53 protein-coding genes (1 of these 53 only partly in view) are annotated in these 57,210 nt (G+C 69.6%); 31 read left to right on the top strand and 22 right to left on the bottom strand.

What is annotated here, in order from left to right; genetic code table 11:
* On the bottom strand, window positions 1-403 hold the 5' portion of the coding sequence (locus SK803_RS28510) for a FadR/GntR family transcriptional regulator (RefSeq protein WP_319969206.1). 341 nt of this gene lie to the left of the window's left edge; only the first 403 of its 744 coding nucleotides appear in the window; it begins with the start codon at window positions 401-403; its stop codon lies off the left edge, out of view.
* Window positions 404-477: 74 nt separating this feature from the next.
* On the opposite strand from SK803_RS28510, the gene SK803_RS28505 reads away from it, so the two are divergent.
* On the top strand, window positions 478-1,635 hold the full coding sequence (locus SK803_RS28505) for a mandelate racemase/muconate lactonizing enzyme family protein (RefSeq protein ID WP_319969205.1): 1,158 nt from the start codon (window positions 478-480) through the stop codon (window positions 1,633-1,635).
* A gap of 31 nt (window positions 1,636-1,666) precedes the next feature.
* Here SK803_RS28505 and SK803_RS28500 read toward each other — a convergent pair whose 3' ends face one another.
* Window positions 1,667-2,242, bottom strand: a complete 576-nt coding sequence (locus SK803_RS28500) for a QsdR family transcriptional regulator (RefSeq protein ID WP_319969204.1) — start codon at window positions 2,240-2,242, stop codon at window positions 1,667-1,669.
* 61 nt (window positions 2,243-2,303) lie between these two features.
* On the opposite strand from SK803_RS28500, the gene SK803_RS28495 reads away from it, so the two are divergent.
* The 5 genes from SK803_RS28495 (at window position 2,304) to SK803_RS28475 (ending at window position 8,359) form a co-directional block, all read left to right on the top strand.
* Entirely contained in the window at window positions 2,304-3,239 is a 936-nt protein-coding gene (locus SK803_RS28495; RefSeq protein ID WP_319969203.1) for a DUF1295 domain-containing protein, read from the top strand.
* A 138-nt stretch (window positions 3,240-3,377) separates the two neighbouring features.
* Window positions 3,378-4,829: a PKD domain-containing protein gene (locus SK803_RS28490; protein WP_319969202.1), complete on the top strand. Its 1,452-nt coding sequence runs from the start codon at window positions 3,378-3,380 to the stop codon at window positions 4,827-4,829.
* Window positions 4,830-5,145: 316 nt separating this feature from the next.
* Entirely contained in the window at window positions 5,146-6,708 is a 1,563-nt protein-coding gene (locus SK803_RS28485; protein WP_319969201.1) for a S8 family peptidase, read from the top strand.
* Entirely contained in the window at window positions 6,690-7,625 is a 936-nt protein-coding gene (locus tag SK803_RS28480; protein WP_319969200.1) for a Dyp-type peroxidase, read from the top strand. The genes SK803_RS28485 and SK803_RS28480 overlap by 19 nt, the downstream gene beginning before the upstream one ends.
* A 14-nt stretch (window positions 7,626-7,639) precedes the next feature.
* Window positions 7,640-8,359, top strand: a complete 720-nt coding sequence (locus SK803_RS28475; protein WP_319969199.1) for an AfsR/SARP family transcriptional regulator — start codon at window positions 7,640-7,642, stop codon at window positions 8,357-8,359.
* A gap of 151 nt (window positions 8,360-8,510) precedes the next feature.
* On the opposite strand, the gene SK803_RS28470 is transcribed toward SK803_RS28475, so the two are convergent.
* From SK803_RS28470 to SK803_RS28450, 5 genes are all read right to left on the bottom strand, one after another.
* Entirely contained in the window at window positions 8,511-8,876 is a 366-nt protein-coding gene (locus tag SK803_RS28470) for a hypothetical protein (RefSeq protein ID WP_319969198.1), read from the bottom strand.
* A 149-nt stretch (window positions 8,877-9,025) separates the two neighbouring features.
* Complete coding sequence (locus SK803_RS28465; protein ID WP_319969197.1) at window positions 9,026-9,265, bottom strand: DUF7336 domain-containing protein; 240 nt, start codon at window positions 9,263-9,265, stop codon at window positions 9,026-9,028.
* A gap of 46 nt (window positions 9,266-9,311) precedes the next feature.
* On the bottom strand, window positions 9,312-9,620 hold the full coding sequence (locus tag SK803_RS28460; protein ID WP_319969196.1) for an Imm53 family immunity protein: 309 nt from the start codon (window positions 9,618-9,620) through the stop codon (window positions 9,312-9,314).
* The gene (locus tag SK803_RS28455) at window positions 9,607-19,044 is read right to left on the bottom strand and encodes a polymorphic toxin-type HINT domain-containing protein (RefSeq protein WP_319969195.1); all 9,438 of its coding nucleotides are present in this window, start codon (window positions 19,042-19,044) and stop codon (window positions 9,607-9,609) included. Before SK803_RS28455 ends, SK803_RS28460 begins: the two co-directional genes overlap by 14 nt.
* A gap of 93 nt (window positions 19,045-19,137) precedes the next feature.
* Window positions 19,138-19,398: a hypothetical protein gene (locus SK803_RS28450; RefSeq protein ID WP_319969194.1), complete on the bottom strand. Its 261-nt coding sequence runs from the start codon at window positions 19,396-19,398 to the stop codon at window positions 19,138-19,140.
* A gap of 124 nt (window positions 19,399-19,522) precedes the next feature.
* Between SK803_RS28450 and SK803_RS28445 the strand changes: the two genes are divergently transcribed.
* The 5 genes from SK803_RS28445 to SK803_RS28425 all read left to right on the top strand — a co-directional run bounded on the left by SK803_RS28445 (window position 19,523) and on the right by SK803_RS28425 (window position 22,868).
* Window positions 19,523-20,368, top strand: a complete 846-nt coding sequence (locus tag SK803_RS28445) for an NAD(P)H-binding protein (RefSeq protein WP_319969193.1) — start codon at window positions 19,523-19,525, stop codon at window positions 20,366-20,368.
* Window positions 20,369-20,433: 65 nt separating this feature from the next.
* Window positions 20,434-21,102, top strand: a complete 669-nt coding sequence (locus SK803_RS28440) for an RraA family protein (RefSeq protein WP_319969192.1) — start codon at window positions 20,434-20,436, stop codon at window positions 21,100-21,102.
* 78 nt (window positions 21,103-21,180) lie between these two features.
* Window positions 21,181-21,543 (top strand): hypothetical protein, encoded by a 363-nt coding sequence (locus SK803_RS28435; RefSeq protein WP_319969191.1) that lies wholly within the window; start codon window positions 21,181-21,183, stop codon window positions 21,541-21,543.
* On the top strand, window positions 21,540-22,388 hold the full coding sequence (locus SK803_RS28430) for a WXG100 family type VII secretion target (RefSeq protein WP_319969190.1): 849 nt from the start codon (window positions 21,540-21,542) through the stop codon (window positions 22,386-22,388). The genes SK803_RS28435 and SK803_RS28430 overlap by 4 nt, the downstream gene beginning before the upstream one ends.
* A gap of 36 nt (window positions 22,389-22,424) precedes the next feature.
* Window positions 22,425-22,868, top strand: a complete 444-nt coding sequence (locus SK803_RS28425) for a hypothetical protein (protein ID WP_319969189.1) — start codon at window positions 22,425-22,427, stop codon at window positions 22,866-22,868.
* 3 nt (window positions 22,869-22,871) lie between these two features.
* On the opposite strand, the gene SK803_RS28420 is transcribed toward SK803_RS28425, so the two are convergent.
* The gene (locus SK803_RS28420; RefSeq protein ID WP_319969188.1) at window positions 22,872-23,360 is read right to left on the bottom strand and encodes a MarR family winged helix-turn-helix transcriptional regulator; all 489 of its coding nucleotides are present in this window, start codon (window positions 23,358-23,360) and stop codon (window positions 22,872-22,874) included.
* Window positions 23,361-23,471: 111 nt separating this feature from the next.
* On the opposite strand from SK803_RS28420, the gene SK803_RS28415 reads away from it, so the two are divergent.
* Window positions 23,472-24,692 carry an amidohydrolase family protein gene (locus SK803_RS28415; RefSeq protein ID WP_319969187.1) on the top strand — a complete coding sequence of 407 codons (1,221 nt, stop codon included), beginning with the start codon at window positions 23,472-23,474 and terminating at the stop codon, window positions 24,690-24,692.
* 45 nt (window positions 24,693-24,737) lie between these two features.
* On the opposite strand, the gene SK803_RS28410 is transcribed toward SK803_RS28415, so the two are convergent.
* Together SK803_RS28410 and SK803_RS28405 are read right to left on the bottom strand one after the other, a co-directional pair.
* Complete coding sequence (locus SK803_RS28410; RefSeq protein WP_319969186.1) at window positions 24,738-24,929, bottom strand: hypothetical protein; 192 nt, start codon at window positions 24,927-24,929, stop codon at window positions 24,738-24,740.
* 55 nt (window positions 24,930-24,984) lie between these two features.
* Window positions 24,985-28,290 carry an NB-ARC domain-containing protein gene (locus SK803_RS28405; RefSeq protein WP_319969185.1) on the bottom strand — a complete coding sequence of 1,102 codons (3,306 nt, stop codon included), beginning with the start codon at window positions 28,288-28,290 and terminating at the stop codon, window positions 24,985-24,987.
* A 117-nt stretch (window positions 28,291-28,407) separates the two neighbouring features.
* Here SK803_RS28405 and SK803_RS28400 point away from each other — a divergent pair, with 117 nt between their 5' ends.
* The gene (locus SK803_RS28400; RefSeq protein WP_319969184.1) at window positions 28,408-28,899 is read left to right on the top strand and encodes an RICIN domain-containing protein; all 492 of its coding nucleotides are present in this window, start codon (window positions 28,408-28,410) and stop codon (window positions 28,897-28,899) included.
* A gap of 28 nt (window positions 28,900-28,927) precedes the next feature.
* Window positions 28,928-29,272 (top strand): hypothetical protein, encoded by a 345-nt coding sequence (locus SK803_RS28395; protein WP_319969183.1) that lies wholly within the window; start codon window positions 28,928-28,930, stop codon window positions 29,270-29,272.
* 94 nt (window positions 29,273-29,366) lie between these two features.
* Here the strand turns inward: SK803_RS28395 and SK803_RS28390 are convergent, their stop codons facing one another.
* Window positions 29,367-29,945 carry a hypothetical protein gene (locus SK803_RS28390; protein ID WP_319969182.1) on the bottom strand — a complete coding sequence of 193 codons (579 nt, stop codon included), beginning with the start codon at window positions 29,943-29,945 and terminating at the stop codon, window positions 29,367-29,369.
* 199 nt (window positions 29,946-30,144) lie between these two features.
* Between SK803_RS28390 and SK803_RS28385 the strand changes: the two genes are divergently transcribed.
* Genes SK803_RS28385 through add form a run of 3 tightly spaced genes read left to right on the top strand, consistent with a single transcriptional unit; the run spans window position 30,145 to window position 33,976 of the window.
* Window positions 30,145-31,587 carry a TldD/PmbA family protein gene (locus SK803_RS28385; RefSeq protein WP_319969181.1) on the top strand — a complete coding sequence of 481 codons (1,443 nt, stop codon included), beginning with the start codon at window positions 30,145-30,147 and terminating at the stop codon, window positions 31,585-31,587.
* Window positions 31,584-32,951, top strand: coding sequence for a metallopeptidase TldD-related protein (locus tag SK803_RS28380; protein ID WP_319969180.1), 1,368 nt, complete (start codon window positions 31,584-31,586; stop codon window positions 32,949-32,951). The genes SK803_RS28385 and SK803_RS28380 overlap by 4 nt, the downstream gene beginning before the upstream one ends.
* Window positions 32,948-33,976, top strand: a complete 1,029-nt coding sequence (add, locus tag SK803_RS28375) for an adenosine deaminase (protein WP_319969179.1) — start codon at window positions 32,948-32,950, stop codon at window positions 33,974-33,976. The genes SK803_RS28380 and add overlap by 4 nt, the downstream gene beginning before the upstream one ends.
* A 401-nt stretch (window positions 33,977-34,377) precedes the next feature.
* Here add and SK803_RS28370 read toward each other — a convergent pair whose 3' ends face one another.
* The 5 genes from SK803_RS28370 to SK803_RS28350 are packed head-to-tail and all read right to left on the bottom strand — an operon-like array spanning window position 34,378 to window position 39,182.
* Window positions 34,378-35,277, bottom strand: a complete 900-nt coding sequence (locus SK803_RS28370) for a homocysteine S-methyltransferase family protein (protein WP_319969178.1) — start codon at window positions 35,275-35,277, stop codon at window positions 34,378-34,380.
* A 5-nt stretch (window positions 35,278-35,282) separates the two neighbouring features.
* The gene (locus SK803_RS28365) at window positions 35,283-36,449 is read right to left on the bottom strand and encodes a trans-sulfuration enzyme family protein (RefSeq protein ID WP_319969177.1); all 1,167 of its coding nucleotides are present in this window, start codon (window positions 36,447-36,449) and stop codon (window positions 35,283-35,285) included.
* Window positions 36,416-37,288 carry a class I SAM-dependent methyltransferase gene (locus SK803_RS28360; protein WP_319969176.1) on the bottom strand — a complete coding sequence of 291 codons (873 nt, stop codon included), beginning with the start codon at window positions 37,286-37,288 and terminating at the stop codon, window positions 36,416-36,418. Before SK803_RS28360 ends, SK803_RS28365 begins: the two co-directional genes overlap by 34 nt.
* An 8-nt stretch (window positions 37,289-37,296) precedes the next feature.
* On the bottom strand, window positions 37,297-38,538 hold the full coding sequence (locus SK803_RS28355) for an aminotransferase class V-fold PLP-dependent enzyme (RefSeq protein ID WP_319969175.1): 1,242 nt from the start codon (window positions 38,536-38,538) through the stop codon (window positions 37,297-37,299).
* Window positions 38,538-39,182, bottom strand: a complete 645-nt coding sequence (locus SK803_RS28350; RefSeq protein WP_319969174.1) for a crotonobetainyl-CoA--carnitine CoA-transferase — start codon at window positions 39,180-39,182, stop codon at window positions 38,538-38,540. The genes SK803_RS28355 and SK803_RS28350 overlap by 1 nt, the downstream gene beginning before the upstream one ends.
* 115 nt (window positions 39,183-39,297) lie before the next feature.
* Here SK803_RS28350 and SK803_RS28345 point away from each other — a divergent pair, with 115 nt between their 5' ends.
* The 14 genes from SK803_RS28345 to SK803_RS28280 all read left to right on the top strand — a co-directional run bounded on the left by SK803_RS28345 (window position 39,298) and on the right by SK803_RS28280 (window position 51,989).
* Window positions 39,298-40,494: a DUF885 domain-containing protein gene (locus SK803_RS28345; RefSeq protein ID WP_319969173.1), complete on the top strand. Its 1,197-nt coding sequence runs from the start codon at window positions 39,298-39,300 to the stop codon at window positions 40,492-40,494.
* Window positions 40,495-40,576: 82 nt separating this feature from the next.
* On the top strand, window positions 40,577-41,047 hold the full coding sequence (locus SK803_RS28340; RefSeq protein ID WP_319969172.1) for an SRPBCC family protein: 471 nt from the start codon (window positions 40,577-40,579) through the stop codon (window positions 41,045-41,047).
* 20 nt (window positions 41,048-41,067) lie between these two features.
* Window positions 41,068-41,454 (top strand): ArsR/SmtB family transcription factor, encoded by a 387-nt coding sequence (locus tag SK803_RS28335; RefSeq protein WP_319969171.1) that lies wholly within the window; start codon window positions 41,068-41,070, stop codon window positions 41,452-41,454.
* A 32-nt stretch (window positions 41,455-41,486) separates the two neighbouring features.
* Window positions 41,487-43,034 (top strand): DHA2 family efflux MFS transporter permease subunit, encoded by a 1,548-nt coding sequence (locus SK803_RS28330; protein ID WP_319969170.1) that lies wholly within the window; start codon window positions 41,487-41,489, stop codon window positions 43,032-43,034.
* On the top strand, window positions 43,031-43,519 hold the full coding sequence (locus tag SK803_RS28325) for an SRPBCC family protein (protein WP_319969169.1): 489 nt from the start codon (window positions 43,031-43,033) through the stop codon (window positions 43,517-43,519). The genes SK803_RS28330 and SK803_RS28325 overlap by 4 nt, the downstream gene beginning before the upstream one ends.
* Window positions 43,520-43,565: 46 nt before the next feature.
* Window positions 43,566-44,576: a hypothetical protein gene (locus SK803_RS28320; RefSeq protein WP_319969168.1), complete on the top strand. Its 1,011-nt coding sequence runs from the start codon at window positions 43,566-43,568 to the stop codon at window positions 44,574-44,576.
* A 5-nt stretch (window positions 44,577-44,581) separates the two neighbouring features.
* Entirely contained in the window at window positions 44,582-44,704 is a 123-nt protein-coding gene (locus tag SK803_RS28315) for a hypothetical protein (protein ID WP_319969167.1), read from the top strand.
* Window positions 44,701-44,841 (top strand): hypothetical protein, encoded by a 141-nt coding sequence (locus SK803_RS28310; RefSeq protein WP_319969166.1) that lies wholly within the window; start codon window positions 44,701-44,703, stop codon window positions 44,839-44,841. Before SK803_RS28315 ends, SK803_RS28310 begins: the two co-directional genes overlap by 4 nt.
* 3 nt (window positions 44,842-44,844) lie before the next feature.
* Complete coding sequence (locus tag SK803_RS28305) at window positions 44,845-46,701, top strand: carbamoyltransferase family protein (protein WP_319969165.1); 1,857 nt, start codon at window positions 44,845-44,847, stop codon at window positions 46,699-46,701.
* A gap of 5 nt (window positions 46,702-46,706) precedes the next feature.
* On the top strand, window positions 46,707-47,570 hold the full coding sequence (locus SK803_RS28300; protein ID WP_319969164.1) for a class I SAM-dependent methyltransferase: 864 nt from the start codon (window positions 46,707-46,709) through the stop codon (window positions 47,568-47,570).
* Window positions 47,567-48,241: a DUF899 family protein gene (locus SK803_RS28295; protein ID WP_319969163.1), complete on the top strand. Its 675-nt coding sequence runs from the start codon at window positions 47,567-47,569 to the stop codon at window positions 48,239-48,241. The genes SK803_RS28300 and SK803_RS28295 overlap by 4 nt, the downstream gene beginning before the upstream one ends.
* A gap of 51 nt (window positions 48,242-48,292) precedes the next feature.
* Complete coding sequence (locus SK803_RS28290) at window positions 48,293-49,585, top strand: aminotransferase class V-fold PLP-dependent enzyme (protein WP_319969162.1); 1,293 nt, start codon at window positions 48,293-48,295, stop codon at window positions 49,583-49,585.
* A gap of 20 nt (window positions 49,586-49,605) precedes the next feature.
* Window positions 49,606-51,318: an ABC transporter substrate-binding protein gene (locus SK803_RS28285; RefSeq protein ID WP_319969161.1), complete on the top strand. Its 1,713-nt coding sequence runs from the start codon at window positions 49,606-49,608 to the stop codon at window positions 51,316-51,318.
* Window positions 51,315-51,989, top strand: coding sequence for an NHL repeat-containing protein (locus tag SK803_RS28280; RefSeq protein WP_319969160.1), 675 nt, complete (start codon window positions 51,315-51,317; stop codon window positions 51,987-51,989). The genes SK803_RS28285 and SK803_RS28280 overlap by 4 nt, the downstream gene beginning before the upstream one ends.
* On the opposite strand, the gene SK803_RS28275 is transcribed toward SK803_RS28280, so the two are convergent.
* The 6 genes from SK803_RS28275 to SK803_RS28250 all read right to left on the bottom strand — a co-directional run.
* Window positions 51,955-52,653 carry a winged helix-turn-helix transcriptional regulator gene (locus SK803_RS28275; RefSeq protein WP_319969159.1) on the bottom strand — a complete coding sequence of 233 codons (699 nt, stop codon included), beginning with the start codon at window positions 52,651-52,653 and terminating at the stop codon, window positions 51,955-51,957. The genes SK803_RS28280 and SK803_RS28275 overlap by 35 nt on opposite strands.
* Window positions 52,654-52,702: 49 nt before the next feature.
* Window positions 52,703-53,986: an ABC1 kinase family protein gene (locus SK803_RS28270; protein ID WP_319969158.1), complete on the bottom strand. Its 1,284-nt coding sequence runs from the start codon at window positions 53,984-53,986 to the stop codon at window positions 52,703-52,705.
* A gap of 23 nt (window positions 53,987-54,009) precedes the next feature.
* Entirely contained in the window at window positions 54,010-54,648 is a 639-nt protein-coding gene (locus SK803_RS28265) for a YncE family protein (RefSeq protein WP_319969157.1), read from the bottom strand.
* Window positions 54,649-54,652: 4 nt separating this feature from the next.
* Window positions 54,653-55,558 carry a 50S ribosomal protein L11 methyltransferase gene (locus tag SK803_RS28260; RefSeq protein WP_319969156.1) on the bottom strand — a complete coding sequence of 302 codons (906 nt, stop codon included), beginning with the start codon at window positions 55,556-55,558 and terminating at the stop codon, window positions 54,653-54,655.
* 139 nt (window positions 55,559-55,697) lie between these two features.
* A complete protein-coding gene (locus SK803_RS28255; protein WP_319969155.1) occupies window positions 55,698-56,900 on the bottom strand; it encodes a DUF6004 family protein in 1,203 nt (400 codons plus the stop codon).
* Window positions 56,901-57,014: 114 nt separating this feature from the next.
* A partial coding sequence (locus tag SK803_RS28250) for a hypothetical protein (protein ID WP_319969154.1) occupies window positions 57,015-57,210 on the bottom strand: 196 nt, incomplete at its 5' end.

Genomic DNA, 57,210 nt, shown 5'->3' with positions numbered 1-57,210 from the left:
TGAGCCGGTCCAGCGTCTCGTCGGTGATGCTGGTCGCGGCCATCGCGGCGAGTTCGGGCTCGAGCAGCACGCGCATCTGGTCCAGCTCCTGCAGCAGTTCGCCCACGATCTCCGCGGGCATCCACTCGATCAGCAACGGGCTCAGGTAGTCCCACTCCGCCGGAGGGCGCACGACGACGCGGCGGCCCTGCGCGACGTCGACGATGTCGAGCGAGGCCAGGATCTTGAGCGTCTCCCGTGCCACGACGCGGGACACGCCGAACTCCCGGGAGATGTCGAGCTCCGACGGCGCCCGGCCGTCCTCGAAGTCGCCGCTGACGATGCGCCGGGTCAGGTGTGCCGCCACCTGCACCGGGAGAGTCCGGACCTTGACAGCGTCCGCAGACTCTTGTCCCCTTTGCATGTCATCAGCTTATAGGACAAGTTGGACACGGCGACAGAGTCCGTTCATCTGCACGACCCAGCGGCGGGAGAGCCATGCGGATCGTGAACGTCACGACGGCAGTGGTGGCCTACCACGGTCAGGCCACCCTGGTCCGGATCGACACCGACGAGGGCATCAGCGGGTTCGGCGAGGCCAATCCCGATGCCGGCGCGGGTGCCGTCGTCGGAATGATCAACTTCTTGGCGCCCCTCCTGATCGGCGAGGACCCGCGCAACGTCGAGCGGTGCTGGGAGAAGCTGCGGCGCCACAAGGTCTTCGCGGGCCCCCAGGGCGGGGTGTTCGTGATCGCCCTCTCCGGGATCGAGCTCGCGCTGTGGGACATCGCGGGCAAAGCCGCTGGCCAGCCGGTCTACCGCCTGCTCGGCGGGAAGTTCCGCGACCGGATCCGCCTCTACGCCGACTGCGGCGACGGCGACGACCCGGCGGGCTCGATCGCCGGATGCGTCGACCGGGCCCAGCGGATGGTCGCCGAAGGCTTCACCGCCATCAAGTTCGACATCGACAACCTGCACCACCCTGCCAAGTTCGACGACTTCAACCACACGATCAACGCCGCCGAGCTGCGATCGATGGTCGAGCGCGTGGCGGCCGTCCGGGAAGCGATCGGACCGGACGTCGATCTGGCCATCGACCTGCACGCCCGTTACGACGTGCCGAGCGCGTGCCGGATCTCGTGGGAGCTCGAGCCGTTCCACCTGATGTGGCTGGAGGAGCCGCTGCCGGCGGAGAACGTCGACGCACTGGTGCGGGTGCGCGAACAGACCCGCACGCCGATCTGCGCCGGCGAGAACCTCTACCTGCGGTGGGGATTCCGCGAGCTGCTCGAACGCGGCGCCGTCGACGTCATCGAGCCGGACGTGCCGAAGTGCGGCGGCCTCGCCGAGGCCAAGAAGATCGCCAACCTCGCGGAGCTGCACTACATCCCCTTCGCACCGCACCTGGTGTCGACGCCACTGGGCACGATGGCCACGTCGCACCAGTGCGCGGCGATCCCCAACTTCCTCGTCCAGGAATGGCACGCCCTCGAGGAGCGCGCGGTGTGGGACAGCTACGTCCACTCCCCCGACGGGAGCGGCTCGATCGTGAAGGACGGCTACATCACGCTGCCCGACACTCCCGGCATCGGCGTGGAGCTCGACATGGACGGCGTCCGGGCACACGCCTTCGCGGGCTACGGGGTGTTCGAGTAGCGGAGCCGATCACCCGGCTTCCCCGGTGACGTCAGGCGAGAAGTTTTCGGATGATGTCCGTGGCGGTGTCGATGTCCGGTGGGGCGCCGGTGATGATGTCGGAGTAGCAGAAGGACTCGGCGAGCCGGACCACGGCGTAAGCCAGTTTGGTCAGCGGGATCTCCGACGTGTCCTCGCCGCGTGCAGCGCGGATGAGGTCGGCCAGTCCGGCCACGAGGCGATGCTGCACCACCCCCTGCTGGGAGGTCAGCACCCGCAGCGCCGTTTCGGGGTCGCGTTCGAGCAGCGCGCGCAGAGCCGGCGAGGCAACGGTGTCGCGCATCGCCTGGTCCAGTACCGCGACGACCCTGGCCGTGCCCCGCTGCGGGCTGGCCTGCCACAGACGCGCCCACGCCGTCTGCGTGATGACCCACAGCACCTCGCCCAGGACGCGGTCGCGATCGCCGTACCGGCGATAGAGGGTCGCCCGGCCGATACCGGCTTCGGCGGCGAGGTCGCCCATGTCGATGCGGCTCTCGCGAAGGAACTGCCGGAGCGCATGGGCGATGACCGGATCGACCTCGGGCTCGGTGGCCAGGTTCACGTTGGCCTCAGCGTGAGACAGCATGTATAAAGTGTCTCACTGAGACATTCAGACAGAATGTCTCAGTTTGGACGAGGAGGACAGCATGCGGCGGGTCTGGGCAGTGCTGCCGTTCGCCCTGGTCGGAGTCGCGCTGCTGCTGGCCCCGGCCACCGCGGGGCCCGCGTGGTGGAACCTGGCGGTGCAGGTCGTGTTGTTCACCCTGGCGGCGGCCGTCCCGGGGTACCTCACCCGGCACGTGTCGTACGTCGACGTGGCCTGGCCGTGGGGCCTGGCCGGCATCGGCCTGGTCACCGTCTTCACGGCCGACGATCTCAACGCGGCAACGGTCGCGATCGCGGTCGCCTACCTCGCCATGGGGGCGCGGATGGGACTGTGGAGCCTGGTGCTGACGGTGAAGCACGGCTGGTGGACGCCCGGCTCCCCCAAGGTCGAGCTGCCCCGGTACCAGTACCAGCGGCGGCGCTGGGAGCGGCAGGGGTTCCACAACGAGACGTGGTCCGTCCAGTACGAGATCTGGTTGCAGGGACTGGCGAACGCGTCGGTGCTGGCCGTCCCCGCGTTCCTCGTCGCCGCCGATCACCAGCGGCCGCTGTCCGTCTGGTCCGTGGCCGCCCTGGCCCTGTGGGCCGCGTCGTTCGTGCTGGAGTCGGTGGCCGACCGCCAGAAGCAGCGGTTCGCCGCCCGTGGCACGCGCGGTACCTGCGATCAAGGGCTGTGGCGCTACAGCAGGCACCCGAACTACTTCTTCCAATGGATGCAGTGGAACGCCCTGGTCCTGCTCGCGCTGCCGTCACTGCCGGCCCGGTTCCACGACACGACGCCGCTGGTGTGGGTGCTGCTGACGCTGGGCCTGTTCCTCGCCTCCTGGACGCTGTACGTCACGCTGACCAAGCACACCGGCGCCCGTCCCGCCGAGTACTACAGCCTTCGCAAGCGCCCTGACTACGCGCTTTACCAGGCCACCACCAACATGTTCTTCCCCGGTCCCGTCAAAACACCGCGGGAAGACGCCGAGTAACGCGAGACCTCCTGTTGGCCGCAGTGACGCTGCGGCGGATGATCGAATTTTCCCCCGCAGCCATCCCCGATGCCGCACCGCGCGTTTCAGCAGACGAGAGGCCGCCACAGAGGCTGCCTACCGAGTCTGGGGTTTCATTTGCGCGCATTGACAATCAGCGCCGTAGTCGCACTGACCGCGGTGCTGGCACCGGGTGCCGCCCACGCGGCACCACCGTCCAACGACGACTTCGCCGACGCCACGGCGATCACGTCGCTCCCGTTCGGTTCCGTTGTGGACACTCGGGAAGGCACCGCCGCGAACGACGACCCGTCGAGCTGCTCGTGGAGCACCAGCAGCGTCTGGTTCCGCTACACCGCGCCCGCTGACGGCTTCGCACGAATGAGCACGGACCGCCCGGACGACACGAAGCCGGCCATCTCCGCCTACACGGGTGAGCGCGGCGCGCTGACGTGGGTGACGGACGCGTGCCAGCAGCCGCACGGCGGCGGTTCGGACACCTTCGCGGTGAAGGCGGGCACGACCTACCACTTCCTGTTGCAGGACACGAAGTTCGCCGGGCCGGTGAGGTTCGGTCTCGAACTCGTGCCCAGGTCCGCCAACGACGACTTCGCCTCCGCGGCGGACGTGCCGATGGACACCACCGTCGCGGGCGACACCGGTCCCGCCACGGTGGAGACGGGCGAGCCCAAGCCGGGGTGCCAGTACCCCGCCACCCGCTCGGTGTGGTTCCGCTACACCGCCGACCGCGCCCGGTTCGTCTCGGCGAAGGTCACCCAGCGCACCAGCCTCGCGAGCGTCGCGGTCTTCCGCGGCTCCGCGCTCAACGCACTGACCGAAGTGGACTGCCTGCACAGCAACTACAACCCGGCGATCTTCGCGGCCACCCCGGGCGAGACCTACTACGTGCGGGTCGCGGAAGGCATCTACGGCGGCGAACAGCTGACGTTGCGACTCACCGAAGCGCCGGAGATCAAGCCCCACGCGATGTGGGTGCGCCCGGCCCAGCCCGGCGTCTTCGACGAGGTCAAGTTCGACGTCGATCCGGGTGACCCGGCGGGCCGCTGGCTCACGAGTGGCCTGGTGCAGTTCGGCGACGGCACGCCCGACGCCGCGATTTCAGACACCAACGGCGTGGTGACCGTCTCCCACAAGTACGCCGCCGACGGTGAATACGACGTCACGATCTCCGGACGCACGGCGGACGGCCGTTCCGGCAGCACCACCCAAAAGGTGAAGGTCGAGACCCACGACGTGACCGTCTCGAACGTCGCCGCGCCCGCCACCGCCAAGGTCGGCGACACCGGCCAGGTCGAGGTGTCGGTCAGCAACACCCGCTACGCCGAAGACGTCGTCGTCGAGCTGCTCCGGCGCAGGCCGGACGGCTACTACAACGTCGTCGGCACGGTTCGCCAGCACGTGGCGACGGACAGCACCGCGGTGGTGCCGTTCACGTACACCTACACCGCGGACGACGCGGCACGAGGCAAGGCAACGCTCAAGGCGCGCGTGCGCCTCGACGGCCGTGACGACAACAACCCGGCCGACAACGAGCGCACGGTCGAGACGACCGTCGTCGCGGCCAGCTAGCGAGGTCGACCGGCCGGGCAGCGCCCTCGGCGGCGCTGCCCGGCCGCACCGGAAATTCATGCGCATTCAGGAATCAGCCGGCCTCGCGCAAAGCGACTCCTGGGGATTCCGGAGATTTCTGGCCCCTTGCTTCTTCGCTCATTGATGGACCTCAGTTGCACACCCAGGACTTGTGCGACAGCGCACTTATCAAGCCCCCCTTTTGGCGGTATAAGGACTTCCTATGCCGTGACAGCCTCGAAGGCGCGTGAGCCACGCGACACCTGGGGGTGCGGACGTGTCACGTCCGCCAGTCATTTTGGGGGCTTTGTTTCGCATGCGCGGATTGATTGCTGCCTTGGTTCTCGCCGCCACGGTCCTTCCCGCCGACGCCCATGCGGCCGTCGGCGAGGTGCTCAGACCGGCGGGGGCTGAAGTGATCGCAGGCAAATACCTGGTCACTTTGAAGAAATCCAGCCACATCAACGCACTCGGCGTCGCCGCGAGTCATGGAGGTCAGGTCGACCGCGTCTACAGCGCGGCGCTGCAGGGGTTCGCGATGACCGCCACCGAGCAGCAGGCCCGCCGGCTGGCCGCCGACCCGCGCGTCGAACGGGTCGAGGTCGACGCGGTCGTGCGCGGTGACGCGGTGCGGACCAACCCGATTTGGAACCTCGATCGCATCGACCAGCGCGGAACCGTGCTGGACAACCGCTACGACTACCCGGACCAGGCCGGCCAGGGCGTCACCGTGTACGTGATGGACACCGGTGTGCGCACCGCACACGCAGAGTTCGAGGGCCGGGCGAACGTCGCGTTCGACGCGATCGGCGACGGCTGGAACGGCCAGGACTGCAGCACCACCGGCCACGGCACGCACGTCGCGGGCACCATCGCGGGCAGGACGTTCGGCGTCGCCAGCAAGGCCAAGGTCGCCTCGGTGCGCGTGCTGAGTTGCGAGAACAGCGGCACGATCAGCCAGATCGTGGCCGGCATCGACTGGATCACCGCGAACGCGGCCAAGCCCGCCGTGGTGAACATGAGCCTCGGCGGTGGTCAGAGCACGACCGAGGACAACGCTGTCAAGGCGTCGATCGCGGCCGGTATCTCCTACGTCGTCTCCGCGGGCAACAGCGAGTCGAACGCCTGCTCGAAGAGCCCGGCCAACGTGCCCGCCGCGATCACCGTCGGCGCGGCCAACCCCGTCAACGAACGCGCCAGAGGCTGGGCCAAGTTCGGCGACACCGGTTCCAACTACGGCCCGTGCCTGGACCTGTTCGCTCCGGGCGAGTCCATCGAGTCCGCGCACAACGCCACCGACCACTCGACCGTGGTGCTCAAGGGCACGTCGATGGCCTCACCGCACGTCGCAGGCGCCGCGGCACTGCTGCTGTCGCAGTCACCGAACCTGACGCCCGCGCAGGTGCACGCCGAGATCCTCAACCGGTCCGTGACCGGCGTGCTGGACCCCACGACGCTCGAACCGCCGATGAACCCACCCACCACCCAGAAGTCACCCAACAGGTTCCTCCACACCGGACCACTCGCGCAGCCGGTCTGCACCGTCTCCGACGCCACCCGGCGGGCTGTGCCGGACCAGAACAGCATCACCGTCGCTCTCGACGTCACGGCGTGCGGGCGCAAGGTCGCCGGCAACGCCACCGTGCGAGTACAGGCCGAACACCCGTTCCGCGGAGACCTGTCCGCACGCCTGATCACCCCGAGCGGAACGGAAATCGTGCTGCGCGAGGCGAACAGCTCCGACACCGCGGTCAACCTGGACCAGACGTTCCCGCTGTCGTTGTCCACTCTGGACGCGAACGGAACGTGGAAACTGGTCCTGCGCGACAACTTCAGCTTCGACGAGGGATCGCTGGCCGGGTGGACGCTCACTCTCTGACCAGACGCGCCTTTCTGGCGGGACTGGCGGTGGCGGGACTGGCGGCGTGCGACGCGCCCATGCCCGCCGCCGCTCCCGTCCACCACCAACCCGGCGTCCTGGCACCGAACCCGGCCGCCGCGGGAGTGGCCGCGTACGACGTCACCGCACGCACCCGCGCCGAGCTCACCGCGACACTGCGCGCTGTCACTTCGCGTGGCGTGACGGTGGCCGTCGGCGCGTCGCTGTTCGGCGACAGGTTCGGCCTGCGCGCGCCACGAAGGCTCACGACCATGCCGAAGTTCGCCGGCGACGTGCTGGACGACCAGTGGTGCCACGGAGATCTTCTGCTGCAGGCACTGGCGGACACACCCGCACAGGTGGACTCCCAGCTGGCCGGCGTGCCCGGCCTGACGCTTCGCTGGCGGATCGACGGGCACCAGCTGCCGGAGGAGCGCAACGCGTTCGGCTTCAAGGAGGGCGCAGGCAACCCGGCCACGCCTCAGGTGTGGGTCGCGGACGACGAACCCGCGTGCTACCAGGGCGGCACGTACCAGGTGGTGCGACTGATCAGGCTCGCGATGCCGACGTGGGACCACAAGTCCACAGAGGACCAGGAACGGGTTTTCGGCAGGCGCAAGGAGTCGGGCGAGGAGCTGCCCGCGATGCTCGACTCGCACGTGCGGCGCGCCCGGCCCGCCGAGGAGAAGCACAAGATCCTGCGCCGCGGTTACCCGTTCGTCACCGAACCGGGCCACATCTTCATGTGCTACCAACGTGATCCTGAAACGGGCTTCGCCGCCGCACAACGCCGTCTCGCCGGGGAGGAGCTGGAGAAGTACCTGCTGCCGTTCGGCGGCGGCTACTTCTTCGTGCTGCCGGGAGTGGACGGTTCGGAAGACGACTACCTCGGCCGCGCCATGGTCGAGTCGTCGTGACTACAGGGGGAAGAGTGTTCGAGTTCGGAATCCTGGGCCCGGTGGAGGTGCGAGCGGACGGCGCGCCGGTGCCGATCAGCGCCGCGAAGCTCCGCACCCTGCTGGCCGCACTGCTGCTGAGACCGAACCACACGGTGCCGACCACGACGCTGATCGAGCACGTGTGGGGCGACCAGCCACCCCAGCGAGGAGTGGCGGCGCTGCAGAACTACGTGATGCGGCTGCGGCAGGCACTCGGCGAATCGCACATCCGCACCACGCCCGGCGGTTACTCGATCTCGCTGTCTCCGTCGCAGCTCGACCTGACCCGGTTCTCCCGGCTGACCGTGGAAGCGGCCGCCGCGGGTCCCGCTGCCCGATCCCGGTTGCTCACGGTCGCGTTGGAGCTGTGGCGCGGTCCCGCACTGGAGGGGATTCCCTCGCCTCCGCTGCAACGAACCGAGGTGCCTCGCCTGGAGGAGCTGCGCCTCAACGCGGTGGAGATGCGGATCGACGCCGATCTGGAGCTGGGCCGGCATGCCGCCCTGGTGCCGGAGTTGCGGTCGTTGACGGCCCAGCACCCGTTGCGGGAGCGGTTCTGGCATCAGCTGATGCTGGCTCTGCGGCGTTGCGGGCGGCGGGCCGAGGCGCTGGCGGCTTATCGGAGTGTCTCGGAGTTGTTGTGCGAGGAGCTCGGCCTGGATCCCGGGCCTGAGCTTCGGGAGCAGTTCGCGGCGATTCTGCAGGCCAGCTGACTCGACTCCGAAAGGCCGGCGCTTCCCTGTTTTCCGTGGAAGCGCCGGCCTTTCGCGCACGAAGCAGGTGAAGGCGGCCTCGTGGTTGATGTCCGTGTCGTCCTCGGCGTCACCCGCGGGCGAGAATCCCGCCCCTGGGAATGAGCGCGCATCAGGCGTCGCAGGGGAACAGGTGGACCGCCGCCCTGTCCGCGACCACCTCCACCACCTCGCCGGAGAGCACCGTGTCACCGTCGGCCACTTCCACCGACACCGGCGAACCTGCCACCTCGAGGTAGGTCGCGCCGTCCTCGGTCACGAGCCACGTCCCGCCGAGCACCACCGACGTGCCGTCGAGCCGGACCCCGGCGACGCCACCGGACTGGGGGCTGACCTCGTCGTCGACGTCCACCTCCACCTCGTACTCCTGGCCTGCCACCGGCGGGTCCTCCGACTTCCACACGCCCGCACCGGCACCGGCCGAGCAGCGGAACGACACGAGATCACCCGCGCCGACAGCGGACACCTCGATCCTCATCACCACGATCCCTTCGGCCAGGGCTGACCGATCCGCAGGAAAGAAGCCGGCGTACTGCCGATGACTTTCCACGCAGGAACCGCGGTGGCGGGCAGAAGCGCACTTGCTTGCTCCTGCCCGCCACCGCGGTCGACTGCCTCTGCCGTTCGTCAGACCGTGATGAACCCCGTGGTCCACTGGTCTTCGTCCAGCTCGTACTCGTCGACGTGGAAGCACTCCGGCTCGTCGCGGAACCCGTCGAGCTCCTTGGCTCGCTCGACACGGGCCAGCGCGTTCTCCCGCGAGGAGTAGACGCCGAGCAGTTTCACATCGTCGCCGTCCTCCTCGTGGGCCGAGTAGTCGCCGTCAGGGTCGAAGTGCCTGACCGCCCCGCTCTCATCTTCAGCCACGTGATGCACGTGCCAGAGCAGGAAAACCCGGCCTTGCGTCATGCGGTCACTCCACCTGTCGCAGCGCGAACTCCCGGAACCTGCTCAACGCGTCGTCGAGCGAGTGCGGATCACAGGACGACTCGTACCGCTCACCGTCCGACGATGCCCAGATCCACCGTCCCTCACCCGGTTCGTCCTTCGACCGGTCGAGGGTGCGTCCTTCCAGATCGGTGTCCACCAGGTCGGCCACCACGTGCCAGCCGGGATTGTCCAGCGTCGTGATCCGCACACCGAACTCGTGCTCCCAGTCGCCGTTGCACTGCTCGGTGTACCACCGCTGGAAGAACTGGAACGGGCTCTCAGCATCCGGCATTCGGGTCCTCCCAAGGGTCCGGCTCGCGCGCGGTTCCGTCCGGCAGGTTCAGGTGCGGAGTGTCCACCACAGTGCCGTCCGGGTTCGTGTGCGACGGGCCCCACCGGTCGTACCGCTTCTCCAGCTCCCACGGGGCCGGGTTGCGCGGGTTCGACTGCTCCTGCCAGGTGGCGTACTTCTTCACCTTGCCGTCCGGACCGAGCATAAAGGTGGAGTGCGGGCCCTTGGCGTTCGGGTCAGGGCGCTGACGCGGCGGACGGGCGTTGTGCACCAGCACCGGTTTGTCGCCCGCGACCACGTAGTACGTGTGGTCGGTCGCGACGGTCAGGTTGTACACCTGCTGGTCCGCCACCGCGCGGATGCCCAGGCGCGTGACCCCGAGCAGTTCACCGGACGACGTGCGCACCCGGTCGCCCTGCTGGATGTCCTGCGCCTCGACGAACTCGCCCCTGTTCTCGACCCAGAACGGGTGCCCGTCGGTGGCCACCAGGGTCGAGGTCGCCGTCCCCGACATCCCGTCGGTGTCGACGGTGATGTCGACGAGCCGCTTCGCGCCCTTGCCGACGATCGTCGCCGTGACCTCCCGTGCCTGCGTCTTCCCGGACTCGGGATCGGTCGCGGTGACCTGGTCGCCGAGTCGCACCTCCTCGATCGCCTTGCGGGAACCGTCCGCCATCAACACCGGCGTGCCGGCGACGAAGCTGTTGAGGAAGCAGCTGTCCCGGTTGTTCTTGCCGTTGTTGGTGGGCTTGTTGCCGCTCGGGTCGCCCAGGACGGTCGGCTGGTTGTCCACGTAGGCGTGGACGTTGCGGCCGCCCTCGAACCCGATCGGGTCCTCGCTGATGAACCGCTGCAGCACCGGGCTGTAGTAGCGGTCCCGGTAGTGGTAGAGACCGGTGCCGTCGTCCTCACGACCGGTGAAGCGGTACGGGTTGTCCGCTCCCGCACCGCTCGCGTAGGTGCGACCGAACGGTTCGTAGGTGTAGGACGCACCCGTGCCGTTCGGGTCGACCAGGCCGACCGTGCTGCCGACCGCGTCGGTGAGGAACCGGCGCGTGGTGCCACCCGACTCGCGCAGGTGGAACCCGTCCACACCGCTCGCGGTCATGTTCGCGGTGACCTGCCCGTTCACCTTCTCCTGCAACGGGTTCTGGCCGTCGTACACGTAGTTGGTGGTCACACCGGCGACCGTGCGCCCCAGCCTGCGGCCGTCGGAGTTGTAGTTGAACGACGCCGACGTGCCCTGCCCCGTGACCGTGGCGAGCTCTCCCCTGGCGTTCCAGGTGTAGGTGGTCGCGCCGTCGGACAACAGGTTGCCCTCCGGGTCGTAGGTGATCGTCGAACCGCCGATGGTCTTGATGCGGTTCGCGCTGTCGTACGTCGCCGGGCCGTACGGCTCGGGCAACATCGCCCGCGAGGACGCGCCGGTGGTCCGGACCGGCAGGCCGGTGGCGTCGTACTCGTAGGCGAGGTCGCCGAGCGCCGTGGTGCCCGACCGGTACGTGATCGTCTTGACCCGGCCGGTGTCGTCGTAGGTGTACGTCTGCCCGACTCCGTTGCCGGGCGCGCCCACCCTTTCCGTGCGACCGGAGCGGTCGCGGGTCACGACGCTGATCGCGGTGCCGCCCTGCTGGATCTCCTGGAGGTCACCCGCGGCGTCGTAGACGTGCCGCACCGCGGGACGCCCGGACACCGTCGTCGTGCGGTCCCGCACCGTCGTTCCGTAGGCGTAGGACACCGAACCGTTCGGCGTGGTCTCCTGCTTGACCCGGTCGAGCTCGTCGTAGTCGATCGTCGACGTGCCCGCGACGCTGTCCACACTGGACCGCACCCGGTCACCGGCGTCGAAGGTGTTGGTGACCTTGCTCTCCGAGCCGTAGCTGCTCTCGTACCTGCGGTTCAGCGGGTCGTACTTGTGCTCGACGACGACACCGCGGCGGTCGGTCTCCTTCTCCAGGTTGCCGTTGCGGTCGTACACCGCGTCCGGGGTGGTCACCCCGAGCGGGTCGGTGATCGCGCGGAGCTGATCCATGGCGGTGTGGTGGAAGACGGTCTCGCTGTTGCGCGCGTCGATCACCTTGGACCTGTTGCCGTTGCGGTCGTACTCGTACCGCATGGTCCGGCCGAGGCCGTCGGTGACCGAGGCGACGAAGTCCTGCGCCGTGTACGCGGTCTCGGTGACCACACCCACCGCGTCGGCCGTGCGGACCTTGCGGCCCAGGACGTCGTAGCCGGCCGTGCTCACCTTGCCCAGCTCGTCCGTCGTCCGCACCGCGTCGGTGCCGGAGTAGCTGGTGACGCGGAACTTGCCCGCCGGGTCGGTCACCTTGGTGACCTGGCCGCGTTCGTTGACGTCGAACGAGGTCTTGCGACCCGCGGGGTTCGTGGTCGACTTGACCGCGCCACGCGCGTCGAGCTCGTAGGTCGTCTCCTTCAGATACTCGTCGGTGTGCTTGGTGAGTTCACCGTTCGGACCGAGGCGGTCGAACTTCTGCGTGCGCGCGTTCGGCGTGTCCGCGAGAACGGTGCTCTCCTTGACGAAGCTCTTGGCGTCGTAGACGTAGGTCGTCTTGCGCTTGAGTGCGTCCGTGCTGGACTTCACCCGCACGCCGTTGGCCTCGTACTCGGTGGTCGTCTCCTGGGCGAACGGCGTGCCGAACGCCTTGGTGTCGCTGATCACCTGTCCCTTGTCGTTGAACAGGAACCGGCGCACAGCCTCCCGCGGATCGGTCATCCGAGTCTCGGTGATCACGCCGTTGACATCGGTGTAGTCGAACTTCGTGACGCCACCGTCGGCCGCGGTCTGAGTCTTGACCCGGTCCTTGTCGTCGTAGGTGTTGAGCAGGAACCGGGTGCCACGCGGGTCGGTGATCGTGCTGAGCAGACCCTTGGCGTCCCAGGTGTACTTGGTGACGCCGCCTTCCGCGTTGGTCACCGTTTCCAGGTGGCCGGTGGCGAGATAGGTGTAGGTCACGCGCCGGCCGAGGTTGTCCTCGGCGGACTTCACCTTCGGCGGGTTCGCCTCGTCGTAGCTGAAGCGGACCCAGCGGCCGCTGGACGTCGTGACCTGCGTGATGGGGCCGTTCGCCCTGACCTTGCCGTCGACGCCCGGTGGCGCGGCGGCTCGGGTGATGGTCGTGGCGTTGCCGAACTTGTCGCGGATCTCCTGCAGCGGCGCCTCTTCGCCGATGACGTAGATGGTGCCGTCGCGCAGTTTCACGTCCCAGCCGGCGTCGTTCCACACCGCGACCGAACCGTCGAACTTCGTCGGCGTCGGGTCCGCGGTGAACAGCGCGCCCGCGTAGTCCTGGCCCGGCGTCGTGCGGGTGTAGTGGATCTTGCTGCCGTCCGGCTGGACGAGGTCGAACTCCTTGAACGTCGGGAAGCCGTCGACCAGTGGCGCCCACGGGAAGACGCCGTAGTCGAAGCTGGCGCCGACGCCGAACGGGCGCACGAACGCGTCACCCTGCTGGTAGCTGCGCTTGACCTCGATCGGCAGGATGTCGTCGACGACCAGGTCCACCTGCTCGTCGATCAACAGGCCGGTGGCCGGGTCGACCGGGTCGCCGACCCTGGTGTTGTTGGGCTTCGGCGCCTTGCCCGCCGGGTTGAGGCCCGGCACGACGGTCATCGCGCCGGTGAGCCGGTAGAACTTCACGTCCGCGTCCGGCACGATCTGCGTGCCGTCCTTCGAGACGGTGCCGTGGCCGTAGACGTGCCAGCCCTTGCCGTCCGGGTCGTAGTTCCAGAACTGCGTCCGGGTGCCCGGCGCCTCCTTCGTGTAGTTCGGGTAGATGATCGTCGCGCCCTGCGGGAACAGGTAGCCGCCACCCGGCTGCGCGGTGAAGTACACCGGCACCTTGCTCGGGGGCAACGGGAACGGCGGGCGGTCGATCGGGATCGGGGTCAGCGACAGCTCGGTGGCCACGTTGCCGTCCGCGTCGCGGATGACCGTGCCCGCCGGGATGCGGACTTCGAGGCCCGGGATGGACTTCGTGGTCAGGACGGTCTCGGTGATCGTCGGGCTGGGCACGTGCACCACGGAGTTCTTGTCGATCTCCGGCAGGAACACCGTGTGCGGCAGCACGAGCACCTGGCCCTGCCGCACGTCCACGCCTATGTCGAAGGTGCCGAACGCACGGCCGGTCGTACGACCGTCCACCCGCAGCGACACGTGGCCCTCGGGCAGACCGATCAGCGTGAACTTGCCGTCGGCGTCGGTGGTCGCCTTCTTGTCCCGTGCGCTCACCGTCACGCCGGCCAGCGGCTGACCGTCGGTGGACTGCACCGTGCCGACCACGCCGGTGAAGCCGACCGCGAACTGCAGCGGGCGATCCCGGACCGGACGCGGGTCGTAGCGGGTGTTCCAGTCGGTGCCGCCGAGGTTCGCGGCGTCCGGTCGCCAGCCGCTGGACGAGCTGCACGGCGTCGAGGTCGGCTTCTCCAGCTCCTCCTGCTTCGGCTGGTCACCGCCCTGCGGCGCGGCGCCCACCTTGGCGGCGGGTGGACGCTGGTCCATCTGCGGGCAGGCCGGTTCCCGCACCGCCGGTGGATCGATCTGCGTGACCGGGGCCGCGGTGGCCCGCTTGGTGATGGACACGTCGATCGAACCGACGGGGCTGTTGGCCGGGTCGAAGACGAGCGTGTACGTGCCGGTCGCCTTGAGCCTGGCGAAGAACTCGTACGGCTCGGTGCTGATGAACCGCCTGGTCGTCTCGACCGTGCCGTTCGGCGCGTACAGCGTGTAGTAGGTGCCGTTGTTGCCGATGTTGCGCTTGATGCTCAGCTTCGGCAGGTCGTTCAGCGTGCCGTCGAACGTCAGCCTGCCGTTCTGCGCCGGCCGGTTGAACGTGACGGTCTTGGCCGCTCCCCCGTACTCGATCTTGCCGCCGTCGGTCTCCGAGTTCAGCATGATCGTGAGCTGGCCGCCCGTGGGCTGCACGTCCTGGTCGACCGGCTCGATCTGCACCCGGTACTCACCGGTGACCGGCAGCTGGGTGAGGTCGAGGCCGAGGTGGGACTGGTACGCGCTGCTGCCCGACGAGTCCAGGTTGGTCCCGTCCGGCTTGGTCACCTTCCACTTGAGGAACGGGATCCGCTCGGATGCCGTGCCGATGGTCAGCCGCTGCCCCTGTGTGCCCGCGATCTTGGCAATGACCTTCTGGCCGAGCACCGTGATGTTCGGGTTCGCGGGCGCGGCGTCCGGGACGAGCGTGCCGAGGTCCGCGGGTTCGGACAGGTGGAACGTCAGGTCTCCGGTGACCGCGAAACCGGGGTCGACGAAGATCCGGTACTTGCCGGTCTCCGGCAGCGCGGGGACGTCGAGCTTGCCGTCGACGACGCTGCCGACCAGGGTGGTGCCGTTGGGCCGGTAGAGCCTGATGACGACCTCACCCGGCACGCTCTTGCGCACCACCATCGTGAGCGGCTTGTCCTTGACGCCGTCGTAGTCGAGCCACATCTCGCGGCCCGGCCGGTCGACGGTGACCCTGGTCGAGGCGTTCACCGGCAGCTTGCCGCCCTCGGCGACGGTCGACAGCCACGCCTTCGCCGCGCCGACGGCCTCCCAGCCGCTGATGAACAGGTTGTGCGTGCCGGTCTTGCGGATCCTCAGGTTCCGCGTCTCGGCCGTGCCGTCGCGCAGTTCGACCTGCTGACCGTCCGGTTCGGACATGATGCTGACCGGGTAGGCGGCACGGCCGTTCTCCCGGATGGTGTTGTCGGTGTGGCCCAGCACCAGCGGCTGGTTCGCGGTGCCCTGGAACTGCATCCGCACCGACTGGCCGGGCCGCAGCACCTGGTAGGAGGTCGGGTTCCCGTTGACCGCCAGCGGTCCCGCGTCGATCACGCTGGACAGCCAGACCCGGCCGGAGCCGAGCTGGTTGGGGTCGAAGTTCGGGATCACCTTGTAGGTGCCCGTCTTCTTCGCCTGGAACACCATCGTCGGGATGTAGTCGCCGAGCCGCGCGCGCCAGGTGAGCCTGGTGCCGTCGGGGTCGACGACGGTGACGTTGAAGTGGTTGTTCGGCTCGCTGATGTCGGTGAGGCCGAAGCTCATCCACTCATCCGCGGTCGCCGTGAACGGCATCTCCTTCACCGGCTGGCCCTGCCGGATGTCGAACGGCACACCGGACCCGTCGCGGGTCAGCTTGTCGCCGGTCAGGTCCTTGGACAGGGTGACGCTGACCTTGCCCGCCACCCCGTCGTCCGGCGCCACGACGATCGTGTAGGTGCCGTTGTGCTTGAACGCCGGCAGGTCCTGGTGCAGCTTGCTGCCCGCCCACAGGTCGAGCGGGTCGCCGAGCGCGCGGCGGGCGAAGTCGCCGCCGTGCGGGGTGAACATCCACATCGCCGAACGCACCGGGATGGTGTTGTTCTCCAGCTTCAGGTTCAGCTGCTCGCCGATCTTGCCGTCGACCAGCACCACGGCGGCCTTGCCCGCCGGGATGTCCAGGTTCACGGCCTGGCCGAGCTGCAGCCTGCCGCCGTAGACCAGCTTGGACGTCACGAACCCCCGTGGCGCGACCAGGAAGTCGGCCGCGCTGGTGGTCTCGCCGCCGGGCGTGCGGACGGTGATCCGGCCGGACGAAGCGGCGTCGGGCACCTGCACGACGAGCTTCGTCGGCGTCACCTCGCGCACCCGCGCCACGGTCTGGTGGAACCGCACCACGTTGCGGGCGATGTCGGGGTCGAAGCCGGTACCGGTGATCGTCACGACGTCGCCGGGGTCGCCGCGATCCGTTGACACGGCGGTGATCGCGGGCGCGGTGACACCGCGGGCGAGCTGGAACGGGCGCGGGCCGACCGAGGTCTTGCCGTTGGCCGTGACGCGCACGACGCCTTCCTTGACGCCCTGCGGCACGGTGACGGAGACGCGGTTGGCGGACGCGGCGGTGACCGGCGCGGTGACGCCGTCGAACGTCACGGTCGTGCCCTGCGCGGCGAACCCGATGCCGCTGATCTCGACCGTGCTGCCCACCGGGCCGCGTGCGGGGACGATCGCGAACACCGTCGCGTCACCCTGCACGAACCGTTCGGTGGCAAGGAGGTTGCCGCTGTCGTCGTACCGGTAGGCGGCCGCCTCACCGGAGTTGTTCGCGACACCGGCGAGCTGGCCCGCGGCGTCGTAGAAGAAGTCCCTCGGTCCGGCGGGCGCGCCCGCGACGAACTCGTGCCGGACGGGCGTGGACAGCGCGCCGGTCGCCGACACCTTGGACCACACGGTGAGCGTGCGCTTGCCGGAACGGACCGGGGTGACGGAGAGCTGCGCCGCACCGTTCGCGATCGGCTGTTCCTTCGGCGCCGCGTCGGTGTCGAGCTGGTGGACGATCACGTCCGCGGCGGTGCCGCCCTGCGGACGTGCGGTGACGGTGCCCGCCTGGCCGATGCTGCCGTGCGGCTGGCCGTCGGCCGGGAAGTCCGTGGACGTCACGACCGGCGCGTCCGGTGCGGGCACCGGCAGGCCGCCGACGGTGAAGGTGTGCGTGGCCGGAGCGGACGTCTGGCCGTTGAGCGCCCACGCGGTGAGCGTGTGCGTGCCGCTGGTCGACGGGGTGAGCTGGACCTGCGCCTCACCGGCGGCCGCGACCGTCGTGACCGGACCGTCGCCGAGGCGGTAGCGGAAGCCGTTGGCGGCAGGGCTCTTCAGCGTGAAGGTGCCCGCCTGGCCGGGCGCGCCGTGCGGCTGGCCGTCGGCCGGGTAGTCGGTGGAGACGATCTGCGGTGCGGCGGGTGCCTGTGGTGCGGCGGCCGCGACCTTGAAGCGGTGCTCCGCCGCGGGCGACTCCTCGCCGTTGGCGCCGACCGCCTTCACGGTCAGGACGTGCTCGCCCGCGGTGGCCGGCGTGATCTTCGCCTGCGCCTTGCCCGAGCCGGCGACGTCGGTGACCGCGCCACCGTCGAGTTGGTAGCGGAAACCGGTGACCGGGTCCGTTCCCGTGGCGCGGAAGGTGAACGTGCCCTCCTTGCCCGCGGCGCCGTGCTCGACGCCGTCCGCCGGGTAGTCGGACGAGGCGACCAGCGGCGTGCCGGCGGCGGCCGTGGTGAAGGTGGCCGGGACGGATTCGACCGACGGGTCGGCGCCGATGGCCACGACCTCGACGGTCGTCGCGGTCGGCGGCACGAGGCTCAGCTTCGCCTTGCCGTCCACGGCTTTCTGGAAGATCCAGTCGGTGTTCCACCGGTACTTGAACGCGGTGCCGCGCTCGGCGGTGAAGACACCGTTGTCGTGCTTGACGATCGGCTCCGGCAGCGCGGCGACACGGGTGGCGTGCGGCGCGAGCTCCGACTCCTGGCCTGCCGCGTCGACGGCCTTGACCTCCAGCACCTGCGTGCCCTTGGCGGGTGGCGCGACGCTGACCTCGACGGTGCCGCTGGGTGCGGGCACCCGCGTGAACTCGGCCTCGCTCTGCCAGCGGTGGCGGAACTCCACGGCGCCCGGCGCGGCGAAGACGACCTTGCCCGGCTGCTTCGGAGCGCCGTGGGTCTGCTCGCCCGCCGGGTAGTCGGTGGACGTCACGACCGGCGTCGCGGTCGTGCCCGGCGTGAAGGTGGTGACGAGCGGCTGGTCGCGCTTCTCCAGCGGGAGCAGGGAAACCTGCTGCGCCACCGCCGTCTTGACGGTGCTGGAGACGTCCTGGTCACCCAGCCGCGCGCGCTCGATCCGGGCACCGGCGAACACAGCGCCGTCGAAGCCCTGCTCACCGCGGCGCACGACCTGCGTGAGCTCCCACGCGCCGTCGGGAAGGGTGAAGACCACGTCGCCGTTCTCGATCTTCGTGGGCACCGGCCCCGCCTTCGTCGTGGCCTGGTCGGCCACGAACACGGTGCGGTGCTTGGCGTCCAGCGCGCGGATCACACCGTCGCGCTCCTGCAGGGCCAGCCCGCGGGTGCCGACCGGCATGCGCACCTGCTGCGCGCCCTGGCCGGTGACGATGATCCGGAACCCGTCCGCCAACGCCTGGATCCGCGTGGTGGCGAAGGTGGCGGTGTCCCCTTCCACCTTCGGCGGTTCCTGCGGCGCCGGGCCCCATGCCAGTGACCTGTCGTCGTCCTGGATCGTGACGAGAGGCTCCTGCGGCCCGCCGGCGATCCGCAGGTCGACCGCCGCCGCCCTGGGCGCGACCGTCACCGGGTCGAGCGCGGTGTCGACCGCCACCCAGCCGTCGTCGCGGCGCACCCGCTGTGGCGCGGCGTGCTGGGTGACGGTCATCGTCCCGTCGGGATTGGCCACGACGAGCCTGGTGGCGCTGGTCAGCAGCGCCACGTCCACCGGCTCGCCACAAGCTCTCGCCGCCGCACGGGCCGCGGGCCCGTCCGGTCTGCTGTCCGGACATTCCTCCCGTGTCACCACGGCTATCGCCACGGCCAACGAGACCAGCAACGTCCCCACGACGGGGATCGCTATCGAGCGCTTAGCCCTCACGACTACCTCCAGCGCAACAGGCAGACCTCCCCCAGAGGTCCCACCTCACCCAAGCGCCGGGGTCTCTCAGCCCGCTCTCACGGCACTCTCATCTCACGGCGCCGCGCCTTTCAGGCAGTCCAGCACGCCCTGGTCCGGCTCCTGGTCGGCGACCTCACCGTCGACGAAGGCCTGCCGCTGCGCCGCGGGCCTGCCCATGTACCAGTCGGCGACGCACTCGACGACCTGCGCCGGCGCGTCCTTGGTGCCGGCGTCGGCCCTGATCTTCGCGATGACGTCCTGCTTCGTCGGTCCGGACTCCGCGCAGGCACCAAGGCACAGCACGAGCAGGACCACCACCCCCAGCTTGCTCATGGCACCCGAGCATAGGAGCAGCTGCCAGTCGCGCGTCCAGCTGTGACGCCGCTCACGGTCCGTCACAACCTGACCGGAGGCGACGTCCTGTGGGCATGACAACGAGCGAAACGGAGCAACCATCATGATCCTGATCACCGGAGCCAACGGCGTCGTGGGACGGCAAGTGATGAAACTGCTGTCGCAGAAGGACATGGCCGTCACCGCGGTCAGTCGCGGTCCCGGCGGCGAGGGGGTCGTCGACGGCGACCTGTTTCGTCCACAGTGGATCGAGCCGGCGTTGGAGGGGGTGGAAGCGATCCAGATCAGCCCGCGTGCCACCGGCCCTGGTCTCGAGGAGCTGCTGGCGCTGGCCGTCAAGCAGGGCGTCCGGCGTGCGGTGCTGCTGTCGGCCACCACCGTGGAGCACCCGGCGGGAGAAGAACGCTTCGCCGCCCAGTTCAAGCTGGCCGAGGATCTCGTCACCCGTTCCGGTCTGGAGTGGACGGTCCTGCGCCTCGCGGACTTCGCCGCCAACGCGCTGGCCTGGGCACCGCAGATCGAGGCAGGCGAGGTGGTCCGCGGCGCGTACGGCAAGGCCGCCACGTCCCCTGTCCACGAAACCGACATCGCGATGGTCGCCGTGCAGGCCCTCCGCGGCAGTGCCCACGCCGGATCGGTCCACACGCTGACGGGACCACAATCGCTGGACCAGTACGAGAAAGTGCGGCTCATCGGCGCCGCCGTCGGCCGGACGCTGTCCTTCCAGGAAGTCCCACCCGAACTGGTGCGGCAGGGCATGCTCGCGCAAGGACTGCCCGAGGAAGTCCCAGCCCGCCTGCTCGGCTCGCTGGCGGACTACGCCGATAGTCCGGGCCCCACCACCAGCACCGTGGAGGACCTGCTGGGCAGGCCCGCGCTCAGCTTCGCCGACTGGGCACGCGACAACGCCTCCGCCTTCACCCGAAGGGGCACGCCCAGGTTCGCCTGAGGCCGCCCGGCCCGAGGTGGAATGGTGGAGAAAGTTCCACCGCCGACACAAGGGGATCGCGCCCAATGCCAGTCAACGACGAACTGCTGGAACGGTTTCTCGCCGTCGACACGACCGCGCTCTGCGACGCCGACCGGACCACGAGGGTCGTGCACAGCGCGATCCGCCCTCGATCCGCGGCGACCCGGATCCTCGGGCCGGCGTTCACGGTCCGATGCCGCGAGGACTTCCTGGCCGTGTTGCGCGCGGTCGAGACAGCCGAGCCCGGTGACGTGATCGTCGTCGACGGCGGAGCACGCGAGACCGCTCTCGGCGGCGAGATGTTCGCGCGGGCGGCATTGGCGCGGTCGCTGGGCGGCATCGTCGTGGACGGCGGCTACCGCGACATGTCCTACGTCTCGACCTGCGCGCTCCCCGTCTACAGCCGGTTCGTCACGCCGCGCGCCGGCACCGCGTCGCAGCTCGGCGAACTCCAGGTTCCGGTCACCTGCGGCGGGGTCGCGGTCAACCCCGGCGATCTGGTTCTCGCTGACGACGAAGGCCTGATCGTCGTCGACCCGCAGCGGGTCGAGTCACTCCTCGACGCCGCGCTGGCCGTCAAGAACACCGAGCGCCGGGTGATCGCCCTGCTCGACGGTGGAGCGACGTTGAGCGACGCGTTCAACGTGGCCGACCACGTCGAGGCTCTCGGGCGCGGTGAGCACTCGGTGTTGCAGGCTCTGGGATCCGGCTGACAGGCAGTCGCGGACGAACGTGATTCGAGTTGCCTATTGGGCTGAATGCGACGGAACCGCACATGGGGGTCGGGCGTCATGTCCGCCATGGGTGAGAAGTTCCACGTCGTGCCAGATGAGCTGCGCGGCTACAGCGGGTTGCTCGAACGTCAGGCCGAGCACTTCCTGACGATCCGGGAGCACGCGATCCTCAAGGGTGGGGACACGTCCGGGTTCACCGGGCTGCTGTCGCTGCTCGACCCCGTCGTGACCGGGGTCGCGCAGCTCTACGGCGAGACGCTCGAGGCCGCGAACACGAAGATGAGCCAGGACGCCGAGTCGTTGGTGAAGTCGGCGCATGTCTACGAGAAGGCGGACGAGATCGCGGTCTGCCTGATCGACACCGCGGGCAAGACCGAGCCGCAGTCCTGGCTGGGGCGGGTCCTGGGGGTGGGCGAATGAGCGGCGGGGTCTGCAACGGCTACCTGGACATTGAAGATCCGAATGTCGCGCTGCGCGCCACGCCGGAAAATCGGCCCGGCCGGCAGACCGTCAAGGAGCTGATCGAGGCCGCCGGGTGGAAGATCCAGGGCGTCAACTGGATCTACCAGCAGGTGACCGGTGACGACCTGGTGCGCGATCTGGTCATGCCGCTGGCGGGTGATTTCGAGAAGATCGACGCGAACGCCGCCGCGTGGGACCGGGTCGCCAAGGCGCTGGACAACGTGCGGCACAACGTGAACAACGGCATCGAGGAGCTCTCGCCGAGCTGGGACGGCGGCGCCGCGCAGAGCTTTGAGAATCGCATGCGCCGCACCTGGACCACGGCGATCGAGTGGGACTCGCAGGTCGCGAAGTTCATCGGTGACCGGTTCAAGAACATGGCGAGCTCGTGCCGGTCGGCCGCGAAGCTCGCGCTGACGCTGCTCGACAAGATCTGCGACAAGCTGATGAAGGCCGCGATGACGGCGTGGATCCCGCTCGTCGGCTGGGGTCGTGCCGTGTGGATGGTCTACGACGTGGTCAACATCGTCGACCAGGTGCGCAAGCTCATCCTGTCCATGCAGACGCTCATCGAGGGCGTCCAGGGCGTGATCAACGGCATCAAGCTGATGGGCACCGCGCTGGCCAAGATCCCTGACGTGCGGGACGTCAACGACTTCTTCGACGTGGTCGACACGTGGCAGGACGGCCAGGAGAAGCTGGGCGACGGCATGTCCGCCGTGGGCAGCGGCGCGTGGGGCGCGGCCAAGGGCGGGTACAAGGCGAACAGCGGGTACGACAAGGCGTTGAAGTACGAGCGCTAGTCGGAGAAGACCACTTCCAGTTCAGGCGGTGAGAAAATGACGTTCCCGTACGACAGCGCTCGTCAGCAGTTGCAGGCGTGGCAGGCGGATCTCGACGCCAGGGGCGCGCGGCTGGAGAAGGTCGCTCTCGAAGCGTCCAAGGTGCAGACCCGCGGCGCCGACCTGTCCCCCGCCGACATCGCCGAGATCGAGAAGTTCGCACGGTCGAAGGACGCGCCGAACGCGCTGAAAGACCTGCAGCGCAAGGTCGACTCCGGCGAGATGTCCTGGCGGGACATCACGTCCGGCAGGGCCGTCAGCGATCCCGATGTGCAACGCGCGATGCAGACCAGCATGCCGTCGCTGAAGCGGGCGTACACGGCGATCAAGGAGGGCCAGAACCTCGACGAGATCGTCGCGGCGGGCCAGCAGCGCACCAGGCCGTCGCGCGGCGACTTCGACGACGACGCACCGAGCGACTTCACCGAGGACGCCTTCTAGCCCTCAGTGGTCAGCGCCTCCGCCGGGGGTGCTCTGGCGGCGTTGCCGGCTCGACCAGTTCGAACTGTCCTGGCTGTAGCGGATCAGGAACCGTGCGAACTGGTCGCGCTCCGCGGCCGTCCACGCGGTCGTGATGAGCTCGAAGACTTCGCGCTGCTCGGAGGCGAAGCGGCTGCGTTCGGCCTCACCGGCGTCGGTGAGCTCGAGGACCGTGCGGCGGCCGTCCTCCTGCGAGACGGCACGCCTGAGCAGGCCGTCCGCGATGCAGGCGGCCACCGTCCGGCTGGCGACGGGCTGAGCGACCCCCATCTCGGCTGCTACGCCGCCCACCGTCATCTCGCCTGGACACTCGTGGACCAGGTTCAGCACGAGGTTGCGGGTGAGGTCCCCACGTCCGGCGGACGTCCTGCGACGCAGCCGTGACAGTGCGGGCCCGACCTGGTCGAGCAGGCCTTCGCCGTCGCCGGCCCCAGGCCGGGGCGAGTTGCTCATCCATCCACTCTAGCAACTGCAAACCGGAGTGCATCTTCATACCTTCCGTATTTACATAGCTTAAGGTATGTGCTTCAGTGGTGGTGCTACCCACCACGAACAAGGCAGGCCATGACCACGACCACCATCACCGGCGCCAGGGTCTTCGACGGCGAAAAGATCCTGGGCGTCACCAACGTGTCCGTTGAGGACGGAAAGATCGTCCGGATCGGACGGGAGGTACCCGCCGGAACCGAAGTGGTCGACGGGACCGGCGCGACACTGCTGCCGGGCCTGATCGACGCCCACGTGCACACCAGTCCGGAATCCCTCGCGCTGGCGCTCCGCTTCGGCGTGACCACCGAACTGGAGATGCAGGGCGTCAACACGCGCGACCGGCGTACCGGCATCAGTGAGAACGACGCGGTCGCCGACGTGCGCTCGGCAGGCTTCGGCCTCACGCCTCCGGGCGGCCATCCCAGCGAACTGTTCCCGCCGGGCTTCAACCCCGGCGGCGAGGGAGGTCCGCCCACCGGCGAGCCGCCGTTCCAGCCGGACGCCACGAGTCCGGAGGGCGCCGCGGCATCGATCCCCAGGCTGCTCGCTCACGGCTCGGACTACGTCAAGTTCATGATCGACGACGGCAGTGTCGAGGGGCACCCCGGTCTTCCGATGATCGACCAGGCCACCCTGAACGCGGGCGTGGCCGAGGCCAGGAGGTACGGCGCGCTCACCGTCGCCCACACGCTGACCATCGACGCCACCAGGATGGCGGTGGAAGCCGGAATCGACGGCCTGGCGCACCTGTTCGTCGAGCCCCACACCGACGAGATCATCGCCATGGTCAAGGACGCCGGCATGTTCGTCGTGCCCTGCGCGGTCCTCAACGCCTCCCTCATGGGCATCACCGGCGACGAGCTCGCCGACGACCCGCGAGTCGCCTCCCGGCTGGACGAGGACTGGGACAAGACCCTGCGCTCCAGCTTCAACCGCTACCCGCAAGGCGACATCGAGGACGTCCTGACGACCATCAAGGTCCTCAGCGACGCCGGCGTCGACGTCCTGGTGGGCACCGACGCGTCCCTTCCGCTGCCGTTCCTCGGCGGCCTCGCCCACGGCGCCAGCGTCCACCACGAACTGCAGTACCTGGTGCGGGCCGGACTCACGCCGGCACAGGCCCTGCGCGCCGCTACCGCCACGACGGCCCGCCGCTTCGCGCTGACCGACCGCGGCCGCATCGCCGAAGGCCTGCGCGCCGACCTCCTCCTCGTCGACGGAGACCCCACCACCACGATCTCGGACACCCTCAACACGCGTGCCGTCTGGCGCAGTGGCGTTCGCCTCGATCGCTGAACGCCTCCACCGTCCACTGTGAACCGCGCCGTGCCGGGCGGGTGATCACCCGCGGTTCTTGCGGTAGCTCAAGAAGAGCGCGATGCCGCTGGCGAGGACGACCAGCCCGAAGGCGGCGCTGATGAACACGCTCAGGCCGAGGGCCTGCGTGGTGATGTTGGCCGCGAGGCTGCCGACCAGGAGCGCGGCGAGCAGCGCCCGGTTGCGGGTGGACGAGGAGTTCAGTTCCTTTGTCATGGCACCGAGTCTGGTTGTTTTCGCCGGCCTCGCCGATACCGCAGGCTTCCCTGTGTCAGGTGGAGCAGGCTCCACCTCGGTTGCGCGGAACGCGCAGGAGATACAGACCCGCGTCCCCCACGACCGCGAGCCGGTTCCCATCGGGATCGAACGAGGCGTCCCGCAGACGACCGTTGACCTTGATCCAGCCCACGGGACGAAGCCCTTCGATCTCGTAGAGGCCGAGCAGGCCGGAGCGCGTCACCACCGCCACGTGGTGGTCGCTTGCTGTCAGCTTGTCCGCTGTGGAACTCAGCTCGAAGTCTTCCGCGCTCAACTGCGCGGTGGCTGCCCGCTCACCGGTGGCGAGGTCCCAGACGATGATTTCCGCTGCCGTGTAAGCACTGTCCTCCGCCAGGGACACGAGGCGGGACTCGTCCGGGGTGAAGCACAGCGAAGCCCACCTCGTCGCGGCCGGCTTTTCCAAGGCGCGCACAGGTTCTCGCTGGCCCGTGCGCAGGATCTTGATGGCACCGAACCAGAACGCGACCGCGCGCTGCGACTCGCTGGAGGCGAACTCGACCACGGGGTGCAGTTCGTACATCGCGGGTTCTATCCCGGCAGCCTCCGCCCGTTCACGGTCATTGGTAACTGGAGGTGTCCCGAAGGGATAAGAAGGTTCTTGCCGCGGTGGTTCGTCCGGCCTGTCGAGATCGATCAGCGCCCATTGGCCGTGACGTCGAACAGCCAGCTGCCGCCCATCAGGACTCCAGCGCACGGCGTCGAGCGCGCGTCCACTCGGGTCCTGCTCCGCCGAGTTCTCGGGCCGCCACACTTTCACCACGGGGGCACCGGCCGTGGCCACCATCGTGCCGGACCGGAGCCACACGAGGTCGTCGTGCATGCTTTCGTCGATGCCGCAGTCGATCCTGCCGACGAGGTCCACCTCCCCCGCCTCCAGCCGCGGATCGGGCGGGACCCGCCACGTCACCAGACTCGCCGCCCGGTGCCGGTCACTGCGGTACGAACTGAGAGACCGACCGTCCGGCGACCATCCTGCGGCGTGATAGATCAGCAGTTCTGCAGGCGATTCGCTCCACAGAACGGTCTGACCGCGCGGGTCCAGGATCATCAGACTGTCGCGTGTGGACAGTGCAAGCGAAGTGCCGCGGGGCCGCCACTCAAGTCTCACACGCACGCCCAGGAAATCCTCGTGGCGCCATGCAATCACGTCAGACGAAGAGACCGGATCCCGCCACCACAGCAGGCGCCGGTCGGTCGACAAGGCCGCGAGGCCGTGCTCGCCGTGCCAGTCGAGCGCGATGACGTGGGCGGGCCCGTTCGCCGCAGGAGGTTTCAGGCGAACCGGTTCACCGCCCACGACCGGCCACAGCCCGACCTCCTCCGTCGAGGAGACCGCGAGGCTGGAGGAGTCCGGGGACCAGGCGATCGCCACCGGACTGCCGGCCGAACGACCGCGTGATCCGAAGGCGGTCACCTCGTCGCCGGTGCCCGCGTCGAAGATCAGGACGGTGAACAGCTGTGACCACTCGTCACTGTCGTCCCGGAATCGGCTTGTCCGGCCAACTACGGCGATGAACGCACCGTTCGGGCTCCACCGCAGCGTGTCCAGTGCCGCGTCCGGTACGACGATGACGTTCGTCTCGCTCCAGGTCCGCGTGTCCCAGATCCGGACGGTGGTGTCGTAGGAACCGGCGGTGGCTATCAAGTGCCCGTCCGGATGGCACGTGATGGACGCGGCAGGTCCGCGGTGCCCTGCGAGAACCCTGGCCAGGGCAGCACTGTCAACGCAGTCGGGAAAGGGACGCAGCGGAGCCCATCCGCCTTCGCCGACCACCTCCGGGACGTGGGACGTGCGCTCCAGCAGCTCCGGACGGCTGACCAGCCGGCTGTGCAGGGTGAGCGCGAGGTCGCGGTGGTTCTGATGACCGACGAACAGATGAGCCTCCTGCCGCAGCATCGAAGCCAGTGTCGCGGTGTGACCATCGGCCGGACACACGGTCGAGTACGTGGTGACATCGGCTTCGAACGCCAGAGGTCCGCCGGTCCACATGCGCTCGACCTGATACCGCATGTCGAGCAGCAGGCTGCCGAGCTCGTCAGCGCGACCTGCCTGGACGAGGTGGTACGCGAGCTGGTCGGCGAGCGGGCTCTCCGGCAGGACGTGCCATCCCTGGTTCGGACAGGCCAGCAAAGCCGCGCTGACCGCTGACATCTCCGGTGAACGGTTCTCGCGCAGCGCCTCGCGGGTCACGTCGTGCAACCGGATCCCCGAGGCGGATCCCGAAGCCAGGCAACGACGGACGAAGCGGTCGCATTCGATCCGCGTGTGCACGGCGCCGAGCTGCCACAGCTGCTCCAGCCAGGCGAACGGAACCAACGCACCCTGCGGGAAGGCCGCGATCGACCTGAGCCGGTCGACGCTGGCCGCACCGGCGGAATCGGCGAGGTCCGCGAGACTCAGCTCCAGGGTGGTCGCGATGCCGCGGCGCAGCTCCACGTCGGAAAGCTGGTCCGCGGAGGTGATTCCGTGCCGGTCGAGTTCGGTGACCACACCGCGCACCGCTTCGGCGACGGGAAGGCCGTGCTGGGTCACCAGGCTCCGCAGGGTGCCGCCGAGCATCGTCAGTGCCAGCGGCCACCGTCCGACCCGCGCGGCCAGCGGGCCGACGTGTGCCGCCGCGTCGTCCGGCAGGTCCACGCTCAAGATCGCCCGAGCTTCCTCGTCATCAAGCGCGTCGACGGTCACGCTGGTGCCGTCCACCAGACCGCGGTTGCGGGTGGTCACCAAACGGACGCACTGCGGCCCGTCACTCAGGAACGGATCCACCGCATCGCCGGCCCAGGTGTCGTCCAGGACGAGGAGCAGCCGGCGGGTGGCGAGGACGTCGCGGAATGCCTCCGCCGCGGCGGGAACAGTCGCGAAAACACGCGGTGCGGTGCCGGCCACCAGTGCCGTCACGTCGCTGAGCAACGACGCGAGCCGCTGTTCGGACGGATTGCGGCCCAGCTCGACCCACAGCACACCGTCGGAGAAACGCTCGCGGACGGCGGGCTGGTGGCAGGCCCAGGTCGCCATCGACGTCTTGCCGAATCCGCCGAGGCCGCACAGCACCACCGGGCGGCCCCCACCGGCGGTGGGCTCCAGCAACGCCTCCAGCAGCTGGTCGCCGAGGTGGACGCGTTCGGTGAAGTTGGCCGGTGGACGCGGCGCCATGAACGGAGCAGCGGGTGACGGCTTGGTCCGATCACCCATCACCAGGTCGCCGAGAACGGTGCCGATCTGCACGACGCTGTCCGCCGAACCGGAGACCTCGTTGTGGACAGCACCGGCTGGTTTCTCGTGCTCCGCCCCCGCCATTCGACCATTGTCGCCGACGGGCCGATCGGGTTCGACCTCGCTCGCGTGTCAGCGCGGTGTCAGCGCTCGCTCATAGCGTTCCGAGCGACCCGCCCGACCACGCAACCCGGGGTTTCGATGTCTCGCTTCGGCAGAATTGTTCTCGCTGGTCTCGCAAGTGCCGCCACCGCCGTCGCGGTCGCGCCGCCGGCCACCGCGGCGACCTACTACAACCTGGTCAACTACAAGAGCAACCGGTGCATGTCCGTCGAGAACGGCGGCAGCACGGCCAACGGCGCCAACATCATCCAGTGGAGCTGCAACGACGGCTCCGAGCAGCTCTGGTACCGAGTCGGCGACCAGCTCAAGAACCGCAAGAGCGGCAAGTGCCTGTCCGTCTCCGGCGGTGGCAGCACGGCGAACGGCGCCGAGCTGATCCAGTGGAGCTGCAACGGCGGCTTCGAACAGATGTGGACGCCGTCGGACGGCTACCTGGTCAACCACAAGAGCGGCAAGGTCGCCTCGACCTCCGGCGGCAGCACCGCCAACGGCGCCAAGGTGATCCAGTGGTCCGCCAACGGCGGCGGCGAGCAGGGCTGGCAGTTCGTCGCCCGCGTGATCGACGCCTGATCTCCACTCAACCGAACTGGGGTTTCTCATGCTTCTCAACGCTGCCAAGAAAATCGGCATCGCGATCGTCGTCGCCGCCGGTGTGAGCCTGCTCGCCGCCTCCCCCGCCTCGGCCGCACAGCAGTGCGCGGACCTGAGGGGCCCGGAGGGCGGCACGCTGCCGCTGTGCAAGTCGTGGAACTGGGACGGCAACGACCACGACGGCAAGTGGTGGACGAACGGCCCGTCATCCCTGCCGTCGCACACGTACCTGCAGCGTCGCGAGGACGGTGTCGTGAAGAACTCGGCCTACTCCGGCAGTTACAACGACGTCAGCAAGATCTCGTTCCGGCTTTGCGACAGCGTCACCGGCCGCTGCTCCGGCTGGTGGTGATCTCCCGCTTCCCGGTGGGAGACGCGGAACGAAGCAGGGTTCCGGACGTCCGGAGCCCTGCTTTCCGCGCGCCGTCCAGGTTTCCGGTGTGCAGTCAGGCCCTGGTCCACAGGTTGACGTCGCTGCTGGTCGCCACCACCAGCGTCATCCCGGACGGGGAGAAGCCGGCAGCACGCAGTTCCGAATAGCGCGAATGGTAGATGTGCCACCAGGTCTCGCCGTGCTCCCCACCGGTGTAGGGACTCCCCGTCGACAACAGCACGCGCTCGTTCGGCCAGTCCGGGCTGGCGACGTCCACCGACCAACCCTCGGCGCCGGTGTGCAGACCACCGCCCTCCTGCCCGGCCATCGGCACACGACGCCGCGCGATCGGCCCGATTCCCTGGCACGTCAGGTCGTTGTCGTCCGGCCAGCCCGAATCAGGCTCGTTGTCGCGGGCCAGGCGCTCACCGGTGACGGTGTCGAACAGGCCGAGCCCGCGGGTGGACGCCACCAGCAGCAGGTCGCGGCCACTGCCGGGATCAGTGGCGAATCCAACGCCGAGCAGTCCGCCGACAGCGATCACGTGGGAGTCGGCTGGGCGCCAGGGCGGGGGCGCCGGCACCGTCGGCGCGGCCAGGAACTTCGCCCGCAGGCCCAGTTGACGGTCGGTGAGCGAGAGATCCTCCGGCATTCCGGGAGTATGCCGGAGCCGGAAAACCAAGCGCCGTTTGACCTGTCGCGTTCACCAGACTGGCCGGAGTCTCCCCTGCGCGCACTGGTGGACAGCCGCGGCGACCAGGGCGTGGCCGACGCGATCGAGCGCGGCGCCCCTGCTGGTGCTGGCACGTACAACGGTGGCAGATCACTTAACAAATCGATAGCGTTACCTCATGGACGTTCGCAGCTTCTCCGCCGCCGCGCTCGACCACGCCCGCCGCGCGGGCATCCGGTGCGCATCAGTTCGGGTGGACGAGGTGCGCAAGTCCGAGCTGCTCCTGCTCGACGGCGTCGTCTGGTCGATGCACGACCGCGTCGAGGCAGGACTGTCCGTGCGGGTGTGGCACGAGGGTGCCTGGGGTTTCGCGGCCGACGGGAATGGCGGGAACGCGCGGTCCGTCGTGGATCGGGCGCTGCGGATGGCCAGGCACTGCGCCAAGATCGGGTCGCGGGAGGCGGAGCCGGTGGACGAGCCTGCGCACGGCGAGGTCGAGTGGTCGTCGGGTTTTCGGCTCAATCCCTTTGAGGTGCCCGAATCCGCGCGGGTGGCGTTGCTCGCGGACTGGAGTGCGCGGTTGCTCGCGGCGCGGGTGGTCGAGCACGTCCGGGCCGGGGTGGTGGCGGTGCAGGAACGCAAGCATTACGCCGATCTCGACGGGACCACCGCCACGCAGCAGCGGGTGCGGGTGCATCCCCAGGTCACGGTGATGGGGTCGGTGGCGTCGGTGCGGACGCAGGGGCCTCCGGTCGCGCGCGGGTGGGAGTACCTCACCGGCGACGGCTGGGACTGGGACGCCGAACTCGCCGCGCTGCCGGAACTGCTGGAGGGCAAGCAATGCGCAGTGCCGGTCACCGCGGGCACGTACGACCTGGTGATCGCGCCCTCGAACCTCTGGCTCACCGTGCACGAGTCGGTCGGCCACGCGACGGAGCTCGACCGGGCGCTCGGACACGAGGCTTCCTACGCGGGTTCCACATTCGTGCGTCCGGAGGACGTCGGGTCGCTTCGCTACGGCTCTGACCTGATGAACGTGACGGCCGACCGGACCACGCCGCACGCGCTCGCGACGGTCGGCTTCGACGACGAGGGGGTGGCCGCGCAGTCGTGGGACCTGGTGCGCGACGGCGTGCTCGTCGGCGTGCAGACCGATCGGCGGACGGCGGCCGTGGTGGGCGCGGCGAGGTCGACCGGATGCGCGTTCGCCGAGTCCGCGTTGCGTCCGGTGCTGGCGCGGATGCCGAACGTCTCGCTCGCACCGGCGGACGGCGGGCCGACCACCGAGGAGTTGATCTCCACCGTGACGGACGGCATCTACCTCGCCGGCGCGGACAGCTGGTCGATCGACTCACGGCGGCACAACTTCCAGTTCACCGCGCAGCAGGCGTACCGGATCTCCGGCGGGCAGCTGGCCGGACAGCTCAGCGGAGTCGCCTACCAGTCGGCGACGCCGGACTTCTGGAACGCGCTGTCCGCGGTGGGCGGCCGGGAGACGTACCAGGTCTTCGGTGCCGACCTGTGCGGCAAGGGCCAGCCGGTGCAGGCGGCCGCGACGAGCCACGGCTGCCCGGCCGCGTTGTTCGCCGGCGTTCGGGTCGTGAACACGGGTGCAGCGTGAAGGCCCCGCAGGAGATCGCCGAGACGGCGCTGGCCGCACCCGGCACGGGCGAGCGAATCGTGATCGTCGACGACGTCTCGTCGGTGCACCTGCGCTGGGCGGACAATTCGTTGACCAGCAACGGTGAGGTGCGGTCCCGCACCCTCACGGTCATCGCACTCGACGCGGGGACCGGAATCGTGTCGCAGGAAGGCGCGCTGGACGACGAGGTGATCCGCGATGTCGTGACACGGGCCTGTGCCGCGGCACGGCGGGTGCCACCCGCACCGGACGCGCATCCGTTGCCCCGTAGCGCCGTTGTCTCACCGCACTGGTTCGATGAACCACCGTGCACGTCGATCACGACGCTGGACCCGCTCGTCGACGAGCTGTCCGAGGCGTTCGGAAGGGCGCGCGCGACTCGCACGCGGCTGTTCGGCTACGCCGGTCACGAGCTGCGCACCACGTGGCTGGCGACGTCGACCGGCCTGCGGCTGCGGCACACCCAGCCCACCGGCGTGCTGGACCTCACCGGCCGCGACCACGAGCAGACCAGGTCGAGCTGGACGGGTCTCGACGTCACCGACTTCAGCGCACCCGGCCTGCTGCGGTGCTGCGAGCTGCTGGAGACCCGGCTGGACTGGTCGCAGCGCCGGACAGAACTGCCGCCCGACCGCTACGACGTGATCCTCTCGCCGTCCTGCGTCGCGGATCTGATGACGCACCTGCACCTCTCGTCCGCCGCACGGGACGCGCTGCACGGTGTCTCGGTGTTCAGCAAGCCCGGCCAGAACACCCGCGTCGGCGAACGGCTCGCCGACGTCCCGCTGACCCTGTACAGCGACCCGGCCGAGCCCGGCCTCACCTGCGCACCGTTCACCATCGCGCGCGGCGGTTCGGCGGCATCGGTCTACGACAACGGGATGTCGTTGCGGCGCAGTGACTGGATCACCGACGGCGTCCTCACCGCACTGGTCCACAGCAGACACTCGGCCCGCGAGACGGGCGCCGAACTCACGCCGGAGACCGGCAACCTCGTGCTGTCCGGTCACGCCACCGGCACACTCGAGGACCTGGTGTCGGACACCCGGCGCGGGCTGCTGCTCACCTCGCTGTGGTACCTGCGCGACGTCGACCCCCGCCGCCTGCTGCTCACCGGTCTCACCCGCGACGGTGTGCACGTGATCGACCGCGGCGAGATCTCCGGTGCCTGCAACGACTTCCGGTTCAACGAGAGCCCGGTCGAGCTGCTCGGCCGGGTCGACGCGATGAGCCACACGGAACGAACCCTGCCCAGGGAGTGGGGCGACCAGGAGTTCCGCACCGCGATGCCCGCGCTCAGGGTGCGCGACTTCGCCATGTCGTCCGTGAGCCGATCGGTGTGAACGCCTACGTCACGGCTCTGCCCAAGGCCGAACTCCACGTGCACCTGCTGGGCGCGGCGAGTCGCACGACGGTCGCCGCGCTGGCCGCACGCCATCCCGGCCGGGGAGTTCCCTCCGACCCCGCCGCGCTCGCGAGGTACTACGAGTTCGCCGGCTTCGACCACTTCGCGGAGGTCTACACCGCGGTCAACCGGCTCGTGACGACACCGCAGGACGTCGTCACCCTCGTCGACGGCCTGGCGGCCGACCTGAGCGCGGGCAACGTGCGCTACGCGGAGGTGACCGTCACGCCGCTGTCCCACCTCAAGGCGGGCATCGGCGAACGCGAGCTGGCCGAGGCGCTCGACACCGGCCGGCAGGCGGCACGCGGGCACGGCGTCGACATCGCCTGGATCTTCGACATCTCCGGTGACGACGGCCCGGCGGCGGGCGAGGCCACCGTGCGCTGGATCCTGCGCCACGGACCCCCGGACACAGTCGCGCTAGGCCTCGGCGGCCCCGAGCACGGTGTGCCGCGCCGTCTCTTCCAGCCGCACTTCGCCACCGCACGCGCCGCCGGGCTGCGCAGCGTGCCCCACGCGGGCGAGACCACCGGCCCCGCCGAGGTGTGGTCCGCGCTGACCGATCTCCGCGCGGACCGGATCGGCCACGGCATCGGCGCGGCCACGAGCCCTGCGCTGCTGGACCGCCTCGCCGGCGACGGGGTCGCACTGGAGGTCTGCCCCACCTCCAACCTGCGCACCGGTGTCGTGCCCACCCTGAGCGCGCACCCGCTGCCGCTGCTCGTGGCGGCGGGTGTCCCGGTCGCGCTGGGCAGCGACGACCCCGGCATGTTCGGCACGACACTCGTCCAGGAGTACCTGATCTGCCAACAGGAGTTCGCGCTCGATCCCGCCGAACTCGCCCGCGCCGCGGTGCGGGCCGCGTTCTGCCCGCCTGCCACCCGCCGCCGGCTGCTCGTCCAGATCGACGCCGTAGCACGGGCTTTCAAGCCAGACGCACACCCACCGACGGCACCACGCTGACCGCCGCCGTTGGGTGTTCCGGGGTGCAGCCGCACCAAGCCGCACCGACCGGCGGCACCACGCGACCACCCCCACCAAGTGTTCCCGAGTGCAGCCGCAACAGTCGCCGACCAGCCGCAGCAGGCTGCTCGCCGAGATCGACGCCGTAGCGCGCTCACTCAAGCCAGACGCACACCCACCGACGGCGCCACGCTGACCACCCCCACCAGTGCTCCGGGGTGCAACCGCCCGCCACCCGCCGCATGCTGCTCACCGAGATCGACGCCGCGGCACGCTCACTCAAGCCAGACGCACACCCACCGGCGGCACCAGGCTGACCACCCCCGCCAGGTGTTCCGGAGTGCAACCGCCCACCACCCGCCGCAAGCCGCTCGCCAAGATCAACGCCGCGGCCCGCTCACTCAAGCCAGACGCACACCCACCGACGGCACCACGCTGACCGCCGCCGCCAGGTGCTCCGGAGTGCAGCCGCAGCAGCCGCCGACCACGCTCGCACCGAGCTCCTCGACCCAGTACCGCACCGACGCGGCGAACTCCTCCGGCGTCGCGGAGGACGGCAGCACCTCGTCCACGTCCGTCCACTGTGGAACCCCGCTGCGGTCCTCCAGGTTCGGGTATCCTCCGAAGACACCGGGGCCGTTGCCCGCCAGCGTTTCGAGACAACGGGTCGTGTCCGCCGGCGTCGTGCAGTTGACCAGCACGGCCTCGGCGCCCGCGCTCTCGGCGAGCCGGGCCGCGGCCGCCAGGTCCTCGCCGGACAGCAGCCGCGTTCCTTCGCACACGAAGCTGACCCACGCGCGGAGGCCGGCGGCCCTGACCTCCTCCACCGCGATCACCGCCTCTCGGGTCGTGTTCATCGTCTCGACGAGCACGAGGTCCGCGCGGGCGCGGGAAAGCTCGGTCGCGAGCCATCGGTGCTCGGTGCGCAGGTCGTCGTCGGGCGGCACGAGATCAGGCCGGTAGCAGTCCTCCACCGGCGCCATCGACCCGGCCACCTCCACCCCCGGCACGTCCGCGGCCAGCCGCGCGGCCTGCGCTACGCCGACCGCGGCGTGCACCATCCAGCCGAGGCCGGCGGCGTCGAGGCCGTTGGCGCGCAAGGCACGCAGGTTGCACCGGAAGGTCGCGGCGGTGATCACCCGCGCGCCGGCCGTGACGAACCGCTCGTGGATGCCGCGCAGCACCGTCCGGTTCGCGTCCGTCAGCAGCGCTCGCGTCGTCCACCACGGTGCGCGCACGGCGAGTCCGGCGCGACGCAGCTCCGTGGCGACACCGCCGTCGAGCCACACAGGTCCGGTCATGACGATCAGCTCCTCCCCCGCTCCAGCGCGGCACACAGGTCCTCGACCAGATCGGCAGGGTCCTCGAGCCCGGCCGAGACACGGATCAGGTCGTCGGTGAGCCCGGCGCTCAGCCGGACGTCCCGCGGTATCGGGCGATGGCTCATCAGCGCGGGACACTCGATGAACGAGCGGACTCCGCCGAGGCTCACCGCCGCGGTGAACAGCCGTGTCGAGGCGAGCAGCTTCTCCACGTCACCTCGGTAGGTGAAGCTGAGCATCGCTCCCGGTTCCGTCATCTGCCGCGCCGCCACCTCGTGGCCGGGATGGGACGGCAGCCCCGGATAGTGCACCGCGCCCACGAGCGGGGAGGACTCCAGTGCCGCGGCGAGCGCGCGGGCGTTGGCCACCTGGCGGGCGATCCGCACCGAGAGGGTCTGCACGCCGCGATGGACCAGGAAGCAGTCGAACGCCCCCGGCACGGCGCCGGTGACGGTGCGGTGCGCGGCAAGACGCTGGTACACATCGGGATCGTCGAGCACCAGTGCCCCGCCGATGACGTCGGAGTGGCCCGCGACGAACTTCGTCGTGCTGTACAGGCTGATGTCCGCGCCCTCGGCGATCGGCCGCTGCAGCGCCGGACTGGCGAAGGTGTTGTCCACGACGATGGTCACCGACCCGGCCAGCGCTCTCAGCCCGGCGATGTCGCTGATCTTCATCAGCGGGTTCGTCGGCGTCTCCACCCACACCAGCGCCGGCCGCGGGGACAACGCCCGCTCGGCGGCGCGCGGGTCGGCGAGATCGGCCTGCGAGACGACGACGCCGTACCTGCGCCAGATCTCGAACAACGCGTGCGTGCCGCCGTACACGTCGTCGGAGGCAACCACGCGGTCACCAGGACCGAGCAGCGACAGCACGGCCGCCCCCGCCGCCTGCCCGGACGCGAACGCCAGCGCGAACTCCGCGTCCTCCAACGCCGCGAGACACGCCTCCAGCGCCTCCCGCGTCGGGTTCTCACCGCGCGCGTAGAAGTACCGCGGCGGATCCTCGGCGAACCGGTCGTAGGTCACCGCGACGTGGACCGGTGCGACCACATCACCCGTACCCGTGCGCGTGTCCCACCCGGAGTGGACGAGCCTCGTGTCGAACCGCACCGGGGTCAGCACCCGGACGGCTTGACCGCCCGCAGGCACAACGCCTTGCTGGGCAGCAGAATCCGGCCGTCCGCACCCCGATGTCCCGCGGCGGCGTCGCCGATCAGGGCCCAGGTCTCCTCGTCGTCGTCCGTGCCGAAGCGCTCGCGCAGCATGCCCCTGATGAACGGCGGGGTGACCGCCTTGTTGAACGCGACGTAGGCCTCGGCGGAGTCGAGGCTGAACGGCACCTCGAACTCGGTCACCGAGACGTCCGTGAACCCCGCCGCACGCAGGCCGTCCGTCACCTCGTCCGGATCCGCCATGCTGAACGGGCCCGGCGCTGCCGGGGGTGGCGCCGGGAGCTCCAGCCGGCGCACCAGCACCTGGAAGCCGAGCGACATCATCGGTGCCGTCTCCGGTGGTCCCCACGCCGACGCGGCGAGCACGCCTCCCTGCCGCAGCACACGCGCGAGCGAGCGGTAGGCCGCGGGCCGGTCCGGCGCGAACATCAGGCCCCACCTGCTCAGCGCCACGTCGAACGCGTTGGCGGGGAAGTCGAGCGACTCGGCGTCACCGACGAAGAACTCGACGTTGTCCACTCCGGACGCCCGGCGGCGCGCCAGTGCGATCATGTCCGGCGCGATGTCCACGCCGACGACCCGGCCGGTCGGGCCGACGACGCCCGCCGCGCTCAGCGCCGGCTCGCCCACGCCGGTGCCGACGTCGAGCACCCGCATGCCGGGTCGCACACCGCCGAGCTCGAGCAGCCGCGCCGTCATCACGGCCGCGCCGCACTCGAAGCTGTCCACAATGGACAACCAGCCCTCGCTGATGGCGTTCCAGCTGTCGCGCTGCTGTTCCTTGAACCGGACCGGGTCGAACTCCGTCGCAGTCATGACACCTCTCAGAGGAAACGCGTGGTGGGGTGATCCGTGGTCCACGTGCCCGGCTGCACGGTCTTGAGCACGGACCTGACGTACTCGATCTCCTCGACCGTGTTGTAGACCGCGAACGAGAGGCGCACCGTGCCGACCAGGCCGAGGTCGTCCAGGAACGTGCTGGCGCAGTGCACGCCGCAGCGGACCGCGACGCCGTGCGCGTCGAGGTGCGCGCCGACGTCGTAGGGGTGGATCCCCCGCACCGAGAGCGACACGATCCCGCACGGGAGATCGCCGGGATCGCCGACGACGTCGACGTTGCCGAGATCCGCCACCGCCTCGAGCGTCGCCTCGACCAGTTCCGCGTCGTGCGCCCGCACCGCCTCCCAGCCCAGGCCGCGCAGGTAGTCCAGTCCCGCCGCCAGCCCGACCGCTCCCGCCACGTTCGGCGTGCCCGCCTCGAACCTGGCCGGCGCCCCGACGTAGCGGACGGGCTCGGTGGTGCTGACGCCCTTCACGGTGCCGCCGCCGACGCGGAACGGCGGCATGTCCTCCAGCAGCGAAGACCGGCTGTACAGCACACCGATCCCCATCGGCCCGTAGACCTTGTGCCCGGAAAAGCAGTAGAAGTCCGCGTCGAGATCCCGCACATCAACGGGCAGGTGCGCGACCGCCTGCGCACCGTCGACGAGCACCAGGACGCCGTGCCGATGAGCGACGGCGGCCATCTCCCGCACCGGGTTCACGGTGCCGAGCACGTTCGAGACGTGCGCGACCGCGGCGATCCGCACGCGCGGGCCCATCGCCGCGGCGAAGTCCGCGAGCTCCACCCTGCCCAGCGGCCCCACCGGGACGACCACCAGCTCCGCGCCCTTCGCCTCGCAGAGCCTGCGCCACGGCAGGAGGTTGCTGTTGTGCTCCATGCCGCTCACCACCACCTGGTCACCGGGACCGACGATCCGGCCGCCGACGGTGTCCGCGACCAGGTTCGTCGCGTCCGTGGTGTTCATGGTGAAGACGATCTCCCCGGCCCCGGCGCCGATCATGTCCGCGACCGCGGACCTGGCGTGCTCGTAGCACTCGGTGGCGGCCAGCGCGAGCGAGTGGTAGCCGCGGCCGACGTTGCTGTTCGAGGTGGTGTAGTAGCCGATCTCCGCGTCGAGCACGGACCTCGGTTTCTGCGTGGTGGCGGCGTTGTCCAGGTACACCGGCGCGCCCGCGCCGCACAGCAGCGGGAAGTCCTCGCGAACGGTCAGCGGCAGGCTCATCACGGCTCCCCGTGGTCGAAGAGACTGTGGAAGTGGTCGAGGAAACGGCGTTCGTAGGCGAAGACCTTCTGTTCGGCGTACGGGCGGCGTGGTGCGGGAAGATGGCCGTACGGGCCGTAGAAGAACCAGCAGATCTGCCCGATCTGCTCGGTGAACAGCACGGTGTGCGCCGGCTCCGGGAAGGTGCTCATGTGCCCGCGGGTGGCCAGGAACTCCCCGCGCGGCCCGAACCCGTGTCCTCCCAGCACATGGCCGTGGATGTCGTGCACCACGCGGAACACGTCGTTGTGGGTCAGCTCCACACCGTCGGCGACGACACCCGAGAGGCGGCGCAGCGGGTGGGGCGCGGTGCTGGGCCCTGGGCCGTGCCCCGAACTGGTCAGGAACAGTTTCAGCACACCGGTTTCGCGCACCTGTGCGCGCAGGTCGGCGGAGTCGCGGTACGGCTGTCCGGCACCGCGCCACGGCACCACCCGGATGCCACTGTCCACAACGGACTCGAACTGCCGTCTGCTCTCCTGCTGGAACGCCTCGTACCCGACTGCGAGCTCCGGATCCGGTGCGAACAACGGCGCATGCTCGTAGACCTCCGCCACCTCGCGGCAGAAGTCCTCGTCGAGCCGGACGCGCACCTGGATCGCCACCACCCCCGCGTAGCTACCGGTTCATGAAGTGCTTCCCCATCCTGCGCCCTTGTCGCCCGCGCTCGCAACCCGTTATGTTCAAGAACGTATAGCGACCTATCTCGCCGGAGGTGTCATGATCGAGCCAGAGGTGCGCGACTACCTCCTGCTGGGCCTGCGCATCGGCAGGCACGTCGAGGGCTACGTCGACTGCTGGTTCGGCGACGCGGAGGTCGCCCGCCGGGCGGAGACCGAACCGCTGCCGGCACCCGCCCAGCTCGCCGCGGACGCCGAGGACATCACCCGGCGGGTCGCCGACAGCGACCTCGGCCCGGCACGGCAGCGCTTCCTGCTGGCGCAGCTCACCGCCATGCGGTGCACCTCGCGGCTGCTGGCCGGCGAGAGCACGGCGTTCCTCGACGAGGTGCAGGCCTACTTCGGGGTGGAGATCGCCCCCGGTGACACCGACAGCTACGCGCAGGCGCACGGCGAGATCGCCGAACTGCTGCCGGGAAAGGGCGATCTGCGCGGGCGCCTGGAACTGTTCCACGAGCAGAACACGATCCCCGCAGCCCGACTGCGGGCCGCCGTACAGGCGGTCTCCGACGAGCTGCGACCGATCGTGCGTTCCACCTACGGCCTGCCCGAACGCGAACACGTGCAATACGAGGTGGTGCGCGACAAGCCTTGGAACGCGTTCAACCGCTACCACGGCGACTTCCGCTCCACCGTGACGCTCAACGCGGAGGCCGGCCGCAACCTCGCCGCGCTTCCGCTGCTCGCCACGCACGAGTCCTATCCGGGACACCACGCCGAGCACTGCCTCAAGGAGGCGGTGCTCGTCCGCGAGCGCGGCCAGGCCGAGCACACCATCTCGCTGGTGAACACACCGCAGTGCCTGCTCGCCGAAGGCGCCGCCGAACGCGCGCTCTGGGCGTCACTCGGCAACGGCTGGGGCGGGTGGACCGAGCGGGCGCTGGCCGAGCAGGGCGTGCGGATCGACGGGGAGCTCCTCGAACGCGTGCTCCGCCCGTGGTCGCTGCTGCTGCCCGTGCGCCAGGACGCCGCGATCATGCTGCACGACCGGGGCGCGGACCCCGAGGACGTCGCCGAGTACATCGGCCGCTGGCTGCTCCTGCCGGAGGAGCGGGCCCGCCAGATGCTGAGGTTCCTGACCGACCCGCTGTGGCGGGCGTACACGGTCAGCTACATCGAAGGAGCGCGGCTGGTCTCGCGGTGGCTCGGACCGCACGACGACGGCGAGGTCGTGACCGGCCGTTTCCGGCGGCTGCTCACCGAACCACTGCTCCCCTCCGAGCTCGCGATTCCATGATCGCAACCATGTGGTTGCGCATTCCGTCACGGTGTGCCACGCTCGGATGACGAGGTCCTGTCGCAGAAAGGCGACCACGCGGATGCGTTCCAACGACATCAGCCCCCCGGCCCAGATCGACAAGGAGATCCACATCGACGCGCCGGTCGAACGGGTGTGGGCGGTGCTGACCGAGCCCAAGCAGATCGGACGCTGGTTCGGCAACGGCGACCCCGTCGAGGGCGATCTCTCCCCCGGCGGCCGCGTCGTCTTCGACCACAGCGAGAACGGCGTCTTCCCGTCGCGGATCGAGAAGATGGAACCTCACCGGTTCTTCTCCTTCTGGTGGCCGAGCGGATTTCCCGGCGAGGAGCCCGTCGAGGGCAACGCCACGCTGGTCGAGTTCACGCTCACGCCGGACGGAGCGGGCACCCGGCTGCGGGTGACCGAACGCGGGTTCTCCTCCGTCGACGTGCCGCCCGCCCCGCAGCGCTGGCTCGCGCAGCGCAACAGCTTCGGGTGGGGCTTCAAGGTCGAGGAGATCCGTGAGCTCGCCGAACAGGACGCGGTGTAACCGCCTGCCGAGGAGCCGAGATGCCTGAACACCTCGAGCACGAGGTGGAGGACTCCGTCGAGATCGTGTTCGGCGCACTGGCCGACCACACCCGGCGGCAGATCCTCGAGGCGGTCGCCGCGAACGGCGGGGTCACCGCGACCGGACTCGCCGCCGTGCTGCCGGTCACCAGGCAGGCGGTGGTCAAGCACCTCGCCGTGCTCGACCGGGCCGGGCTGGTCGAGGGGGCCAAGCACGGCCGTGAGGTCCGCTATCACGTGCGGCCGGAACGGCTCAGCGCCACCGCCCGCTGGATCACCGTGCGCGCCGCCGCGTGGGACCGCCGGCTCGCCGTCATCAAGCAACTGGCCGAAAGCGGCACCGACGAGCCGCCGGTGCCCGGTGCGGAGGGCGCGACACCGGACTGAGCCGGGACGTTCGCGACGTCAGGGGAGGAACGATGGATCGGACCACAGCCAACCAACCAACCGTCAGGCAAGGCAGTCCGTGGCTCGTCCTGGTGGCGCTCGCGATCGGCGTCATGATGGAGGCGATGGACTCCACGGTGATCACCGTGGCCAACCCGGCGATCTCGGCCGAGATGAACGCCGGACTACCCGCGCTGCAATGGCTCGCCAACGGTTACATGATCACCCAGGCGGTGCTGCTGATCGCCGCCGGCAAGCTCGGCGACCGGTTCGGGCACCGCCGGATGTTCTTCATCGGACTGGTCGGCTTCGTCGTGGCGTCCGTGCTGGTCGGCGTCTCGCAGACGATCACCCAGATGATCGGCTTCCGGCTGCTCCAGGGCGCCTTCAGCGCGTTGCTGCTGCCCAGCGCGATGGGTCTGCTGCGGCTGGTGTTCCCGCCGGAGAAGCTGAAGATGGCGATCGGCGCGTTCATGAGCGCGTTCGTCGTCGGCGGCGTGATCGGCCCGCTGGTCGGCGGCGCCATCGTCAACGTCACCACCTGGCGCTGGGTGTTCTTCATCAACGTCGGCCTCGGCGCGATCGCGTTCGTGATGGGCCTGCTGACCCTGCGCCGCACTCCGGTGATCTCCGAGCCGCGCCCGCTCGACCTCCCCGGCATCGCGCTGCTGACGGCGGCGATGCTGAGCCTCGTTCTCGCCATCACGCAGGGCCCGTTCCGCGGCTGGACGAGCGCGTTCACCCTGGTGTGCCTCGTGCTCGCGGTGGTGTTCGGCACGTTGTTCGTGCTGCGCGAGCGGTCCGTCGACGCGCCCGCGCTGCCGCTGTCGATGTTCCGCACCGGGCCCGTGTCGGCGAGCGTGCTGGCCACCATGATCACCGGCGGACTGTCGTTCGGCTCCTGGTTCTACGTCATGCTGTACCTGCAGAACGTGCACGGCTACCGGCCGCTGCAGGCGGCGCTGTTCCTGTTGCCGGTCACCATCCTGTTCGTGGTGGGCTCCCCGATCGGCGGCGGTCTCAACCAGAAGTTCGGGCCGAAGGTCCCGATGCTCGCGGGCATGCTGCTGGTCGCGATCGGCGCGTTCGGGCTGTCGCAGCTCACGGCCTCCTCCCCGTACCTGGCGATCTGGCCGTTCCTGGCGCTCACCGGCCTCGGCGTGAGCTTCGTCGTCCCGACCGCGACCGAGGTCATCGTGAGCCACGCGCCGGTGGAGATGGCCGGTGTCGCGTCCGGTCTCGGCCAGACCGCGTTGCTGGGCGGCAACATCCTCGGCATCGCCGTCATCGGCGCGATCATCTCCGGCCGGGTGACGGCGACGCTTCCCGGCCATCTCGCCGACGAGGGGGCGCCGGCGGAGGTCGCGACCGCGCTGCTCGGCCAGGCGAGCCATGTGGCGGAGGGCCGGGTTCCCGAGATGGCCGGGCAGTCGGCCGACGCGATGCGCCAGATCGTCGCGGCGGCGCACTCCGCGTTCATGGACGGCATGAACGTCGCACTGCTGGTGACCGCCATCGTCGTCGTCCTCGCGATGGGGCTGATCTCGTTGGTGCGCAAGGCTCCCGTGGAGGCACCATGACCACCTCGTTCACCTACGCCAGCTACATCAGGACCGACCCCGGCACCTTGTGGGACATGCTCACCGACCCCGAGCTGACACCGGACTACTGGTTCGACTCACGGGTCGAGTCCGACTGGCGGATCGGTTCGCAGGTCAGGCTGGTCGGGCCGGACGGCAGGCTGTGGGACCACGGCGAAGTGCTGGAGTGCGCACCGCCGCGGCGGCTGTCCTTCACCTGGATCACCGTGATGGACGACTTCGCGGGCGAGCCGCCGAGCCGGCTCTCGTTCGACATCGAGCCGGTCGGTGAGGACGTGCGGCTCACCGTCACGCACGACGGTTTCCAGCCGGGCAGCGCACTGCTGGACAGCATCGCCGAGGGATGGCCGCAGCTGGTGTGCAGTCTCAAGAGCCTGCTGGAGACCGGCCGGCCGCTCGCGGTGTCCACACCGGACCCGAAGTACCTGGCCTCCCCCGGTGACGGTGGACAAGCCGCGCAATAGCTATATATAATTCAAGTGTTTCGCCGTGACGATCGGGGAGGCCGCAATGCCGATGCAAACCGAGTACAAACTCCTCGGCCTCAGTCCTCACCCGTTCGTCACCTACACGCTCAAGCCGCACTACCGGTCGGAGCTCGTGTGCACCGACTCGTTCGGCTTCCGGCAGAACTACGGCTCCGACGGCGTTCCACTCGACCTGCGCACCATTCGATCCCGGTACCAGCAGTGCCGCCTGCTGCTCGGCGGCAGCGTGGCGTTCGGCATCGGCGCGTCCTCGGACCGCAAGACGATGGCAGCGCTGCTGACCACGCCCCAGCGGCCGTTCCTCAACCTGGGCGTGAGCGCGGCCGCATGCCAGCAGGAGCTCGCCTACTACCTGGCCCTGCGTCATCTGCTGCCCGAGGTCACCGACGTCGTGCTGTTCACCGGTTTCAACGAGGCCGTGCACGCCGGCCTGCGGGAGGCCGAGGTGCATCCCGAGTTCGGCGGCACGGTGCTCGGTGAGATGCGGCTGCCTCCGCCGCCGCCCGGCCCGCTGACCCGGTTGGTGCGCAAGGGGCGCGGCGTCGTGAGCAGTGTCGTGAGCGGCGCGCCCGCGGCCGCCGAGGAGTGGGCCCGCACCGAGGTGGAGGACAACCTGCTGCCGCCCGAACTGGTCGAGCTGCGGTTGCGGGCCACCCTGGACCGCACGGTGCAGACCATGAAGATCTGGCGGATCTTCCAGGACGCGCTCGACATGCGGGTGCACTACGTGCTGCAGCCGTCGATCGGCTGGACCACCAAGCGGCTCACCGAACTCGAGCGGTCGCGGTGGGAGGAGGACCAGGTGCAGCTCGGCAAGGCCGTCCGGTGGCTCGCGACCGAGGTCGTGCACCAGCGGCTGCGCGACGAGCTGGAGACGGGCGCGAAGGAAGCGGGCATCCGGTTCTACGACGCCAACGACTGGCTCGCCGACGGCTACGACAACACCACGATCTTCATCGACGTCGCGCACTTCGACGACGCGGGTCAGCAGATCGTGGCCGACGAGCTCGAGCGCAGGCTCGACTGGAGGTGACGGCCGTGTTCATCCGGCTGCTGGCCAAGGTCTACCTGCTGACCCTGCGGTTCGGCGCACCGACCGGCAGGCCGTCGCGCTGGAGGACCGACGGCCGCGTGCCCGACGACTCCTACCCGCTGTCATGACACGCCGGTTGCTCGAACGCGTCCTGGTGGCCGCGTATCTCGCGCTGGGGCCGATCGCCCGCCTGCTGCGGCTGCGCACCCCGCCGGGCCGGTGGCGACCGTCGTCGAACCGCCACCGCTACCTCGAGAGCGCGTGACCCATGCTGATCCTGGGATTCTCCTGCCACTACCACAACTCCGCCGCGGCACTCGTCTCCGACGGCGAGATCGTCGCCGCGGTCGAGGAGGAACGACTCTCCCGGCTCAAGAACGACCCGAGCTTCCCGGCGCGGGCGATCAGCACGTGCCTGGAGACGGCGAACTCCACAATGGACGACGTGGACCTCGTGGCGTTCTACGAGAAACCGCACCGCAAGCTCGCCAGGGTGCTCTCCACCGCGATCAGGACCTACCCGGCCGGTCGCGAGCACTTCACCGAGGTGCTGACGAAGTGGGGACGCGAGTCGTTCTGGTCGCCGGGCGAGATGCGCGACCAGTTGCTCGCGCTGTCCCCCAGCAGGGGCACACGGGCCAGGTGGAACCGGCGGTTCGTGTTCGTGCCGCACCACCTGTCCCACGCCGCCTCCGCGTACTACCCGTCGCCCTTCACCGACGCCGCCGTCCTGGTGACCGACGGCGTGGGCGAGTTCTCCACCACGACGATCGGCGAGGGCTCACCGGAGACCGGGCTGCGGCTGCTGTCCGAACTCCGGTTCCCGCACTCGCTCGGCCTGGTGTACTCGGGCTTCACCCACTTCCTCGGGTTCCAGGTCAACGAGGGCGAGTACAAGGTCATGGGGCTCGCTCCCTACGGCGAGCCCCGGTTCCGCGACACGATCACCGACGCGGTGGTCCGGCCGCACGGGGACGGCTCCTTCGCGGTGAACGAGTCGCTGTTCACCTACCACGTGGACCGGCGGATGTACGACATGGCGGCGATGGAGCGGTTGTTCGGGCCACGGCGCGCGCCCGGTGCCGAGCTCACGCAGGTGCACGCCGACATCGCCGCCTCGATCCAGCTCGTGACCGAGGAAATGCTGCTGCGGCTGGCGGAGCGCGCCCGTCGCGAGACCGGCCGCGCGAAACTGGTCCTCGCCGGTGGGGTCGCGCTGAACTGCGTCGCGAACGGGCGGATCCTGCGCGAGGGCCCGTTCGACGACGTGTGGGTTCCGCCCGCGCCCGGTGACGCCGGTGGCGCGGTGGGTGCGGCGCTGCAGGCGTGGCACGGTCACGCCGGCGGCGCGGCCAGGGCCCCACGCCGTCCGGGAGCCGACGGCATGAGCGGCACCCGGCTCGGTCCCCGGTACAGCACCCGCGACGTCCGCGCCGCATTGGCCGACCACGAACTCGGCCACGTCGTCCTGCCACCGCAGGACATCACCGCCACCGTCGCGCGGCTGCTCGCCGACGGCAAGATCGTCGGGTGGTTCCACGGGCGCCTCGAGTTCGGCCCGCGGGCGCTGGGCGGCCGCTCGATCCTCGCCGATCCGCGGTCACCCGAGATGCAGCGGATCCTCAACCTGCGGGTGAAGCGGCGGGAGTCGTTCCGGCCGTTCGCCGCCGCGGTGCCGAGAGACCGCGCCCGCGAGTGGTTCCAGCTGGAAGGCAGACCCGGCTCGCTGCTCGGTGCGCCCGGCGCGGGCTACGACAGCCCGTACATGACCCTGGTGGCACCCGTGCACCCGGCGCGGGCGTTCGAGCTCGCCGATCCGGTGCGGCGGCTCGGCGGCCTGGACGTGGCGCGCAACGAGATCCCGTCGTGCACCCACGTCGACGGCACGTCCAGGGTGCAGACGGTGACGCCGGAGGACGACTGGCTGTTCCACGAGCTCCTCGTCGAGTTCGAGAAGATCACCTCGGTGCCGGTGCTGCTGAACACGTCGTTCAACCGGCGTGGTGAGCCGATCGTGTGCTCCCCGGACGACGCGGTCGAGTGCTTTCTCGACACCGACATCGACTACCTGTGCATGGAGGACACCATCTCCTGGAAGACGCCGGCAGCCGAGCTGCACGGGTGAGACCGGTGACCTCGGGCGCACGGACCGACGTGCTCGCGTTCTACCGCGAGCTGCCGTTCAACCACCGGCGGGACGCGCGGACGCAGGCCGGGCTGATCAGCGGCGCCGATCCCGCCCGCGGCTATCCGCCGCTGGTCACCGCACTGCGGCCGGGTCTGCGCCTGCTGGACGTCGGCTGCGGCACCGGCTGGCTCCCCATCGCGGCTGCGCTGCACCACCGTTGTCTGGCCAACGGGGTCGACTTCAACCCGGTGGCCGTCGACCGCGCCCGCGAGGTCGCCGATCTCCTCGGTGTGCCCGTCTCGTTCGAGGTCGCGGATCTCTTCACCTACCGGCCAGGTCCGCGGTTCGACCTCGTGACCTCGCTCGGCGTCCTGCACCACACCGACGACTGCGTGGGCGGGCTGGTCCACATCGGACAGTCCATGGTGGCCGGCGGCGGCCGGATGATCATCGGGCTGTACCACGAGCACGCCCGCGAACCGTTTCTCGCCCACTTCGACCGGATGCGCCGGCGCGGAGCGAGTGAGGACGCGCTGTACGCCGAGTTCCGCAGGCTGCGCCACGGAGGCGCCGCGCCGGCGGACGACGACGACACGTTCCTGCGGTCGTGGTTCCGCGACCAGGTGCTGCACCCGCACGAGACGCGGCACACGCTCGCCGAGATGCTGCCGGTGCTGGCGGACATCGGGTTCACGCTCGAGTCCACGTCCGTCAACGGGTTCGGCCCGCTGCCCGACGACCCCGGCGAGCTGCGGTACCGCGAACGTGCTCTCGCGCACGACGCAAGACGTGCGCTCGCCGCGGGCCGGTACGACCCCGGGTTCTTCCTGTTCCAGGCGGTCAGGACGAAGGGAGCAGTGCGATGAGCGAGGCCGTGGTCCCGATGTGGCCCAAGGGAACCGACGACCGGCACGTGTCCGCGCGGATCGAGCTCGCCAAGCAGGAACGGCGGCTGCGCGACCAGATCGAGGCCGTCGCCGCGGCCCGCCGGGCGCTGCCGCCGGGACCGGTGCTCGGCGAGTACGAGTTCGTCGAGGCCACCGCCGCGCAGGACCGCGTCCGGCTGACCGATCTGTTCGGCGAGCACGAGACCCTCGTCGTCTACCACCTGATGTTCGCGCCGTCCGACGACGAGGCCTGTCCGATGTGCTCGATGTGGGTGGACGGCTTCAACGGCGTCACGCCGCACCTGACCAGGCACACGGCGTTCGTGGTGGTCGCGAAGGCGCCGCCGGACCGGCTGCTCGAGTGGGCACGGCGGCGCGGCTGGGACCGGCTCCGCGTGCTGTCCAGCCACGGCACGAGCTTCAACGAGGACATGAACGCCGAGTTCGCGGACGAGGAGCAACGGCCGATGGTCAGCGTGCTGCGCAAGACCGGCGACACGGTCCAGCACCTGTACTCCCTGCCCGCCAACCTGATCGACGGCGCGGAGCGCGGCATCGACCTGCTGAGTCCGGTGTGGACGGTGCTGGACCTCCTGCCGGGCGGCAGGGGCGACTGGTACGCGAGCAACGACTACTTCCAGATCACTTAATAATCAGATAGTCTCTTTTACGCCTGGTCTGCTGGACGGAGGGGATCCACCGTGACCCAGAGCGTGCGACTCGACGCGGACACCCTCGCGACCGCGTCGTGGGAGAGCATCAGGGAAATCTTCGCTCTCGACCCCGGCACCACGCACCTCAACACCGGCACCATCGGCGCCATGCCGCACGAGGTCGTCGAGGTCTACGAACGCGTGACCAGGGAGTGGACCGGCAGCCTGGCGAACATCTACCCGCCGAGCCTCTATCCCGAGTACCGCGCGCAGATCGCCGCCGACTTCGGCGTCGACCAGGACGAGATGGTCATCTGCCACAACTCGACGGAGGGCATCGCCCGGATCATCGCGGGCCTCGACCTCGGACCGGACGACGAGGTGCTCACCACGACGCACGAGTGCTTCTCCGTGCTGTCGAACTTCAACCTGGCGCACAACAGGTTCGGCGTGAAGGTCAACCTGGTCACGCTGCCCTCCGGTCCGGACGTCACGGTCGAGGACGTCGTGCACACGTTCGAGGCCGCGCTCACCCCGCGCACCAAGGTGATGGCGTTCGCGGCCACCACCCTGTTCACCGGCACCCGGATGCCCATCCGCGAGCTGTGCGACCTGGCGCAGCGCCACGGCGTGATCACCATGATCGACGCCGCGCTGATGCCGGGGATGGTCGACGTGAACCTGCGCGAGCTCGGGGTCGACTTCATGGCGGGCTCGGGATCGAAGTTCCAGTGCGGGCCGCTGGGCACGGGCCTGCTCTACGCGCGCAACAAGGTTTTTCCCGAGCACAACCCCCTGCCACTGCCCCGGTTCTGGCCGGTGATCTCCACCTGGTACCCGCTCGTCGGTGACACGCCCGCGCGGACCAAGACCGCGGTGGAGACGTACAACATGGGCGACTACCTGCAGAGCGCGGGCAGCGCCAGCATCGCCCGCGCGGCCGCACTCGCGAAGGCCTGCGAGATCTGGAACGCCATCGGCCGCGGGCGGATCGAGGACCGGATCATGGAACTCGGCCGCTACGCCAAGCAGCGGGTCGCCGAGCACTTCGGTGAGTCCTCGCTGTACACGCCACTGCACGACACGCGACTGCACGCCCCGCTCGTCGCGTTCAAGCCGTTCCGCGCACCAGAGGACGCGTGGAACATCAAGAAGGTCATGGCGTTCGTGGACCGGCTGGAGAGCGCGCACCGGATCTGGATCCGCTGGGTCGAGTTCGAGGTGCCCGGCTCCCCGCACATGCACTACGCGGCACGGATCTGCACGCACCTGTTCAACAGCCACGACGAGATCGACCGCACGCTGAAGATCATGGCCGGGCTGGCCGACGAGATGGCGTGAACCCTGGAGGTCGCAGACACATGAGCAGCAGCGAGCCGCGGCGCGGCGGGACACTCCGGCTGTACGGCCCCGGCAGCATGGACCACGTCGACCCGGCGTGCGCCTACTACGCGCTCGGCCATCAGATCATCCGGCTCTACGCCCGGCAGCTCTTCACCTATCCCGCGGTCAGGGACCTGCGGGACTGGCGGGCGATCACCCCGGTCCCCGACCTCGCGGCCGAGCTGCCGACGACCTACAACGCCGGGCTGAGCGTCAACCACACGACGTACACGATCACGTTGCGCCCCAACGTCCTCTGGGACACCACACCACCGCGCCCGGTGACCGCGCACGACTTCGTGCGGGGGTTCAAGCGGATGTGCAACCCGGTCGCGGGCGCCGGCGCGATCCGGTACTTCACCAGCACCGTCCGGGGCATGGCCGAGTTCCGCGACGCCTACGCCGCGGCGATCGGGCCCGATCCGACCGCGGCCGACCTGGCGGAGTTCCAGAACAGCAACGAGATCGCCGGGATACGCGTGCTCGACGACGAGACGCTCGTCTTCGAGCTCGTCCGGCCCGCCGCGGACTTCCTGAACATCCTCGCGATGCCCTTCGCCTCGGCCGCACCCGCCGAGTACGACGCCTACCTGCCCGACAGCCCCGAGTTCCGCACCGACATCCGGTCCAACGGCCCGTACCGCCTCGTTCACTACGTGCACGGGCTGGAGTTGCGGGTGGAGCGCAACCCCGTGTGGGACCAGGCCACTGACGACGTGCGGCACCAGTGGGTCGACGCCGTCGAGGTCACCATGGAGCGGGCCGACCCGGTCGCGGTCGGGAAGAAGATCATCGCGGGCGAGGCGGACCTGTCCTGGGCCTCCCCGGTGACCGAGCCCTACGACGCGAACCCCACCGATCCCGGCAACGACCTCGGTTACGCGCTGAACCCGTATCTGGTCTTCAACACCGTCGGCCCGAACAACGGCGGAGCGTTGCGGCGCCCGGAGGTGCGGCGCGCGATCGCCCACGCCATCGACAAGGTGGCGATCGCGGAGATCTACGACAAGCTCGCCGCGGGCACCGTCATGCGACCAGCCCGATCGGCCATCCCGCCGGGCAACGACGGCTACGAACCGTTCGACCTGTACGCCACGCCCGGCGACCGCGGCGACCCGGCGAAGTGCCGTGCCCTGCTCGCCGAGGCCGGCTATCCCGACGGGCTCACACTCACCGCCGTGCACCGCGACGTGGACGCGAACCCGGACGTCGCCAAGTCGTACGCGCGTGACCTGGAGCAGGCCGGCATCACCGTCGATCTCGTCCCGATGGGCCACGCCGACTACTACGCGTTCCTCCAGGACCCGGCGAACGCGGAGGCGGGCCGGTGGGACCTCACCGCGCCGTCGTGGACCCCGGACTGGTTCGGCAACAACGGGCGCGCCTTCCTGCAGCCGATGTTCCAGACCAACCGGACCAGGGGCACCAGCAACTACGGCTGCTACAGCAACGAGGAGGTCGACCGGCTGATCGAGCTCGCGCTCGGCGAGACCGACACCGGGCGCGCGCACGCCGCCTGGCACGAGGTCGACGTCCAGGTCATGCGCGACGCCGCGATCGTGCCGATCCTCGTGCACGCGCCGACCATCCCGCACCTGTCCGGGCACCGCGTGCGCAACGCCATCGCGATGCCGACGATCGACCGCTGGTTCGACCTGTCGAACGTGTGGCTGGAGGACGACGAGCCGTGACCACGACACCGGAGACGACCATCCCGGTCGTGCGCTCACTGCCCGGCCCCGGCGAGTACATGTGCGGGCTCACCTACGCGGGCAGGCTGCTGTGGCACTCCGACCAGGACGCGAACCGGATCTGGGCGATCGACCCGCGGTTCGGCGAGGTGGTGCGCGAACTCGAGTGCAAGCGCGTCCGGGCCGACCTCACCCACCGCGACGGGTTGCTCTGCCAGATCGGCGGCAGGCCCAAGCGGATCGTGCTGATCGATCCCGGCACCGGCGAGATCACCGGCAGGCAGGAGGTGCTGCCGCCGAGCGGCCGGCTGACCGGGATCGAGAGCACCGCTGACGGCATGTGGATGTGCCTGCGCGATCCGGCCGTGTTGCAGCTGCGCGACCACGCGACGATGACGGTGCGGCGCGAGATCCCGGTCGAGGGCTGGCCGTCCGGGCTCACCTGCGTCAACCAGGTCGTGGTCTACGCGGAGTTCGACACCGGGCTGGTCCGCGCGGTCGACACCCGCACCGGCGAGATCATCGGCGCGGTGCGGGTCGAGGGCAGGCCGACGGGCATGGCGTGGGACGGCTACAGCATCTGGTACTGCGACTTCGACGCGCGCAGGTTCAAGGCGATCCGCGTCGAGGACGTCGTCAACTCGTCGCGCTGGCAGGTACCTCGGCAGTAGTGCGGCCTGCGCCCGCGTCGATCCCCATCAGCGCGCAGCACCGCAGCACCGCGTCGATGTCACCGTCCAGGCGCAGCCGCCCCATCACCATCGCGGCGAGCGGCGTGAGTCTGCCCGCGCCGATCTGGACGAACGACGTCGCGTCGGTGACGGCCTTCATCGCGGGCTCGACGGCGGGTCCCTTGACCGCACGCGGGACGCGGGAGCGCACCTCGATGTGGAAAACCTCGTCGTCCACGCGGAACTCGTAGCTCTCGTCGACGGCGGTGGCGAGTTCCGGGCGCAGCATCGACTCCACGGCGAGGAAGCCCCAGTGCGGGCGCACGGTGTCCTGCGGGGACACCTCGCCGACGAACTCGAGTCCCCACCTGGCGAGCCCCAGCACCAGGGGACGCAGGTCCTGGCCGACCGCCGTCAGCCGGTAGGCCAGCCGGGAGCCGGTGCCGTGCAGGTCGACCTGCTCGACAACCCCCTTCTCCACCAGGAACTTCAGCCGTTCGGCCAGCAGGTTGGTGCCGAGACCGGGCAGGTCGGCCAGCAGTTCGACGTACCGGCGGGGACCCATGAGCAGCTCGCGCACGACGAGCAGCGTCCACCGCTCGCCGACGACGTCGAGCGCCGAGGCCAGCCCGCAGTACTGGTGGTAGGTCCGCTTCTCACCCATGTCACTACTATAAACAGTAGTTTTACAGTCCGGCCAGCGGGGAATGACGTCAGCGCACCCCGAAGCGCCCGCGCATCAGCACCGGGCGGGCCACCTCCTGGAAGTCGACGTCGGGATCCAGCTCGCGGATCGTGCCCTCGATGACCAGCAGCGACAACAGCGGGAAGATCAGCTCCGGCGCGGCGTGGATGCCGTGCCCGCGCTGCAGGTCGAACATCTCGGTGGCGAACGCCATCAGGCTGAACTCCTTGGCCGACAGGCCGTGGCTGTGGTGCACCAGCGCGGCCATCCGTTCGAGGAAGCCGTCGACGTCCGCGTCGGGTCCCACGTTCGCGGAGCTCTCCACGACGATCGCGGCGCACTTCGGACCGTCGCCGATGGCCATGTTCAGGAAGAAGTCGGCGAACAGCCTCCGCAGCCGTTCGCTGAGCCGCACGCTGAAGCCGGCGTCGAGCACCACGACCTGGGCGCGCTCGGTGAAGTAGAGGTTGCCGGGATGCATGTCGCAGTGCACGAACCCGTCCACGAACAGCATCTGGTAGATCGCCGTGAGGCCGGACGCGGCGAACCGCTTGCGTGCGGCGGTCGTGCAACGGCCAGGGGTCTCGACGTCGAGGCCGGGGACGAACTCCATGACGATGCATTCCGGACGGCAGGCCTCGCCGATCACGAGCGGCACCCACACCCGCGGCACCGAGGACAGGTTCTCCCGCAACCGGACGAGGCTCTCGGCCTCACGCTTGAAGTCGAGCTGGCCCAGCACCGCGTCGCACATGTGCCCGACGACCTCGGTCACCGGGACGCCGCGGAACACCGGCAGGCAGGCGGCCAGCGCGGCGCCGCGGCGGATCAGTTCGAGGTCGTGCCGCATCACCCGGTCGATGCCGGGCCTGCGCAGCTTGAGCGCGACCTCGCGGCCGGAGCGCAGGCGTGCCCGGTGGACGCACGCCACGCTGCCGCTGGCCACCGGGACGAGGTCCACCGAGGTGAACAGCACGTCGAGGTCGGCGCCGTAGGCCTCCCGCAGGGCTCGTCGGGCGCGCGGGGCGGACAACGGTGTCACCGAGTCCTGCAAAGCCGACAGCGCGTCGCACAAGTGGCCGGGCAGCACATCGCGCCGTGTCCCGAGCACCTGACCGGCCTTGACGAACGCCGGGCCGAGCGCCATGACCAGCGCCACGATCCGGCGGTCCGCCCGCCGCCACGCGACGGCGCGGCCGCGCACCGCCGCCTCCGCCACGCCGGCCAGCAGTGCGGGCACCAGGAACACGACGACGGTGGCCACCACCCTGGCCGCGCGCAGTCCCAGTGCGACAGTCCTCAGTGGATTCATGGGTGCGTCCCCTCCCCCGCGGGTCAGCTCTTGACGATGCCGGGCACCTCGATGGCTCGCAGCTGCAGCGTCGTGTAGTCGCAGTACCAGATCCGGCTGCCGTCCCAGGTGATCCCGGTCGGGTTGCCCGCGACGGAGAACGCGGCGACCTCACGCCGTTCGCCGATGTCGACCAGGTTGATCGTGGACGCCTGGTGGTCGGCGTAGACCAGGTAGCTGTCCGACACGGTCACCCCGGCCACGCGGCCCGACACCGGGAACGTGTCGAGCAGCCCGAAGCCGTCGGGGTCGCGCAGGTCGATCTGCCGCAGGTCCTCGTAGCCGAGCCAGACGCCGTGCCTGGTGGCCTCGAGACCGCACAACACGTTGCCAGGTCTCGGGTTCGGCACCTCCCCGACCGCCTCCGCCGTCTCCGGGTCGATCATCCGCAACGCCCTGCGGTCGCCGACGACCTGGACCAGCCTGCCGGCGATCGTCGTCAGGTCGGTCCGCACCTCCGGGCACGGGATGCGGTGCTCGATCTCCCCGCTGTAGGGGTCGAGCGCCATGATCTGGTTCGACACGGCCTCGGAGAACAGCAGGAACTCCCCCGACCACGTCAGACCGCACAGTTTCAGCGCCCTCACCGGGATGTCCCGCACGGTGCCGGCAGCGAACGGCATGACCTCACCTCCCCGGCCCGGTGATGCGGCAGTCCAGCCGCCACTCCATCGCGTCTCTGGCCCTTCCCCTGCCGCGCGGCACGGTCACGCCCACGACGATCTCGTCACCGGCGCGAACCTCCTTGTGCCGCAACGGCCACACCCACACCGCCCAGTTGCAGCCGGGATAGGACGGGTAGTTCGACAGGGTGACGCCGTCGGCGAGCTCCGCGGCGAAGTACCCGATGACCGCCTGCAGACAGCCGCTCTCCCGCACCCGCAGCCGTACCTCCCGCTCGGGCGAACTCACCGAACCGGGGCCGATGCCGTCGTCGGACAGCACCGCGGGCGGCGCGAGAAAACGCGGCTCGCGCTGGAAGAAGTGCAGCTGCGCATGGGGTTCGACGACGTGCTGCACCGCGTCGAGCCGGTAGCCGGGCAGCCCGGGCGGACCGTCCCGCCACAGCCCCCAGCCCTCGTCGTCGAACTCGATGGCGGCCAGGTGCGTGACGAGCCTGCGCGGGATCACGGTGCCGCCCTCGCGCAGGTTGCGGCGGGCGACCGCGCCCAGCACCTCGACCATCTGCTCCTCCGGGCCGAGGTTGCCCATCATCTCGGAGACGACGACATCGGCTGCCTGCGGCAGTTTCGCGATGCGCGCCTCGCCCTGCACGAGCGTGAGCCGGTCCCCGAGGTCGTTCTGCCGGATGATCTGCTCCGCCACGGCGGCCATGGCCGGGTCCGCCTCGATGGCGTACACGTGCGCGGCACCGTGCCGCAGCGCCAGCATCGAGAGCACCAGCGTCCCCGCGCCGACGTCCACCACGACGTCGCCCTCCCGCACGACCGACGCGAGCGCCTGGTCGTAAGCATGCAACCGGGGGCGGTCCGCGAGCATCACCTGATGCATCAACAGCAGCCGCTGGTCCACGGACGCCTCCCCCGACGAACGTTCCTCCCGGACGTGATGTCCGGGAGGAACGTCGCGATCTGACCCGCACCGGGTCGACCCGAAACGATGACTATCTGACTTTTAACTAAAGTCGCTCCGGATCGGCGTGTCAAGGGACTCAGACGTTGACCGCCGCGTGCTCGCCGACGAAGGCGTCGCGCATGACCAGCTGGACACCGGTCAGCCGGGCCTTGACCTCGTCGTCGGTCGTGACCAGCGCGGAGTCCGTGCCGTCCATGGAGAGTTCGGTCCCGGTGGCCTCCATGTCCTTCAGCTTGCCGTTGACGTGCACGGCGTTGGCCGAGTACAGCGTGCCGTTCTGCGTGAGCAGCTCGAAGTTCGCGTCGAAGTGCAGCTCGCTCGGGTACTTCACGCGGCTCAGGCTGTCCTCGGTGCCCTCGCCGAGCGTGCCGCCGGACACCCGCGGCCAGCTCGCCCGCAGCATGACCCGGCCGCCGAGTTCCTCGCAGTGCCCGGTCACCGCGACGCGGGCCAGCTGCGCCAGCACACCGTTGCCCTCAGCGTGCTTCTCGGGGCCGAACAACAGGATCTCGGTGCCCGCCGCCTTCTTGTGGTCGCCGGCCAGGTCGACCCGCACCGTCTTACCGCCGACCTCGAGCTCCACTCGGCCCTCGAGCGAGACCTGCATGATCATCGACGGGTCGACCAGCATGGACATGCACGGTCCGGCACTGGGCGCGAAGAACACGGTCGGCGTGATCCCGACGGGCTCGTTCTCGTCGTTCGCCGGGTACCAGGCCTCCGGCAGTGTCGTGCCGCGCGCCACGTTCGGTGCCTGCACGACCTCGAACGGGCCGTCGCCGCGCGGGTTGCCCAGGTACGGGCCGGTGAGCGGCTTCTTGAACGGCGGGACGTGGTCGACGACACCGTGGATGTCGATGACGTTGCGGTGTGCGAGCCGCAGCGTGCTCGTCTCCAGGATGCCGAACCGGCGGATGTAGAACTCGGCGGGGAAGTTCTTGCCGGGCACGATCTGGCGCACGTGGCCGGTGTTGGGCAGGAACGGGTTGGACAGCACCTGGATGCGGTCGTCCAACTCGTAGCTGAAGCCCTTGATGCCGACCTCGGGCGCGCTGATGAGCTCGGTCTCGAACTCCGCGTAGCCCTTCTCGTCCACCCGGTGCTCGAAGCCCGGCATGGGCCACTTGTTGAGCTGGACGAAACCGGACAGGTTGATCGTCTCCCGCCGTCCGGAGTAGTAGTCCTCACCGAACACCACGGTCGCCGCCGCGAGAATGTGCGGCCTGATGGGCTTGGGTTCGAGGTTCAGCGACTCGTAGGTCTCCCTGAGGTTGCTCACTGCAGACACCTCCAGCGTCTTCCAACTTGTGTGAATAACGCTATAGGTTTTTATAGTGTTCGTCTAGGCATACCCGAGGTTTCCAGCACACGTGGACACATCACGGCGCAGTGGTCAGTCGAGGGCGGCCACGACTTTGGTCAGGCCGGTGAAGGTGAAGGCCGCGTCGTCATCGTCCGGTGTGGACACGTCGACCAGGATCCGTTGTCCCGGCTGGATCTCGCCGAACAGGATCTTCTCCGACAGGGTGTCCTCGATCTCGCGCTGGATCGTCCGGCGCAACGGGCGGGCGCCCAGCACCGGGTCGAAC

The organism is Lentzea miocenica, assembly GCF_033949945.1.
Classification (GTDB): Bacteria; Actinomycetota; Actinomycetes; order Mycobacteriales; family Pseudonocardiaceae; genus Lentzea; species Lentzea miocenica.
This window is presented reverse-complemented; position numbering and strand designations above follow the sequence as displayed.

Excerpts from the sequence above, each read along its gene's own strand:
- SK803_RS28505 (WP_319969205.1), top strand. The coding sequence starts at position 478 with ATGCGGATCGTGAACGTCACGACGGCAGTGGTGGCCTACCACGGTCAG.
- SK803_RS28500 (WP_319969204.1), bottom strand. The coding sequence starts at position 2,242 with ATGCTGTCTCACGCTGAGGCCAACGTGAACCTGGCCACCGAGCCCGAG.
- SK803_RS28495 (WP_319969203.1), top strand. The coding sequence starts at position 2,304 with ATGCGGCGGGTCTGGGCAGTGCTGCCGTTCGCCCTGGTCGGAGTCGCG.
- SK803_RS28485 (WP_319969201.1), top strand. The coding sequence starts at position 5,146 with ATGCGCGGATTGATTGCTGCCTTGGTTCTCGCCGCCACGGTCCTTCCC.
- SK803_RS28470 (WP_319969198.1), bottom strand. The coding sequence starts at position 8,876 with ATGAGGATCGAGGTGTCCGCTGTCGGCGCGGGTGATCTCGTGTCGTTC.
- SK803_RS28460 (WP_319969196.1), bottom strand. The coding sequence starts at position 9,620 with ATGCCGGATGCTGAGAGCCCGTTCCAGTTCTTCCAGCGGTGGTACACC.
- SK803_RS28450 (WP_319969194.1), bottom strand. The coding sequence starts at position 19,398 with ATGAGCAAGCTGGGGGTGGTGGTCCTGCTCGTGCTGTGCCTTGGTGCC.
- SK803_RS28445 (WP_319969193.1), top strand. The coding sequence starts at position 19,523 with ATGATCCTGATCACCGGAGCCAACGGCGTCGTGGGACGGCAAGTGATG.
- SK803_RS28440 (WP_319969192.1), top strand. The coding sequence starts at position 20,434 with ATGCCAGTCAACGACGAACTGCTGGAACGGTTTCTCGCCGTCGACACG.
- SK803_RS28435 (WP_319969191.1), top strand. The coding sequence starts at position 21,181 with ATGTCCGCCATGGGTGAGAAGTTCCACGTCGTGCCAGATGAGCTGCGC.
- SK803_RS28430 (WP_319969190.1), top strand. The coding sequence starts at position 21,540 with ATGAGCGGCGGGGTCTGCAACGGCTACCTGGACATTGAAGATCCGAAT.
- SK803_RS28425 (WP_319969189.1), top strand. The coding sequence starts at position 22,425 with ATGACGTTCCCGTACGACAGCGCTCGTCAGCAGTTGCAGGCGTGGCAG.
- SK803_RS28420 (WP_319969188.1), bottom strand. The coding sequence starts at position 23,360 with ATGAGCAACTCGCCCCGGCCTGGGGCCGGCGACGGCGAAGGCCTGCTC.
- SK803_RS28415 (WP_319969187.1), top strand. The coding sequence starts at position 23,472 with ATGACCACGACCACCATCACCGGCGCCAGGGTCTTCGACGGCGAAAAG.
- SK803_RS28410 (WP_319969186.1), bottom strand. The coding sequence starts at position 24,929 with ATGACAAAGGAACTGAACTCCTCGTCCACCCGCAACCGGGCGCTGCTC.
- SK803_RS28405 (WP_319969185.1), bottom strand. The coding sequence starts at position 28,290 with ATGGCGGGGGCGGAGCACGAGAAACCAGCCGGTGCTGTCCACAACGAG.
- SK803_RS28400 (WP_319969184.1), top strand. The coding sequence starts at position 28,408 with ATGTCTCGCTTCGGCAGAATTGTTCTCGCTGGTCTCGCAAGTGCCGCC.
- SK803_RS28395 (WP_319969183.1), top strand. The coding sequence starts at position 28,928 with ATGCTTCTCAACGCTGCCAAGAAAATCGGCATCGCGATCGTCGTCGCC.
- SK803_RS28390 (WP_319969182.1), bottom strand. The coding sequence starts at position 29,945 with ATGCCGGAGGATCTCTCGCTCACCGACCGTCAACTGGGCCTGCGGGCG.
- SK803_RS28385 (WP_319969181.1), top strand. The coding sequence starts at position 30,145 with ATGGACGTTCGCAGCTTCTCCGCCGCCGCGCTCGACCACGCCCGCCGC.
- SK803_RS28370 (WP_319969178.1), bottom strand. The coding sequence starts at position 35,277 with ATGACCGGACCTGTGTGGCTCGACGGCGGTGTCGCCACGGAGCTGCGT.
- SK803_RS28360 (WP_319969176.1), bottom strand. The coding sequence starts at position 37,288 with ATGACTGCGACGGAGTTCGACCCGGTCCGGTTCAAGGAACAGCAGCGC.
- SK803_RS28355 (WP_319969175.1), bottom strand. The coding sequence starts at position 38,538 with ATGAGCCTGCCGCTGACCGTTCGCGAGGACTTCCCGCTGCTGTGCGGC.
- SK803_RS28345 (WP_319969173.1), top strand. The coding sequence starts at position 39,298 with ATGATCGAGCCAGAGGTGCGCGACTACCTCCTGCTGGGCCTGCGCATC.
- SK803_RS28340 (WP_319969172.1), top strand. The coding sequence starts at position 40,577 with ATGCGTTCCAACGACATCAGCCCCCCGGCCCAGATCGACAAGGAGATC.
- SK803_RS28335 (WP_319969171.1), top strand. The coding sequence starts at position 41,068 with ATGCCTGAACACCTCGAGCACGAGGTGGAGGACTCCGTCGAGATCGTG.
- SK803_RS28330 (WP_319969170.1), top strand. The coding sequence starts at position 41,487 with ATGGATCGGACCACAGCCAACCAACCAACCGTCAGGCAAGGCAGTCCG.
- SK803_RS28325 (WP_319969169.1), top strand. The coding sequence starts at position 43,031 with ATGACCACCTCGTTCACCTACGCCAGCTACATCAGGACCGACCCCGGC.
- SK803_RS28320 (WP_319969168.1), top strand. The coding sequence starts at position 43,566 with ATGCCGATGCAAACCGAGTACAAACTCCTCGGCCTCAGTCCTCACCCG.
- SK803_RS28310 (WP_319969166.1), top strand. The coding sequence starts at position 44,701 with ATGACACGCCGGTTGCTCGAACGCGTCCTGGTGGCCGCGTATCTCGCG.
- SK803_RS28305 (WP_319969165.1), top strand. The coding sequence starts at position 44,845 with ATGCTGATCCTGGGATTCTCCTGCCACTACCACAACTCCGCCGCGGCA.
- SK803_RS28295 (WP_319969163.1), top strand. The coding sequence starts at position 47,567 with ATGAGCGAGGCCGTGGTCCCGATGTGGCCCAAGGGAACCGACGACCGG.
- SK803_RS28285 (WP_319969161.1), top strand. The coding sequence starts at position 49,606 with ATGAGCAGCAGCGAGCCGCGGCGCGGCGGGACACTCCGGCTGTACGGC.
- SK803_RS28275 (WP_319969159.1), bottom strand. The coding sequence starts at position 52,653 with ATGGGTGAGAAGCGGACCTACCACCAGTACTGCGGGCTGGCCTCGGCG.
- SK803_RS28270 (WP_319969158.1), bottom strand. The coding sequence starts at position 53,986 with ATGAATCCACTGAGGACTGTCGCACTGGGACTGCGCGCGGCCAGGGTG.
- SK803_RS28265 (WP_319969157.1), bottom strand. The coding sequence starts at position 54,648 with ATGCCGTTCGCTGCCGGCACCGTGCGGGACATCCCGGTGAGGGCGCTG.